This is a genomic window from Streptomyces sp. NPDC051561, from assembly GCF_044454195.1.
GTDB lineage: Bacteria > Actinomycetota > Actinomycetes > Streptomycetales > Streptomycetaceae > Streptomyces.
In genome coordinates this window covers 55,438-113,108 of sequence record NZ_JBITDM010000022.1, presented here as the reverse complement: position 1 = coordinate 113,108, position 57,671 = coordinate 55,438, and the positions used below count along the sequence as shown (strand labels likewise).

Below are 57,671 nucleotides of genomic sequence, written 5' to 3'. Positions count from 1 at the left end.
GACCACCACCCAGATCAGATTGTTCTTTATCGCGGTCAGGATGGTGTCGCTGGTGAAGAGGCTGACGTAGTTGTCGAAGCCGGCGAAACCGGAACCCGACTTGTCGAAGAAGCTGCGGTAGACCGAGAACCCGATCGGGTAGACCACGAGCGCGCCCAGCAGCACCAGCGCGGGCAGCAGGAAGCCGACCGCGATGGCTTTGCGTGTGCCTGTCACACTCTTGCGTTTGTCCGGGGTGGCGGGGGGCGGCGTCACGCGCGCCGCGCCCCCGGTGGCTTCAGTCACGGCGTCAGTTCTTGTACGCCGCGGCCGCTTCGGTCTCCAGCTTCTGCTGGGTGCCCGCGATGTCCTTCGGGTTCCGCAGGAAGTCCTGGAGGATCTTCCACTCGCCCTTGCCGGGCGTACCGCCGAAGGACTGCGGTGCCTGGTCCGACATGTCGAAGCGGAACTCGTCGCCCGCCCCGATCAACGCCTTGGCGATGTCGCGCAGGGTGTCGTTGGGGTACGCCGACATGTCCACGGACTTGTTCGGCGAGATGAAGCCGCCCGCACCGGCCGAGATCCTCGCGGCGTCGGTGGAGGCCAGGTAGGTCATCAGCGCCTTGGTCGCTTTGGTGTCCTTCAGCGCCACCGCGACGTCGCCGCCGGTCACCACCGGGGACTTGTCGCCGACCGCCGGGAAGGGGAACACCTTGGCGTCGGTGCCCAGCTTGGCCTTCGCCTGCTCGATGTTGACGGCCACGAAGTCACCCTCGAAGACCATCGCACCCTTGGGCGCGTCACCGCCGGTGAAGGTCTGCTCCACGGACTTGGGGAACGGGGTGCCCACCGCGCCCTTCTGCCCGCCCACCAGGTAGTTGGCGTTCCCGAAGAGCTGACCCAGGGTGGTCAGCGCGCTCTTCACGGACGGGTCCGTCCATTTGATCTCGTGCTTGGCGAGCTGGTCGTACTTCTCCGGGCCCGCCTGCGAGAGATAGATGTTCTCGAACCAGTCGGTGAGCGTCCAGCCGTCCGAACCGCCGACCGAGACCGGGGTGACACCCGACTGCGAGATGGTCTCCGCGGTCGCCAGGAAGTCCTTCCAGGTCTTCGGCTCGCTCGCCCCGGCGTTCTCGAAGGCCTTGACGTTGTACCAGACCAGCGACTTGTTGGCGGCCTTGTAGTACACCCCGTACTGGGTGCCGCCGACGGCCGCGATGTCCTTCCAGCCCTGGGTGTAGTTCTTGTCCAGCTGGGCCTGGGTGTCGGGGTCGAGCGGCTTCAGCCACTTCTTCTCGACGGCCTGCTTGAGTGCGCCCGGCTGCTGGAGCAGGGCCACGTCCGGCGGCGTACCGCCGGAGATCTTGGAGCCGAGGTACGTGAGCATGGCGTCCTGGGTCGGGACGTAACTCACCGTCGCCCCGGTGCGCTTCTCGAACTCCTTGAGCACCTTCTTGAAGTTCTCGCCCTCGGCGCCCGTCCACACCGCTATGACCTGAAGCTTCTCGCCGTCCAGCTTGGGGAGCTTCAGCGTCCCGGTGGACGGCTGACTGGCGCCGGACCCGGCGGACTTGCCGCCCTCGGGCTCCTTCTTGTCGTTGTTGCCGCAGCCGGTGAGCGCGAGCGCGCCCACCGCGGCGACGGCTATCAGGGCACGAGGGCCCTGTCCGGCCGTCCGGCCGCCACCCCTGCTCGAACGGCTGGATTTGCTCCGCTGGTGAAGAGTTGTGCGCATCACTGCCCCGTCTCTCCCGTGCGCGTACGGACCGGCCACGACCGCCGCTTTTTACTGACCCGTTTACTTACCGTGGGTCAGTCCTACGCCCGGCGGTGGTGGCCCGCAATAGTGCCTTCGCTGTCAACTCGCCATTCGTAATGGCCTCGTGACGTCGAATCAGCTCATGTCCGCATGTGCGGTGCTGGGGAGCGGTCGGTTCAGCGCACCTCCAGCGGAGTGCCCAGTGAGTCCAGAGGTACGGCGTTGACGGTGCGGGCGGCCCGCTCCAGGGCGCTGGCCAGCAGTGCGAGGTCGGTCGGCCCGTTGCCCAGCTCGCGGACCGGGCGGCGGGTCGACGGGTCGCCCATCCGCTCCCACTCCAGCGGGACGACGGTCGGCCGCTGGGTGGCCGTACGAGGAATACGTCCGGTGACCCGGCCGCCCTGGAACGGGGTCACCGAGCCGTCCGGACGCAGCAGCCTGCCCCGGCCGGGGGCGGGCTCCTCCGGTGCGGGCGCGGCGGGCGGAGGATCCAGCACCACCCGCAACAGCCTTTCCCCCTTCGCGAGTTCGGTCCCGGCCGTCCGGTCGGGGCGTGCGGTGGATGCCACCAGGTGCACCCCGAGCCGCTCCCCGTGCCGGGCCACCGCCTCCAGCGCCCGTACGACGGAACCCGCCGAGGGCCGCCCGGGGCTGCCGAGTGCCGGAGCCACCAGGGCGTCCAGATCGTCGACCAGCACCACCAGCCGGGGCAGCGGGGAAGGCCCGCTCCCGGCCTGTGCGGCGGCCTGCCGCTCCCGCTCCCGGGTGGCGGCGGGCCGCAGCCGCAGGGTGCCGGTGCCGGGGGCCTCCACATCGGCGCGGGTGTCGCTGTGGACGCTGGTGCGGGTGTCGGTCCGGGCCGCCGCGCGGGAGTCGGTACGGGAGTCGCCCCGGGCAGCCGGGACGCCGAGGCCCGCGCCGGTGCGGGAGCCCGCGTCGCCACCGGGTCGGGACGCGCTCGAATCCACCCCGCCGACAGGGGAGTTGGTGCTGCGGCTGCCCGGGATGTCGGCCCGGTGGGAGTCCGGGGACGGGGCGTGGCGCTGGGCCACCAGGCGGTCGGCGACCTCCTCGAAGGCGTCGGCGGCGGGCCCGGAGTGCCAGTGGGCGAAGTCGGCGCCGCCCAGGAGTTCGTCGCGGCGCTTGAGCTCCGCGCCCAGGGCTTGCGCGAACTCGCGCATCCGGACCGGGTCGGAGGCTACCAAGTGGGTGGAGACGTGCGGGAGTTCGGTGCAGGCGCGCAGGCCTTCGCCGCGCTCGCCGCCCGCCCCGTCGAGCAGGATCAGGCCGAGCCGGTCCGGCCGGGCCGCCGCGGACAGCGAGGCGGCCGCCGAACGCAGCATCTCGGTGCGACCGCTGCCCGCCGGGCCCTCGATCAGCAGATGCGGGCCGTCGGTCGCCAGATCCGCGCAGACCGGGCCGCGCGGACCGGCCCCGAGCACCGCCCACGCGCGGGTCGCGCCGGGCGCCTGCTCGTCGTCGGCGGCAGCGGCCCAGCGCGCCATCAGGGACGCGGGGGTCGCCCTGGCCAGGCCCAGCTCGTCGAGCAGCCGGGAGACCGGGGGAAGCGCCGCGGCCGACAGCCGTCCCGGCCTGCCCCCCGACGGTGTACCGCCGCCGGAACCGACCGTGTCCGCCGCGTCCGTACGCAGCGGGGCCAGCGCCCGCGCGAACCGCTCGGCCCACGCGCCGGACACCGCGTCCACCGAGGCGAGGGTGCCGTGCCCGGCGCTCCGGCCGCCCGCGGTGCGCAGCACCCGTACCGCGGTGGCCACATCACCGCTGAGCAGCGCCGCCGCCCCGCACTCGCGGAACGCGGGCGCCGTCGCACAGGCCGCGCCGTAGGTCGTGTCGACCGGGGAGAGGGGGGAGGCGGCGGCGGTCTCCGCCAGACAGAGCAGGTGGATGCCGTGCGTCGCACCGTGGGCCGCGAGCCGGGCGGTCGCCTCGCGCAGGCCCGCCGAGCCCGGGTCGCCGTCCACGATCACCACGGTGCGCGGGGCGTCCGCCTCCATGGGGCCTTCCTCGGTACGCCGTACCAGCTCGGCCACCCTTGAGGCCGCCTGGTCCCGGTCGTAGGCGAGCAGCAGCCGGCAGTCCTGGCCGTGCGCCGGACGCAGATGCGGCAGCCAGCCCAGCCAGCCCCACTCCGCGGTGCGTTCCTCCACCGAACGCACCCGGTCCGCGCTGATCAGGACGATCTCCAGATCGGTGGGGGAGTGCAGGGCGGCCAGCTGCGCCACCACGAAGCGGGCCAGTCCGACCAGCCGGGCGCGAGGGCCCGCGAGACCCAGCGAACCCGCTTCCCGCAGCCCCACCGTCACCGGCACCGCGGGCAGCAGCCCATGACCGCCGGGCGCCGACCGGTCGGCCGTGCCGAGACGGAGCACCAGGGACTCGGGGTGCGCGGGCCCGCGCTCCCACAGCCGGGGGCCGGGCTGGAGCGCGGTGAGCAGCAGCGTCGCCGCGTCGGGCCAGGCGTCGGGGGCGGCGTCCCGCGAGGGGGCGGCGCCGGTGTCGGGAGTGCCGGCGGTCTCGGGCCGTGCACCGGTGGTGCTGAGGGGGAGGCTGGTGCTCACGCCGTGCGGGGGCGTCGCAGGGGCGCCCTCGTCCGCGTAGTCGTGGGTGCTCTCGCCGCGGCCTCCGGCGAGGCGTCGTGCCCAGCCCCCTATGCCGCCGCGCCGCCGGGGTTCCTCGCGCCGCGCGGCCGGAGGGCCGGACGCCGCGTCGGGCCCCGAACCGGGAGTGCCGGAGGGGTCGCCCCGGCCGCCGGGGTCGATGACCCGGCCCGCCCCGTGCGTGCGGTGGTCCGCCCCGGCGAAGGGGCTCTGCCCGCCGGGCGCCGGGGGCGCCGGGGACTGCCGGGCCTCCGGGACATACCCGGCGGCGGCGCCGTGCGCACCGGAACCCGCGCCCTCGTGGGAGGACCCGCCGACGGCGTACCCCTCGCCGGAAGGTGCGGACCCCTGTGCGGGCACCGTCCGGTAACTCCCTTGCGGAGCATCGCCGTTACCGGCGGTGCGCCCGCTCACCCGGTGGTGCGGCGCACTGCCGCCGTACCGTCCGGAAGGAGCGGCAGGGGCAGCAGCGCCGCCCGGGGCCGCCGTCCGGGCCACCCGCAGATGCCCCTCGCCGTCCGGAGCGGTGGCCAGCGCCGACTCGTGCGCGGCCGGGTACGCCAGGCGCAGGGCGGACTCGCCGAGGCGCAGGAGTGCGCCCGGGGCCAGTCGTACGTCCCGGGGGCCGACGTCCGAGCCGTCCAGGGTGGTGCCGTTGGTGGAGCCGAGGTCGGCGACGGTGACCCGGCCGTCCTCGGTGAGCGTGACGGTGCAGTGCAGCCGGGACACGTCGGGGTCGTCCAGGGGTACGTCCGCGTCGGCGGAGCGGCCGATCCGGATCTGCCCGCCGTGCAGCAGATGGACACCGCCGGCGTCGGGGCCCGCGACCACCTGGAGCCTGGCCCGGGCCGACAGCTCGGGGGCCTCCTCGTCCGCCGGGAACTGGAGGGAGAGCACCGCTCCGTCCACCAGCGGGGGCTCGCCCAGCGCGCAGCGTTGCGCGTCGAGGCGCTCGCGCCCGGCGTACACCACGACCGCCCCGGTGGTTTCGGGGCCCGAGCCCTGTACGGCGGCGGCCAGCGCCGAGGCGACCGCGGCCAGCGCGGTGCCGGCGGGCGCGGTGACGAGCACGTCACAGGAGGCGGGGGCGGCGGGAGCAGCCGGGGCGCCCGCCGCCGGGGCAGGCGGCGTCGCCCCTCTGCTCTGGCCGCCGCGCGGCGCGAGGACGGTCAGCCGGATCTGCATCGCGTCAGCGGTCCCTTCTGCGCGAGACACCCGGCGGAGGGGCCGAGGAGGAGGCCGTACCGCCCGCCGCCCCCGCGAAGTCCCCCACCCGGCACCGACGCGTCGTCCGGTACAGGTCGGCACCCACCCCGGGGCGGCCGAGGAACGAACCCGCCCTCGCCTACCCCATAGGTCTGTGCTGATGGCATCCTCGCACCTGCCACTGACAACCCGCCCGCCGCCCATCACCAAGTGATCTTGAATGGTCGGCTCTGGACGTAAAAGTGCCTGCTTGGGACAGAGTCCGGCCATCGTGACCCACCCCGCACGCACGTCCGGCAACCATCCGTACGAACGCGGCGTCTTCCCCCGGAAGCGCGTCCGGCCTGTGCCCCGTTCGGCGGCACTACAGTTGGGCAACCGGAACTTGCCGAAGAAACACCGATCAGGGTCTGACACCGACCAGCAGGGAGTGCATGACGTGCGGCCGGTAGGCAGTAAGTACCTGCTTGAGCAGCCGCTCGGGCGCGGGGCCACGGGCACCGTCTGGCGGGCCCGCCAGCGGGAGACCGCGGGAGCCGAGGCGGCCGTCGCGGGCCAGCCGGGCGAGACCGTCGCGATCAAGGTCCTCAAGGAGGAGCTCGCGAACGACGCGGACGTGGTGATGCGCTTCCTGCGCGAACGCTCCGTGCTCCTGCGGCTGACCCACCCCAACATCGTGCGCACCCGCGACCTGGTGGTCGAGGGCGATCTCCTCGCCCTGGTGATGGATCTGATCGACGGCCCCGACCTGCACCGTTACATCCGCGACAACGGTCCCTTCACCCCGGTCGCCGCCTCCCTGCTCACCGCGCAGATCGCCGACGCGCTCGCCGCCAGCCACGCGGACGGCGTCGTCCACCGCGACCTCAAGCCCGCGAACGTACTCCTCGACGAGCGCGACGGCGCGATGAAGCCGATGCTCACCGACTTCGGCATCGCCCGCCTCGCCGACTCCCCGGGCCTCACCCGCACCCACGAATTCGTCGGTACGCCGGCCTATGTCGCGCCGGAATCCGCCGAGGGCCGCCCGCAGACCTCCGCCGTCGACATCTACGGCGCGGGCATCCTGCTGTACGAACTGGTCACCGGCAGGCCCCCGTTCGCCGGCGGCACGGCGCTCGAAGTGCTGCACCGGCACCTCAGCGAGGAGCCGCGCCGCCCCACCACCATCCCCGAACCGCTCTGGACGGTCATCGAGCGCTGCCTGCGCAAGGACCCCGACCAGCGCCCCAGCGCCGAGAACCTGGCCCGCGCCCTGCGCACGGTCTCCGCCGGCATCGGCGTGCACTCCTCGTCCGCGCAGGTCGAGGCGGCCATGGGCGTCGGCGCGCTGCTCGCGCCCGACCCGTCGCCCGCCCCGGTCCCCGACACCCCGGGCGCGGCCGACCCCACCCAGGTGCTGCCCAGCAACGCCGGTTCCTACGACCCCAACGGCGCGACCAGCGTGCTGCCCTCCGGCGGACACGGGCCGGGAGGCGGTGGCCCGCACGGCGCCGCCGACCCCACCGCCGTCATGCCGCCGGTTCCGCCGCGCCCCGCCGGGACGCCCACGGGCTCGCCCTCGGGCCCCGGCCCCGAGGACCCGCACCCCTGGCAGAACCAGCTGCGGGCCGCCCGCGACCGCAACGAGCAGACCCAGGTGCAGTACCTGGACCCCAGCCAGGACCCGCTCCGCCGCCGCCCGCAGCGCCAGCAGCAACAACAGCAGCCCCAGCGGCAGCAACAACAGCAGCAGCCCCAGCGCCAGCAGCAGCGACGCCAGCCGCCCCCGCCGCAGCAACAGCAGTACGCCCCCCAGCATCACCAGCCCCAGGCGCCGCCCCCGCAGCAGCGGTACTCACCCCCGGCGCCCCAGCAGCCCCAGCCGCCCGCCCCGCGCGAGCCCAGGCCGCCCCGCGAGCCGCGCCGCCGGAGCGCCAACCCGATGCGGATCCCCGGCCTCGGGTGTCTCAAGGGCTGCCTGTTCACCCTCGTCCTGCTGTTCGTGGCGGGCTGGCTGATCTGGGAGCTGACCCCGCTCCAGGAGTGGGTCGGCACCACCAAGGGCTTCTTCGACCAGATCGGCACCTGGATCTCCGACATCTCGGACTTCATCGGCAGCCTGGGCGGCGACTCTAAGCCGTAGCCGCGCGGACCCCGGGACCGGTCATCGCATAGACATGTCGACTTCCAGGGGTGGAATCCAGAGGGATTTCGCCCCTGGAAGTACGGAATGGGGCCGCGCACGGGTCATCCTGGGCACTCAACGCCTCGTCGGCGGCGTACTTTGAGGGCCGACGCCAGCCGCTGAGGGAGCAGTCTTGGCACGGAAAATCGGCAGCCGGTACACCGCCCACCAGATCCTGGGGCGCGGCAGCGCGGGCACGGTGTGGCTGGGCGAGGGACCCGAGGGCCCCGTCGCCATCAAGCTGCTGCGCGAGGACCTCGCCTCCGACCAGGATCTGGTCGGCCGCTTCGTCCAGGAGCGCACCGCCCTGCTCAAGCTCGACCACCCCAACGTCGTCTCCGTCCACGACCTCGTCGTCGACGGCAACGACCTCGCCCTCGTCATGGACCTGGTCCGGGGGACCGACCTGCGCACCCGCCTGGACCGCGAGCGCAGGCTCGCCCCCGAGGCCGCGGTCGCCATCGCCATCGACATCGCGGACGGGCTCGCGGCGGCGCACGCCGCGCAGATCGTGCACCGCGACGTCAAGCCGGAGAACGTCCTCCTGGACATGCAGGGCCCGCTCGGTCCCGGCGGCGCACACCCGGCCCTCCTCACCGACTTCGGCGTCGCCAAGCTGATCGACACCCCGCGCCGGACCAAGGCGACCAAGATCATCGGTACGCCGGACTATCTGGCCCCGGAGATCGTCGAGGGGCTCCCGCCGCGCGCCGCCGTCGACATCTACGCGCTGGCGACGCTGCTGTACGAGCTGCTGGCGGGCTTCACCCCCTTCGGCGGCGGGCACCCCGGGGCCGTACTGCGGCGCCATGTCACCGAGACCGTCGTCCCTCTTCCGGGCATCCCCGAAGAGCTGTGGCAGCTGATAGTGCAATGCCTCGCCAAAGCCCCTGCCTCCCGGCTGCGCGCCTCCGAACTGGCGGCCGGGCTGCGCGAGCAGCTGCCGTCGCTGGCCGGAATGCCGCCGCTGGACGTGGACGAGCCGGACGCCGAGGACGGGGTCGCCGAGGACTCCGTACCGTACGAGACCGAGGCAGGGCAGGGGGCCGAGCCCGCGCGGCCACGGCGCGGAGCGGTGCCCCTGGTGCCCGGCTCCACCGCCGACTCCAACCGGGACACCCATACGTCGATGAGGGTGCCCGCACCTGACGAGCTGGCCGGCGGCCCGCTGGGGACGGCACGGGTGCCGCGCACCCCGGGCGACCGTCGCCCCGGCTCCGCCCGCCACAAGTCCGAGGTGCGCAAGCGCCGGCTGATCATGACCACCGCCGGGGTGGCCCTGCTGGCCGCGCTGGGCGTCGGCGGCTGGCTCTTCGCCACTTCCACCGACGAGAACCCACCCCCCTCCCCGGACACCACCCAGTCAGCACCGGCCCAGCCGTAGGCGGATTCCCCGACCCCGCCCGCCGCCGGGCGACCCCCGTCCCGTCGGCGCGGGCGAGCGCCCCCCCGCCCCCCCCGAAAAGGCCTCCCGGACCAGCCCCCACCCCATACCGGTTACGCTGGTGCACGTGGCAGTCGTCGATGTATCCGAAGAGCTCAAGTCCCTCTCCTCGACCATGGGGTCGATCGAGGCCGTCCTGGACCTCGACAAGATGAGGGCCGACATCGCCGTGCTCGAAGAGCAGGCCGCGGCGCCGTCCCTGTGGGACGATCCGGACGCCGCTCAGAAGATCACCAGCAAGCTCTCGCACCTCCAGGCCGAGCTCCGCAAGACCGAGGCGCTCCGCGGCCGGATCGACGACGTCGCGGTGATGTTCGAGCTGGCCGAGGACGAGGCCGACGCGGACGCCCTCGCCGAGGCGGAGACCGAGCTGGTCTCGGTCCGCAAGGCGCTGGACGAGATGGAGGTCCGCACCCTCCTCTCCGGCGAGTACGACGAGCGCGAAGCGCTGGTCAACATCCGCGCCGAGGCCGGAGGCGTCGACGCCTCCGACTTCGCCGAGCGCCTGCAGCGGATGTACCTGCGCTGGGCCGAGCGGCACAACTACTCCACCGAGGTCTACGAGACGTCGTACGCCGAAGAGGCCGGCATCAAGTCGACCACCTTCGTCGTCAAGGCGCCGTACGCCTACGGCACCCTCTCCGTCGAGCAGGGCACCCACCGCCTGGTGCGCATCTCCCCGTTCGACAACCAGGGACGCCGCCAGACCTCCTTCGCGGGCGTCGAGGTCCTCCCGGTGGTCGAGAAGACCGACCACATCGAGATCGACGAGTCCGAGCTGCGTGTGGATGTCTACCGCGCCTCGGGCCCCGGCGGCCAGGGCGTCAACACCACCGACTCCGCGGTCCGCCTGACGCACATCGCGACCGGCATCGTCGTCTCCTGCCAGAACGAGCGCTCCCAGATCCAGAACAAGGCGAGCGCCATGAACGTCCTCCAGGCCAAGCTTCTGGAGCGCCGCCGTCAGGAGGAGCAGGCCGCGATGGACGCCCTCAAGGGCGACGGCGGAAACTCCTGGGGCAACCAGATGCGGTCCTACGTCCTGCACCCGTACCAGATGGTCAAGGACCTCCGTACGGAGTTCGAGGTCGGCAACCCGCAGGCGGTCCTCGACGGTGAGATCGACGGCTTCCTGGAGGCCGGGATCCGCTGGCGCAAGCAGCAGGAGAAGTAGCTTCTCCGGTACGTCGACGAGGAGCGCCGGGGCCCCGAGGGGTCCCGGCGCTCCCGCGTTCCGGAACCTCGGCCCGGATATGTCACAGGGCTGTGCACATCGGACGGGCAAGTGACTGTAAATCAGGCATCGCGGTCGGAACGACCTTGACGTAATTCTTAGGGCTGGGGGAGTCTGGCGGTCAGCATGCGTATGTCTGGGGCGGGTGTGAACGGGGGCGAGCGGGCGGCCTCTTGAGGGGCGGTCCCGTGAACTGACATCCCCGCCAAGGCCGTTGCCCCTGCATAGCTGCTCCATCGACGAGATTTCGAAGAGCGCTCAGCTACTGGGGGTAGCAACCAGATGACCAACAAGATGCGAGTCCGCGTCGCGCGGATAGCCGCCGGCGCGGTGATCGCCGCCGGTGCGTCGCTGACCGCAGCGGGCGTGGCCCAGGCGGTCGGCCCCGACCAGGGTGCCGGTGTGCAGCTCGACGCGGGTGCCGTGAAGATCAACGCCGGCGTCGACGCGGCGGACCCGGGCACTCCGGACAAGGACAAGCCGGCCGACCCGGCCGATCCCGCGGACCCGGCGGACCCCGCCGACCCTGCGGACCCGGCTGACCCCGCCGATCCTGCGGACCCGGCCGACCCGGCCGACCCCGCAGACCCGGCCGACCCCGCCGATCCTGCGGACCCCGCAGACCCGACGGATCCTGCCGACCCGACGGACCCCGCAGACCCGACGGATCCTGCCGACCCGACGGATCCCACGGACCCTGCCGACCCGACGGATCCCACGGACCCGGCGGACCCGAGCGACCCGAAGCCGCCGACGGACAAGCCCAAGCCGCCGCCGACCGACAAGCCCAAGCCGCCGCCCACCGACGACCCGACCACCCCGGGTGGCACCACCGGTGGCAACGACAACACCGGTCAGTCCGGTGGCACCGGTGACAACACCGACGTCGACAGCATCGCCAACCGGCCGGTCGAGCAGGCCAAGCCCAAGGACGAGCTTGCGGCGACCGGCGCGGGTGACACCACGCTGCTGCTGGCGGGTGCGGCGACCATGATCGCGGGCGGGGTGGCCTTCCGCTTCCTGCCGCGACTGGGTGGCAGCGGGCGCAACACGGCCTGACGGCCGCAGAGCCCGTCGTACACACGGACAGGCCGTGGAGCCCGTCCTGGGCCCTGGGCTTAAGACAGCCGCAGAGCCCGTCCCACGTGCGACAAAGGGGGCCCGGAGCGCGTTTCAGCGCTCCGGGCCCCCTTGCGTCGACGTACCGCCGTGGAGCAGTCCTGCCGCGTGCCGCCGCCCTACGCGGCCTGATGCGCCACCAGTGCCAGTGCCGCCAGGAGTATCACCAGCAGCGCCACCAGCGCCGCCGGGTTCAGCTGGGCGAAGGGGCCCTCCTGCTGCTCCAGGCGCTGCCTGCTCGCCCGGCACGTCGGGCAGCGGCCCTCGGCCACCGGCCCCGCGCAGTTCGCGCACACCAACCGGTCATAGGTCATGCGCTCTCCTCCTCGGCTACAGGCCGTACGAATCGTTCTCCCGCGTTTTCCCCGCGTTCGCTCCTTACAACGCTCGGAGAAACACATCCGTTCCCCTCCACTGTGCCAGCCGCCCGCCCCGTTCGCGCGGTCCGGGGACAACGGCCCCCGGCAAACCGGAGCAAACCCCTCACCCGCGGGCAGCAGCCTGCGGGCCCGCTCCCGGGTCGCGTATGGTCACGCTCACCTACTCCCGGCGACCGTGGTGCACCTGTGATCCGATTCGACAACGTGTCCAAGTCCTACCCGAAGCAGAACCGTCCTGCCTTGCGGGACGTCTCCCTGGAGGTCGAGAAGGGCGAGTTCGTCTTCCTGGTCGGTTCCTCGGGATCCGGCAAGTCCACCTTCCTGCGGCTGCTGCTGCGCGAGGAGCGCGCCAGCCAGGGGCAGGTGCACGTCCTGGGCAAGGACCTCGCGCGCCTGTCCAACTGGAAGGTGCCGCAGATGCGGCGCCAGCTCGGCACCGTCTTCCAGGACTTCCGGCTGCTGCCCAACAAGACCGTCGCCGAGAACGTCGCCTTCGCCCAGGAGGTCATCGGCAAGCCGAAGGGCGAGATCCGCAAGGCCGTCCCCCAGGTGCTCGACCTGGTCGGCCTCGGCGGCAAGGAGGACCGGATGCCCGGCGAGCTCTCCGGTGGTGAGCAGCAGCGCGTGGCCATCGCGCGGGCCTTCGTCAACCGCCCGATGCTGCTGATCGCGGACGAACCGACCGGCAACCTCGACCCGCAGACCTCCGTCGGCATCATGAAGCTGCTGGACCGCATCAACCGCACCGGCACCACTGTGGTGATGGCGACCCACGACCAGCAGATCGTCGACCAGATGCGCAAGCGCGTCATCGAACTCGAGAAGGGCCGTCTCGTACGCGACCAGTCTCGCGGCGTCTACGGCTACCAGCACTGAAAGGACGCCGATGCGCGCCCAGTTCGTCCTGTCGGAGATCGGTGTCGGTCTCCGCCGGAATCTCACGATGACCTTTGCCGTCATCGTCTCCGTGGCTCTCTCCCTCGCCCTCTTCGGCGGCGCACTCCTGATGCGCAACCAGGTCAGCGAGATGAAGAGCTTCTGGTACGACAAGGTCAACATCTCGATCTACTTCTGCAACAAGAACGACGCGGAGACCGGTGTGCCGCAGTGCGGCAAGGGCGCCGTCACCGCGGACCAGAAGAAGCAGGTCGAGGCCGACCTGAAGAAGATGGACGTCGTCGAGAGCGTCTTCTACGAGAACGCGGACCAGGCGTTCAAGCACTACAAGGAGCAGTTCGGCGACACTCCGATGGCGAACGTCATCACGCCGGACCAGATGCAGGAGTCCTTCCGGGTCAAGCTCAAGGACCCGCAGAAGTACAAGGTGGTGGCCACCGCCTTCGCCGGCCGGGACGGCGTGCAGTCCGTGGAGGACCAACGCTCCATCCTGGACCAGCTCTTCGAGCTGATGAACGGCATGAACATCGCGGCCCTCTTCCTGATGGGCCTGATGCTCGTCATTGCGCTGATGCTGATCGTGAACACCGTCCGGGTGTCCGCGTTCAGCAGACGGCGGGAGACCGGGATCATGCGCCTGGTGGGCGCGTCCAGTTTCTACATCCAGGCGCCCTTCATCATGGAGGCCGCGGTCGCCGGCCTGATCGGCGGCGCCTTTGCCTGCGTCCTGCTGATCCTCGGCCGGTACTTCCTGATCGACCACGGCCTCGCGCTCGCCGACAAGATGGAGCTGGTGCAGTTCATCGGCTGGGACGCGGTCCTCACCAAGTTGCCACTGGTGCTCGCGATCAGCCTGCTGATGCCGGCCCTCGCCGCTTTCTTCGCACTCCGCAAGTACCTGAAGGTGTAGGTACGTTGCCCCAGCAGTGACCGACGCCTCTCGTGCCCCGTACGGCAACCCGCCGTACGGGGCACGGCGTTTGTCCTAGACTGCTCGCCATGCCTGGACCGGAGTTCGGTGTCCGGCCCCGCGGACTGTGCCGTGGGGCGGCCCTGTCGTTGGTCCTGGCGGGCGCGCTCGCCACCGTCTCGGCGACCGGTTCCTGGTCGTCCGACGAGGAACGCGAGAGCGCGCCGGCCGTGCGGCCCGCCTCCGCGGAGGCCACCGAGGACGCGGTCGCCAGGGCCGCCGCCGAGGCGGTCGCCGACGGCAAGTCCGGAAAACAGGCGGCCCAGGAGGCCGTCAGCCGCAGCGGTGACCGGTGGGGTGCGGTCTACGACCCGGCGGAGTACAAGGAGTTCGAGAAGTCGCTGGACGGCTCGTACACCGGCGTCGGGCTGTGGGCCAAGCGGGACGCGGACGGCCGGGTCCAGGTGGCCAGGGTCCAGCCGGGCGGGCCCGCCGCCAGGGCGGGGGTACGGCGGGGTGACCGGCTGCGCACCGTGGACGGCCACCGGGTGGAGAACCGTCCGGTCTCCGAGGTGGTCTCGCTGCTGCGGGGCGACGCGGCGGGGGAGCGGGCCGGCACGCCGGTGGCCCTCGGCCTCGTACGCGGCACCAGGGCCTGGACCGAGCGGCTGCGCCGGGCCACCCTCGCCACCGACCCCGTCACCACCGAGCACCTCGCCGAGGGCGCCCTGCTGATCCGCGTCGCCGCCTTCACCAAGGGCTCCGGCGAGCGGGTCCGTCAGGCGGTGCGCAGCGCCCCGCGCGGCAAGGGGGTCCTGCTCGATCTGCGGGGCAACTCCGGCGGACTGGTCGGGGAGGCCGTCACCGCCGTCTCCGCCTTCCTCGACGGCGGGCTGGTGGCGACGTACGACGACCACGGAAGACAGCAGGCGCTGCACGCCGAGCGGGGCGGCGACACCACGCGTCCGGTGGTGGTGCTCGTCGACGGCGGCACCATGAGCGCCGCCGAGCTGGCGGTGGGCGCGCTCCAGGACCGCGGCCGGGCCCTCACCGTCGGCTCGCGGACCTTCGGCAAGGGCACGGTGCAGAAGCCGAGCCGGCTGCCGGGCGGTGCGGTCGCCGAACTGACCGTCGGCCACTACAGCACCCCGGCGGGCCACAGCCTCGACGGCAGGGGCCTGACCCCCGACCTCGCCGTGACCAAGGGGGCCCGGCAGCGGGCCGAGACAGTATTGAGTGGCCTTCAGGGGGGCTCGTAGTGCGAAAATGGCCGCACTATGGCTAAGGAAAAGGACCCCAAGCGCAAGATCATCGCGCAGAACAAGAAGGCCCGGCACGACTACACCATCCTCGACACCTATGAGTGCGGTCTCGTCCTCATGGGCACCGAGGTCAAGTCCCTGCGGCTCGGCCGGGCGTCGCTGGTGGACGGATTCGTGCAGATCGACGGCGGCGAGGCGTGGCTGCACCAGATCCACGTACCGCTGTACTCGCAGGGCACCTGGACCAACCACACGGCCCTGCGCAAGCGCAAGCTGCTGATGCACCGGGCCGAGATCGACAAGCTGGAGTCCAAGTCGAACGAGAGCGGCCACACCATCGTGCCGCTCGCGCTCTACTTCAAGGACGGCCGGGTCAAGTGCGAGATCGCGCTCGCCAAGGGCAAGAAGGAGTACGACAAGCGTCAGACGCTCCGCGAGAAGCAGGACACCCGCGAGACCAACCGCGCCATCTCGGCGGTCAAGCGCAAGGAGCGCGGGCAGCTCTAGCCCTTATTGGCTGGCATCGATGGACGGTGGTCACGTACGATGGCGGTATCGCACCCCACATGGTGATGGGGCCGGCGACGGAGAGGGCAGCGCAAGCCGCCGTATCTGGATTGAAAAATCAACATGGGGATGATCGGTTTCGACAGCGGATGTCGAAGCAGGGGAAGCGTGTCGAGGAAGCGGCAATGATCTCGTAAACCATATGTCGCAACCAATAATCGCCAACACCAAGCGCGATTCCTTCGCCCTCGCTGCCTAAGTAGCGACTGTGTGAAGTGTCAGCCCGGGGGTGATCCCGACCCGGATCCTGGCATCATCAAGGGATCTAAACTTCTAAGCCCGGTCACGGGACCTAGAAGGAAATCAAACAGTGACTGAGCCCGTCGGAGACTTGTCTGCGTGATCTCCGGGGCCGAGAAAATCGCAGCAGACTGCACACGGAGAAGCCCTGATTCTGCACCGTTGGACGCGGGTTCGATTCCCGCCATCTCCACAATTCCCATGGTTGAGCGAAGGCCCGACTGCCCCTGGCAGTCGGGCCTTCGTCGTGTCCGGGTGGGCCGCTCGCGGTATCCGGGGACGGAGGGCCGGCTTCCGGCCGTCCGACGGCTGAGCGGGCGCGACGGTTGTACCGCGGGGAGTGTCATATGCGTCACGTGACGTCTTATGCACCCCGTAAATGCGTATCAAAGTGAGCAAAACGGACGCGGAATGACTCATTCCGGCAGTCGGTATGTCATTGGTCTGTGACAAGAGTGCACTCGGGATAAGTGCTGACACCGTGGTGCGCTACATTCATCGTCCGGGTGCAGTGTGATAGGGCGCTTGGCCGGGTGGGGGTCCGGTCCAAAGACGTTGTCCAGTGAGTCGCGCGCGCCCACCGATGAATCAGTCAGTGGGGGATGTGCGGACAGCTGTGAACAATACGCAAAAGGGTGCCCAGACCGGGCAGACCCGACAGATACGTCAGATACGTGACGCCGATGACCGGACGATGCAGCTCGATTCCCTCGGTACGCATTTCGCCCGTCGTGACCACTCGGGGCCCGTACTGCCGGAGCTGTCCACGGATGACGGCAACGGTCCGGTGTTCGTCGACGAGAGCGGACGCCGCGGAAAGAAGTTCCGCAGAGCCGGCTGGATACTCGGCGCCATCTGCGCCGTGTACGCGGCGATGCTCGTCGCCTCCCTCATAGGCGGCAACTCCTTCGCCCCCGGCGGAATGCTGATACCCGGTATCAGCGCCTCCGACGAGAAGGCCGACAAGGTGAAGTCGGAGCCCAGCGCGACCCCTTCGGTCCCGAAGTCCGACGAGTTGCCCCCGGTCGGCGGCAACCAGCAGGCCGGTAACCCGGCCGACCCGACCCCCGGCGCCAACGACAAGGTGCCGGCCGGCGGTACGAAGAAGCCCGACCCCAAGGACTCTCCGGCAGGCACCAAGCCGCCGGTGGAACTGCCCGGCAAGCCCGGCGGTGGCGTGGCAGCGGCAGGCGGCGGAGTCGCGGCCGCGGGCGGCGGAGCCGCGGTGGCCGGCGGAGCCGCTGCCGGCGGTACGACTCCTGGTGACGCCGCCGCAGGCGGTACCACGCCCGGCGATGCCGCCGCAGGCGGTACGACTCCTGGTGACGCCGCCGCAGGCGGTACGACCCCCGGCGATGCCGCCGCAGGCGGTACGACTCCTGGTGACGCCGCCGCAGGCGGTACGACCCCCGGCGACGCTGCCGCAGGCGGTACGACGCCCGGTGAGGCCGCCGCAGGCGAGACTCCCACCTCCCCGTGAATCCTGGCACCACTCAGTAGAAGGCACGGCACGTAGATGTCCAACCCTCGCAGGCGTTCCTCCCAGGGCGCCCGCCGCTCCGCCGCGCGCACACGCTCCCGGCGGCGCTGGTTCCCGATGCGTTACCTGCTGCCGCTGCTAGTGCTCGGCGCAATGATGGCCATGCTGATGCTGCGTGGCTACGTACACAACGAGATCACGCCGGACCACCGGGTCCGCGAAGCGATCGACTCCTTCACCGTCCCCAAGGACATCCTTGAGGGCGGGCCGGTCATCGACGCCCGCGACCCCAAGGACCCCAAGGCGCTGCGGGTCCAGGACAAGCACATCGTCATCACCTTCGACGACGGCCCGGACCCGGTCTGGACCCCTCGCGTCCTGGACAAGCTGAAGCAGTACAACGCCCACGGGGTCTTCTTCGTCACCGGTGCCAACGCCATCCGCTACCCGGACCTGGTCAAGCGCATCGTCGACGAGGGACACGAGGTGGGGGTGCACACCTTCAACCACCCCGACCTCTCGTACAAGACCAAGAACGGCATCGACTGGGAGTTCTCCCAGACCCAGCTGGCGATCGCCGGTGGCGCCGGGGTGCACACCTCGCTGTTCCGGCCCCCGTACTCCTCCATGTCCAGCGCGATGGACGACGCGAGCTGGCCGGTCGCGAAGTACGCGGGCGAGCTCGGCTATCTCACCGTCGTCAACGACACCGACAGTGACGACTGGCGGCGCGAGGGCGTCGCGTCGATCCTCAAGAAGGCCACGCCCAAGGGCACCAAGGGCACCATCACCCTGATGCACGACTCCGGTGGTGACCGCTCGCAGACGGTGGCCGCGCTGAACAAGTTCCTGCCGGACATGCAGGAGCGCGGCTACAAGTTCACCAACCTGACCACGGCCCTGGGCGCGCCCTCCGCGCACACCACGATCACCGGTCTGGAACTGTGGAAGTCGAAGGCGTTCCTCGTCGCGATCGCCGTCTCGGACAATGTGACCGACGTACTCACGGTGGGCCTGGCGATCGTCGGCTCGCTGGTCATCGCCCGCTTCGGGCTGATGCTCATCCTGTCGTTCGCGCACGCCCGCAAGGTCCGCAAGCGCAACTTCCGCTGGGGTCCGCAGATCACCAAGCCGGTCACCGTGCTGGTGCCCGCGTACAACGAGCGCGAGTGCATCGCCAACACCGTCCGCTCGCTGATGTCCAGTGACCATCCGATCGAGGTCATCGTCATCGACGACGGCTCCACGGACGGCACCGCCGACATCGTCGAGCAGATGCGCCTGCCCAACGTCCGGGTGGTCCGCCAGCAGAACGCGGGCAAGCCCGCCGCCCTCAACAACGGCATCCGGCACGCCCGTTACGACATCATCGTGATGATGGACGGCGACACGGTCTTCGAGGCGTCCACCGTCCGCGAACTGGTCCAGCCGTTCGGAGACCCGCGCGTGGGCGCGGTCGCCGGTAACGCCAAGGTCGGCAACCGCGACTCGCTGATCGGCGCCTGGCAGCACATCGAGTACGTGATGGGCTTCAACCTGGACCGCCGCCTCTACGACATGCTCGGCATCATGCCGACCATCCCCGGCGCGGTCGGCGCCTTCCGCGCGGACGCACTGCACCGTGTGGGCGGCATGAGCGAGGACACCCTCGCCGAGGACACCGACATCACCATGGCGTTCCACCGCGAGGGCTGGAAGGTCGTCTATGCGGAGAACGCGCGCGCCTGGACCGAGGCGCCGGAGTCCGTGCAGCAGCTGTGGTCGCAGCGCTACCGCTGGTCGTACGGCACCATGCAGGCCATCTGGAAGCACCGCCGCTCGATCATAGAGAAGGGGCCCTCGGGCCGCTTCGGACGCGTCGGACTGCCGATCGTCTCGCTGTTCATGATTCTCTTCCCGCTGCTCGCACCGCTGATCGACATCTTCCTGATCTACGGTCTGGTCTTCGGCCCGACCCAGAAGACGATCATCGCGTGGTTCGGGGTGCTCGCCCTCCAGGCCATCTGCGCGGCCTACGCGTTCCGCCTGGACAAGGAGAAGATGACCCATCTCCTGACGCTGCCGCTCCAGCAGCTCCTGTACCGCCAGATCATGTACGTCGTTCTGCTGCAGTCCTGGATCACCGCCCTCACCGGCGGCCGGCTTCGCTGGCAGAAGCTGCGCCGTACCGGTGTGGTCGAGGCGCCGGGATCCCTGCCGGGGCAGCGCCGCGAACACGAGCAGGAGAGGTGGCCGGTCGGATGAGCCACGGTTATCCGGGCGCGCACGACGAGGGTTACGGGGACGGTTCCCACGGGGACGAAGAGGGCTCCATACCCCCGCCGCCGCCCCAGCAGGGCGGCGGCTGGCCGAAGGTGCGCAACAACCCCGGTCCTTCGATGTACGGACAGACCTCCAACGGGTATCCGCAGGCGGGCGGCTACCCGCAGACCGGTGGCTATCCGCAGGCGCAGCAGGCGTACCCGCAGGCGCAGCAGCAGTATCCGCAGACGCAGTCCTTCCCGCAGCAGGGCGGCAACGCGCCCTACCCGCCGGACCCGTACGCCCAGCAGCCGCAGGGCGACGAGGGGTACGGCGGCGACTCGTACGGGCAGCAGGGGTACGGCAACGGGCAGTACGGCACCGACGCGTACGGCAGCGACTCGTACGGCACCGACGCGTACGGCGTTGACACGTACGGCAACGCGCCGCAGCCCAACGGCCGCTCCGGCACCGACGGCTACGGCAGCACCACCGCCTACCCCGCGCTGAAGGAGCAGGAGCAGACCCCTGCCTTCGCCCGCACCGCCGTCCAGGACCCGCCCCGCTCCTTCGCCGACTCCGGCCGGGACGAGGGCGGCGAAGGCACCGGTGACACCGACGGTGAGAAGAAGGCGGAGGCGCCCAAGAAGCCGGGCCGTGACCGCTATCTCGACCTGCTGCGTGCCATCGCGCTCGTCCGCGTGGTGTTCTTCCACGTGTTCGGCTGGGCCTGGCTGACGATCATCTTCCCGTCCATGGGTGTGATGTTCGCGCTGGCCGGTTCGCTGATGGCGCGCTCGCTGGCGCGGCCGGCGCTGAGCGTCATCAAGAGCCGTATCCGCCGGCTGCTCATCCCGTTCTGGCTCTTCTCGGTCTTCATGCTGGTGGCGATGTTCCACGGCGGGTGGAAGCCCAATGGGGACGACGAGCCGATCATGTGGTGGTGGATCAAGCTTGTCTGGTGGTTCGTGCCGATCGGGGCGCCGGCGGCGCCCTGGGAAGTGGGTTCCGAGGGCGGTCTGATGGGGCTCGAATGGGCCGCGCAGGCCTCGGGGCCGCTCTGGTACATCCGCGCGTACCTCTGGTTCGTGGTGCTGTCCCCGCTGATGCTCAAGGCGTTCCGCAAGCTGCCGTGGGTGACGATGCTGGCGCCGCTGGCACTGTCCGCCGTACTCGGCCTGAAGCTGATCGAGATCCCCGGCGAGACCGGCAACGCGATCCAGGACTTCACCACCTTCGCCTCCTGCTGGATCCTCGGCTTCGCCCACAACGAGGGCACGCTGAAGAAGCTCAAGCCGTACATGATCCCGACGTTCGCGGCGGTCCTGATGTCGCTCGGCCTGTGGTGGGCCGGCACCCACATCGGTGAGGCGGGCTGGAACTTCGACGAGATCCCGACCGCCAACGGCCTGTGGTCACTGGGCTTCTGCGCGATCCTGCTGCACTACTCGCCGTCCTGGCAGGAGTTCCCGGACAAGCTCAAGGGCTTCGACACACCGATCACGCTGGCCAACAACAGAGCCGTGACGATCTATCTCTGGCACGAGATGGCGATCATGCTGGCCATTCCGATCATCGACCAGATGTGGGGTCTGCCGGTGATCGGCGACCTGGTCAGCCCGTATCTCGGGAAGCTGTACCAAGTGCTGATGTTCCTCTTCGCCTGGCCGCTGATCGCGCTGTTCATCGCGAGCTTCGGCTGGACCGAGGACTTCGCCGCCAAGCGAAAACCGAGACTCTGGCCGAACGGCGCGAAGAACGCGAAGAACGCGAAGCAGAAGAGTGCGGCGGCGGCCGGTCGCTGACGGCCCCTGTCTGTACGTGTGGCGCCCGTCCTCCCCCTGGTGGGGTGGGCGGGCGCCTGCGCGTGGCCCGCTCGTCATTTCGTACGGTACGGAGATGATGATCCTCGACGGCATCGAATTCAGGCCCGTGGCGCTCACCGACGCCCCGGCGATGGCAGCCGCGTACCGGCGCAACCGAGACCACCTCAAGCCCTGGGAGCCCAGGCGCCAGGAGTCCTTCTTCACCGAAGCGGGCCAGCACGCCCGGCTGACGGCGCTGCTGGCCGAGCGTGACACGGGGCGGGCGGTGCCGTGGGTCCTGGCGGAGGGGGGTGCGGTGGTCGGGGCGTTGACGCTGAGCAATGTCGTCCTCGGGCCGTTTCGCAGCGCGAGCCTCGGTTACTGGATCGACGCGGGGCTCCAGGGGCGGGGGGTGGCCACCGCAGCGGTCCAGGCCGTCTGCGAGGCGGCTCGCGACGAGGTGGGGCTGCACCGGATCGAGGCGTCCGTTCTCCTCACCAACGCGGCTTCCCAGCGGGTGCTGGAGAAGTGCGGCTTCGAGGACATCGGGGTGGCGGGGCGGTACCTGCACATCGACGGGGCTTGGCGTGACCACCGGCTGTTCCAGCGGGTGCTCCACGACGGGGACCCGGGGTAGGGAGGCGTTGTCCATGTCCGGTGGCCCGGTGGTGCCGTCGGCGTCAGCTTCGGCGTAGTTGGTGGAGGTGGCCCGGCCGGGGATACGAGGGGCCGGGCGGCACCTCGCCCTCGAAGGTGAAGCCTGCCCGGTCGGCGACCCGGCAGGAGGCCGTGTTTCCGAGGCGGTGGTAGAGGTCGAGGTGGGTGAGGGCGGTCGGCGGGTAGGTCTCGAAGGCCCACCGGGCCAGGGCCGTGACGGCCCTGGAAGCCACTCCACGGCCCCGGTGGCTGCCCGCCGTCCAGTAGCCGACCCCGGCGACGGGGGAGGCCGGATCGGGGCGGGTGAGGACGGCGTGGCCCGCCAGGTCGCCGTTGCCGGAGTCAGTGGCGGTGCCGGGCTCCGTGAGGATGGCGAAGGCGAGGCGGGTGCCGGCTGTCCAGGCCTCGTGTTGGGACGTCAGCCAGCGTGTGGCGTCGGCCTCCGTGGTTACGTCGATGCTGACCGCACTCAGGTCGGACGTACGGCACACGGCAGTGAGTGCGGGGGCGTCCGAGAGGCGCCAGGGGCGCAGGGTCAGGCCCTCGGCGCGCAGGAGGGGTGCGGTGGTCGTCATGGGAGCACCGTACGGGCGCGGGCCAGCGCGGTACCAGGGGTTCCGGTGCGGGGCGAGTGCGGGCACTCTGGGGGGACGGCGACGCCGGAGGGTTGGCGGTATGGGCGCGGGTGGTGTGGGCGGCACACAGGCGTGGTGGTTCGAGTCCGGGCGGGTCTGCCTGGACCTGCTGGCGACCAGGTCCAGGGGCGAGGAACAGCTGGGCTGCCCCGAGCAGTTGGGGGCGTGGCTGGCCGGCTCTGGGCTGGTGCCGGTGGGGACCCGGTTGCGGGCCGTGGATGACGTGTGGGTGGTGAGGTTCCGTCAGTTGCGGGAGTGCGTAAGGGAGTTGGTGGTCGGGGGGAGGGCGAGTGAGGTCGCGCTGGAGCAGGTGAACGCGGTCGCCGCGGTCCCCCCGCCCGCACCTCGCGCGGTCCGCACCCCCGACGGCTCGCTGGTCTGCGCACTCGTCGCCGAGCCCCGCTGCGAGCAGCTCCTCGCCGCCGTCGCCCGGGACGCCGTGGGCCTCCTCACCGACCCCGTCGCCCGCACCGCGCTGCGCCGCTGCGAGGGCGACAACTGCGCCCGCCTGTACCTCGATACGTCCCGTGGGCACCGCCGCCGCTGGTGCTCCAGCGAGGTCTGCGGCAACCGGGAACGGGTGGCCCGCCACCGTCGCCGCGCGGCCGTGGCCGTGGCCGCACAGGCGTAAGGGGGCGCATCCGGTGACGTACGGAAAGATCTTGCGCCTGCGTTGAGTCGGATGCGTCCACCGCCACGTACCAGAGGTCGACGATTACCGAGAGGGTCTCGACCGGGAGGTTGAAGGTGCGCGAGGATGCCGCCGTGGCCGATGACCGTCCGCGACGGGCTCGGCATCGCAGCGTGAGGGAGAGCGTCAACGCCCCTTCTCCGGAAGAGGAGTTGATGCGCTCGCTGTATCGCGAGCATGCCGGTCCGCTGCTCGCCTTCGTGCTGCGTCTGGTCGCCGGTGACCGCCAGCGGGCCGAGGACGTGGTGCAGGAGACGCTCATCCGTGCCTGGAAGAACGCCGGTCAGCTCAACCGGGCGACCGGTTCTGTCCGCCCCTGGCTGGTGACGGTCGCACGCCGCATCGTCATCGACAACCACCGCAGCCGGCAGGCCCGGCCGCAGGAGGTCGATCCGTCGCCGCTGGAGGTCATGCCCGCGGAGGACGAGATCGACAAGGCGCTGTGGTTGATGACGCTGAGCGATGCGCTGGACGATCTGACTCCGGCCCATCGGGAGGCACTGGTCGAGACCTACTTCAAGGGACGTACCGTCGGTGAGGCCGCCGAAGTCCTCGGCGTACCCAGCGGGACCGTCAGGTCCCGGGTCTTCTACGCGCTCCGCTCGATGAAGCTGGCGCTTGAGGAACGAGGAGTGACGGCATGAGTTCCCGGGACCAGGAGCAGGCGGGCGGCGAATCGGTCCACGACGCCGTCGCCGCGTACTCCCTCGGCATTCTGGACGAGAACGAGAGCAGCGCCTTCGAGGCCCACCTCGCCACCTGCGACTACTGCGCCGCCCAGCTCGACGAGTTCTCCGGAATGGAACCGATGCTGGCCGCCCTTGCCGAACCACCCGGTCCGCCGAGGGAGTTGACCCCGCCGAGCCCTTCTCTGCTGGCCGGCCTGGTCCACGAGGTCGGCGCCCAGCGTGCCCGTCGCAAGCGGCGCGGCCTGTATCTGGTCGCCGCCGCCGCTGCGGTGGTGATCGGCGGCTCGGGGGCCGTGGTCCTCGCCGCGGCCAATGACAGCGAGAAGCCCCGGGTGGAGGCCCTGCCCGACCCCCACCCCACCAGCCCCGCCGAGGACGCCTTCTTCCACCACATGACGAAGAAGGTCTCGGCCACCGACCCGGACACCAAGGTCAGCGCCGTCGTCGGCACCGAGGCCAAGGGCTGGGGGACCCACACCGTCATGGAGCTCAAGAACGTCAAGGGCCCCCTGAAGTGCACCCTGATCGCGGTCTCCAGGAACGGCGACGAGGAGGTCGTCTCCAGCTGGTCCGTCCCCAAGTGGGGCTACGGAATCCCCGACAGCCCGAACACCAGCGCCAAGAACCCGCTCTACATCCACGGCGGCGCCGCCATGGCGTCCAACGACATCGACCACTTCGAGGTCCGGACATTCGATGGCAAACCCCTGGTGAAAGTTAAGGCCTGACATATCGGTCCCCTTCGCGTACGGTTGACGGCTGCCCAATGCACGTCAGAAGGGGGCCTCGGTGGCCGCGCAGGATGCCGCTGTCGATTCGGTCCGCGACCGTGAAATCGGCGTGGAACAGGATCATCTGGATCAGGTGTACCGCCGTCTTGAGGAGAAGATCCACGAGGCCGAGTTCCTGATGAACGACGCCGCCAAGCGGGGTCAGGTCGGCACGCCCGGCGCGCTCGCCGAGCGCGACGCGCAGGTCTTCCGGGCGGGGGTGCACCTCAACCGCCTCAACAACGAGTTCGAGGACTTCCTCTTCGGCCGGATCGACCTGCTCCACGGCAAGGACGGAAAGAAGGGGCCGGACGGGGCATTCACCTCCATCGATCCGGCCGATGACGCGGTACGGGAGGACGCGGAGGGAGCGGTCAGCGCCGACATCGGCGAGACCCTGCACATCGGACGTATCGGAGTGCTGGATTCCGACTACGCGCCGCTGGTGATCGACTGGCGGGCGCCGGCCGCCGCGCCGTTCTACCGGTCGACCCCGAAGGACCCCGGCCGGGTGGTACGCCGACGGGTGATCCGCTCCAAGGGGCGGCAGGTGCTCGGGGTCGAGGACGATCTGATGCGCCCCGAGCTGACCGCGTTCCTGAACGGCGAGAAGCTGGCCGTGATCGGCGACGGCGCGCTGATGGCCGCCCTCGGGCAGGCCCGCAGCCACACCATGCGGGACATCGTCTCCTCCATCCAGGCCGAGCAGGACCTGGTGATCCGGGCGCCCGCCGCCTCGGTCACGGAGGTCGCGGGAGGCCCGGGAACGGGCAAGACGGCGGTGGCGCTGCACCGGGCCGCGTACCTGCTCTACCAGGACCGCCGCCGGTACGCGGGCGGCATCCTGATCGTCTCGCCGACCCCGCTGCTGGTCTCGTACACCGAGGGCGTGCTGCCCTCGCTGGGCGAGGAGGGGCAGGTGGCGATCCGCGCGCTGGGCTCGCTGGTCGACGGGGCCGGGGCGACGACGTACGACGAGCCGAACATCGCCCGGATCAAGGGTTCGTCGCGGATGCTGAAGGTGCTGCGGAAGGTGGCCCGTGGGGCGCTGGAGACGCCCGGCGGGCCCGTCGCGGGCGTGGCGGAGCAGGACGAGGGGCAGCTGTCCTTCGGGGACTTCGGCGGCTTCGGCGACTCGGACGACGACGAGCCCGAGGAGCGGCCCGCCGTCCGCACCGACCTCCTGCGGGTGGTCGCCTTCGGCTCCCGCCTCGAACTGGAGGCCGCCGACCTCCAGCGCATCCGCAACAACGTCCTCAGCGGCACCGCGCCGGTCAACCTGCTGCGCCCCCGCGCCCGCAAGCTCCTGCTGGACGCCCTCTGGTCCAAGTCGGGCGGCCGCGGCCGGCATACCGACCCCGAGCTGGCCGCCGAGCTCCGGTCCTCCTTCGACGACGACGTGTCGAGCGAGGACTCCTTCCTGGACTTCCTGAACGCCTGGTGGCCCGAGCTGACCCCGCGCGGGGTGCTCGCCTCGATGGCCGACGAGAAGCGGCTGGGGCGGTGGGCGCGGCGGATCCTCAATCCACGCGAGGTACGGCAGTTGGCGCGCTCGCTGAAGCGCGAGGAACTGTCCGTCCACGACGTGGCCCTGCTGGACGAGCTGCAACTCCTGCTGGGCACCCCTGCCAAGCCCAGGAAGCGGCGCGAGTACGACCCGCTGGACGCGCTCACCGGCCTCGAAGAACTGATGCCGCAGCGCGAGGAGACCCAGTGGGAGCGCGCGGAGCGGCTGGCCGCCGAGCGCACCGAGTACGCGCACGTGATCGTCGATGAGGCGCAGGACCTCACGCCGATGCAGTGGCGGATGGTCGGCCGGCGCGGACGTACCGCCACCTGGACGATCGTCGGCGACGCCGCCCAGTCCTCCTGGACCGACCCGGCGGAGGCGGCCGAGGCCCGTGACGAGGCGCTGGGTTCGCGCCCGCGCCGCAAGTTCGAGCTGACGGTCAACTACCGCAACCCGGCGGAGATCGCGGAGCTGGCGGCGAAGGTGCTGGCACTGGCCGCGCCGGACATGAAGTCGCCCAGGGCGGTGCGGTCGACGGGAGTGGTGCCCCGGTTTGTGACCACGAACAATCGGCACAGCGTGACCACGAACAATCGGCACAGCGTTGCCGTACGGGATGACCTGGAGACGTCCGTGCGGGACGAGGCGCGGCGGTTGCTCGAACAGGTGGACGGGACCGTTGGTGTGGTCGTGGCCATGAACAGGCGGGCGCAGGCGCGCGGTTGGCTGGCCGAGCTGGGGGAGCGGGTGGTGGCGCTGGGCAGCCTGGAGGCCAAGGGGCTGGAGTACGACGCGACGGTCGTGGTGTCCCCGAAGGAGATCGCGGACGAGTCCCCGGCCGGACTGCGGGTGCTGTACGTGGCGTTGACCAGGGCGACGCAGCAGCTCACGGTGGTGTCGGGGAAGCGGGACGCCCCTGACGCGGACGGGGTTCCGGAGCTGTTGCGAAGCTGATTCGGGGGTTCTCGTCACTTCCCAGGAGGGTTTGTTAACCTCGAATGTGACACCGGCTCGATCCAAGCCCCCGGGCCCAACCTTAGTCGCTCAGAGCGACCACTTGCCGCGAGGCGAGCATGGCGGGCCGGTGTCGCTCAACTTCACAGCAAAGCTTCACGGGAACAGGTCCGGACCGTCCGATGCGACGGTTCGGGCCTGTTCTTTTTGGGGCTTCCGCTGAGGCGAGTGTTTCTCGTATGGTGGAAAACAGTTTCCGAAAGCGTGCTGCCCATTACCTGCTACTCGCAGGTAGGTGCGACGATCGGACTGCGCCGCCCGGCCTCCCGGCAGGAGTGGCGCGTAGCAATGAAGCTAGGGAAAGCGAAGGAAGTCGGCCATGGCAACGGCGCCCAGCGTCTCGTACTCGATGACGGTCCGACTGGAGGTCCCCGCGAGCGGGACCTCGGTCAGCCAGCTCACCTCGGCCGTCGAAGCCTCCGGCGGCTCCGTGACCGGCCTCGACGTCACCGCATCCGGTCACGAGAAGCTGCGGATCGACGTCACGATCGCCGCTTCTTCGACCTCGCACGCCGACGAGATCGTCGAGAAGCTGCGCGGAGTCGACGGCGTCGTGCTCGGGAAGGTCTCCGACCGTACGTTCCTGATGCACCTCGGCGGCAAGATCGAGATGGCGTCCAAGCACCCCATCCGCAACCGTGACGACCTCTCGATGATCTACACGCCGGGCGTCGCCCGCGTCTGCATGGCCATCGCGGAGAACCCCGAGGACGCCCGTCGCCTCACCATCAAGCGCAACACCGTCGCGGTCGTCACCGACGGCTCCGCGGTGCTGGGCCTGGGCAACATCGGCCCGATGGCGGCCATGCCGGTGATGGAGGGCAAGGCGGCCCTCTTCAAGCGTTTCGCCGACATCGACGCCTGGCCGATCTGCCTGGACACCCAGGACACCGACGAGATCGTCTCCATCGTCAAGGCGATCGCCCCCGGCTTCGCGGGCATCAACCTGGAGGACATCTCCGCGCCGCGCTGCTTCGAGATCGAGGCCCGGCTGCGCGAGGCCCTGGACATCCCGGTCTTCCACGACGACCAGCACGGCACCGCCATCGTCGTCCTCGCCTCGCTGACCAACGCGCTGCGGGTCGTCGGCAAGTCGATCGGTGACGTCCGGGTGGTCATGTCGGGCGCCGGTGCGGCCGGTACGGCGATCCTCAAGCTGCTGATCGCGGCCGGCGTCAAGCACGCGGTCGTCGCCGACATCCACGGTGTGGTGCACGCGGACCGCGAGGACCTCGTCTCCGCGGACCCCGAGTCGCCGCTGCGCTGGATCGCCGACAACACCAACCCCGAAGGGGTGACGGGCACCCTCAAGGAGGCCGTCGTCGGCGCCGACGTCTTCATCGGCGTCTCCGCCCCGAACGTCCTCAACGGGGACGACGTGGCGGCCATGGCGGAGGGCTCCATCGTGTTCGCGCTCGCGAACCCGGACCCCGAGGTCGAGCCCGCGATCGCCCGCCAGACGGCGGCAGTCGTGGCCACCGGCCGCTCGGACTTCCCGAACCAGATCAACAACGTGCTGGTCTTCCCGGGTGTCTTCCGCGGCCTGCTCGACGCGCAGTCCCGCACCGTCAACACGGAGATGATGCTGGCCGCCGCGACCGCGCTCGCCGACGTCGTCTCCGAGGACGAACTGAACCCGAACTACATCATCCCCTCGGTCTTCAACGACAAGGTCGCGGGGGCCGTCGCGGGCGCCGTTCGTACGGCCGCGAAGGCCGCCGGGGCGACTGTGACGGGTCCCACGTCCGCCTGACGCGCGGCGCGTCGTGGGTCGCCGCACATCCGGGGCACCTCTAGGGTGGCGGGCAATGAGCCAGGCAGCGCACCGTTTGTGGTGCGTTGCGGCCCGTAGACAGACCGCAGCAGTGGGGTCGACGGAGCGTCACCACAAGAGGCAGTGACGCTCCCTGAGTGGCCTTCGGGTGACTCTGCCGGGTGCCGGATTGGCTTTCCCGCCGCTGGTGGGGGCAGGATGCGTAACCGGGCGCGAGGGTCTGAAACCAGACCCGGGTCCGGGGACTCACCTAGAGCCCTGGCAGCATCGGCTTCGCTGTGCCCCAACATGCGGCTCCGCCGCGTGGCACGCCTCACAGGCAAGAAGAACACGGGAGTAACAACATGAACCGCAGTGAGCTGGTGGCCGCCCTGGCCGACCGCGCCGAGGTGACCCGCAAGGACGCCGACGCCGTGCTGGCCGCGCTCGCCGAGACCGTCGGCGAGATCGTCGCCAAGGGCGACGAGAAGGTCACCATCCCCGGCTTCCTGACCTTCGAGCGCACCCACCGTGCCGCTCGTACCGCTCGTAACCCGCAGACCGGCGACCCGATCCAGATCCCGGCCGGCTACAGCGTGAAGGTCTCCGCGGGCTCCAAGCTCAAGGAAGCCGCCAAGGGTAAGTAGTCCCCCAAGGCGACAAGCAGTACCAGCAGTACCAAGGCTGACCCGTGAGGGGCGGTCGTCCGGAATACGCCGGGCGGCCGCCCCTCTCGGCGTTCGCGGCGCGTCTTCCGTGCCAGGTGTACGTCTTTGCCGGGTGGTACGTCTATGCCAGGTGTACGTCGTCAAGGGAGGCGACCAGGACCGTGCGGGGGCCCGGGTCGATGCCCGGCACCGAGGGGACGGCCAGCAGGCGGCAGCCCGCCGCCAGGGCCGCCGCCGCGCCCGTCGGGGTGTCCTCCACGGCCAGGCAGTCGGCGGGGTCCGCGCCGAGGGCGCGCGCTGCGGCCAGATAGGGGTCGGGGTGGGGCTTGCCCCGCAGGGTGTCGCCCTGGGCGACGGAGGCGGCGAACCGTTCGGTGCCGAGGCCCTTGAGGACCAGATCGGCGACCTTGCGCTCGGAGGCGGTGACCAGGGCCACCGGCACGCCGAGCTCGCGGGCCCGGTCGAGCAGGCTCAGGGCACCCGGCTGGGTGGTGACCCCGGCAGCCACCAGTGCGGTGAATTCCCGGTCCAGGCGCTCGGCGGTGCCGGCCAGGCCGTGCCGGTCGGCGAGCAGGGCCGCGGCGGTGTCGATGGCGGCGCCGGCGAAGGGGGCCAGGGCGTCGGGAGTCGCTTCGATGCCGTGCTCCTCCAGGAGGGCGGCGACCACTTCCAGCCACTGGTGCTCGGTGTCGACGAGAGTGCCGTCCATGTCGCAGAGGAGGGCGGCGGGGGCGGGGAGGGTGGGCATGGGGGCCTTCCGGGGGAACGGGCGGGGGCGGTGCGTCCTGGGCGGTGCGGTGCGGTGCGGTGCGGTGCGTCCTGGGCGGTGCAGCGCGGTGCGGTGCGGTGCTTCTGTGCGTACTTGATCACTGGACAGGTGTACGGGCCAAGGGCGCGTGCCGGGGAAAGTGCGCCGTGGGGCGGGAGGGGCTGCCGAGGAGGGTGGGGGCAGTGGGATGAGCTGGGGAGATAACACTGCGGTGTACGGGCGTCACGGGCGTTGACGCTCCTTGCGGGGTGCCGGATCGTTGGCGGGGTTGGGCTGGGCGGGGATCCGGTCGGGTTGGGTGCGGTACGGGGCCGGGAGCGGCCGTACCGACGCAGCGGGGGTACGACGTGCTAGCGCCGGGGGGCGGCATGGGGACAGAGGACCGACGGAACGAGCCGGGACGGCCGCCGCAGGACCCGAGAGAGCCGCAGGACGTGCGGGGACCCGGAGATGTGCGGGGTCCGGGGGATGCGGAGCCCCGGGATCCACGGGAGCCGCGGGATGCGCCGCCGCCGTCGACGACTGCCGCGTCGGAGCCGTCCCGGTCCGGGCCCGCACCGGGTGCGGCTGCCTCGCGGGCGTCCGGCCCCTTGCCGCCCCCGGAGCCACCGTCCGGAGCGTCTGCGTCGTCTTCGGCCTCTGCTCCCTCGGCGCCCGAGTACGGCGGGCAGCCGGGGCCGTACGGAACACAGGCTTCCGGGGCCGGGTACGGGCCGCCGCCGCCCGCAGGGGCGTACGGGGCACCCGCGGGCCCGCCGCCCCACGCCGCCACCGTGGGCGGGGCGTACGGGCCGCCGCCGATGCCCGGTGCGCCGCCCCCGCCGCCTGCTCGGCCGCCCGCCGTGGGGCCGCCGCCGGAGCCGGATGCGGCGCGGGCGGTCGGGGCCGGGCTGCTGAACCTGTCCGGGCTGGGGCTCGGCTACGTATTGCTGAAGCAGTGGGTGTGGGCGGCCGTGTGTGTCGCGGCGACGGTCGCGCTGCTGGTGTACGCGCTGCCGGCGGACGTGGACGGGGTGTCCGGGTGGGTGGTCGTGGGGTACGTCGTGCTGCTGGTGCTGGCGGCGCTCGACGGGGCGCGGCGTGGGTTGCGTACGCGAAAGGCACTGCCGGTGCGGTCGTACGTCGCCGTGGGCCTGGGCCTCGTACTGCTGGCGGTTCCGGCCGGTGGGGCGGTGTTCTACCGGGGGGCGCAGGACGAGGCGGTGCAGAAGATGCTGCTGGCGCGGCTGGCGGGGACGGACGCGGTGGTGGAGCGGGCGAAGGGAGCGGCCGGGTTCGCGGCGGCGGAACAGGACTACCGGGCGGCGCTGGTCCAGTACCGCCAACTGGTGCGTGAGCACGGGGACTCGCGGGCCGCGAAGCAGGTGCCCCAGCGGCTGGACGCGTACTACAAGGCGGTCGGGGCGCCCTTCGCGCAGGGCAAGTACTGCGAGGCGGTCAAGCCGTTGACGTATCTGCGGACCGTGCCCGAGGCCGTCGGCAAGGACACCGCCGGGGCGCTCGCCACCTGGCCGGACGGGCGGCTGGCGACCTCGCTGTACGAGTGCGGGATGACCGGGCTGGGGACGACGGCCGGTGGCGCCGGTGGGGGTGAACTCTCCGATCTGCTGCGGACGTTCCCCGGCTCCGAGCAGGCGGGCAAGGTCGAGCCGGGCGTACGGGCGAGGATCGCCGAGCGGAGGCAGGCGCTGTCCGGCGGCGACCCCTGCCCGGTCACCGAGCAGCTGCGGCGCATCTCGACGACCGCGTCCGGGCTGCCGGGCGTCACCGGCACCACCCTGCGCGGGGAGGCCGACGGGGCGGTCGAGGGCGGGGTCTGGTCCTGCGGCCTGGACCAGTACCGCGACAAGGACTTCGCGTCCGCGCGCTCCACGCTGGCCTCCTTCGCCTCCACGTACAAGGGCAGCCCGAACGCGCAGCGGGCCCGCACCATCGCCATCGCGGCGGAGATCGCGGTCTCGCGGCCGGCCGCCGGTGCGGGGCTGCCGTCCGCCTCGGCGCCGGGCGGGGCCCGGATGAGTTATGTGATCAGCAACGACTCGCCGACCCCGACAGTGATCCTCTACACCGGGCCGATCACCGGGAGCTTCACCATGCCGGGGTGCTCGGGCTGCACGTCGTACCGCACGGAGGCGGCGGCACGCGGCACGGCCTGCAAGGACACCGGGAAGAACTACCCCAAGCACCGGCTGGCGCTGCCCGCGGGGAAGTACTACTTCCTGTCGAAGCCGTCCGGCAGCTCGGTCCGCCCGGGGCAGGGCAACAGCGAGGGCTCGGTCCGGCCGGGGTACACGTACACCCAGTGCACCTACAACGTGAACCCGTTCGGCATCGACCTGCCGCAGCCGCCGGGGACGCGGACGGAGTACCGGCCGTAGCCAGGGGGAGAAAGCCCGAGGGGGCGGCCACCTGCGATCAGGTGGCCGCCCCCTCGGGCGTAACGCGGCGAACTACCCACGGGCGTAACGCGGCGAACCACCCACGGGCGTAACGCGGCGAACTAGACGAGCGCGCCGCCCGGCAGTTCGACCTTCGCGCCGAGCTTCTCCAGCTTGTCCATGAAGTTCTCGTAGCCGCGGTTGATCAGGTCGATGCCGTGCACGCGGGACGTGCCCTGGGCGGCGAGGGCCGCGATCAGGTACGAGAAGCCGCCGCGCAGGTCGGGGATGACCAGGTCGGCGCCCTGCAGCTTGGTCGGGCCCGAGACGACGGCCGAGTGCAGGAAGTTGCGCTGGCCGAAGCGGCAGTCGGAGCCGCCGAGGCACTCGCGGTAGAGCTGGATCTGTGCGCCCATCTGGTTGAGCGCGGAGGTGAAGCCGAGGCGGGACTCGTAGACCGTCTCGTGGACGATCGACAGGCCGGTCGCCTGGGTCAGCGCGACCACCAGGGGCTGCTGCCAGTCGGTCTGGAAGCCGGGGTGGACGTCGGTCTCCAGCGCGATGGACTTCAGCGCGCCGCCCGGGTGCCAGAAGCGGATGCCCTCGTCGTCGATCTCGAAGGCGCCACCGACCTTGCGGTAGGTGTTGAGGAAGGTCATCATCGAGCGCTGCTGGGCGCCGCGCACATAGATGTTGCCCTCGGTGGCGAGCGCCGCCGACGCCCAGGAGGCCGCTTCGAGGCGGTCCGGGAGGGCGCGGTGGGTGTAGCCGTCCAGCCGGTCCACGCCGGTGATGCGGATGGTGCGGTCGGTGTCCATCGAGATGATCGCGCCCATCTTCTGCAGCACGCAGATGAGGTCTTCGATCTCCGGCTCGACGGCCGCGTTGGACAGCTCGGTGACGCCCTCGGCGAGGACGGCGGTGAGCAGGACCTGCTCGGTCGAGCCGACGGAGGGGTACGGGAGGGTGATCTTGCAACCGCGCAGCCGCTGCGGGGCCTCCAGGTACTGGCCGTCGGCGCGCTTCTCGATGGTCGCGCCGAACTTGCGCAGCACCTCGAAGTGGAAGTCGATGGGACGGCCGCCGATGTCGCAGCCGCCGAGACCGGGGATGAACGCGTGCCCCAGGCGGTGCAGCAGCGGGCCGCAGAACAGGATCGGAATGCGCGAGGAGCCCGCGTGCGCGTCGATGTCGGCGACGTTCGCGGACTCGACGTGCGACGGGTCCATGATCAGTTCGCCGGGCTCGTCGCCCGGGCGGACGGTCACGCCGTGCAGCTGCAGCAGGCCTCGTACGACGCGTACGTCGCGGATGTCGGGCACATTGCGCAGTCTGCTCGGACCGCTGCCGAGGAGGGCCGCGACCATCGCCTTGGGGACGAGGTTCTTGGCGCCGCGGACGCGGATCTCGCCCTCCAGCGGGGTGCCGCCGTGGACAAGCAGTACATCGTCTGTGCCGGTCATGTATCTCGCGTTCCGGAATCGTCGGGCGGGGGCCAAGAGGACAGGGTAATGGGACCAGGCCCCCTTTCCGGAAGGGCGCAGGGGGTGGACGTAGGTTCAGAAATCGACATAACACGCTCTGTTTGAGAGTCATCAGCGGAGGGTTACGGTCCGGATGTGCAGGTCCGTGCGCGCTCCCACTGCTGCCGTGCGCCCTGAGCTGCGGACCATTTCCGGCTGTCACGGACTCCCCCCGGAGAGCGAAACTGCGGGATCATGTGGCACATGACGGAGGTGTCCTCGCTCACAGGCCGGCTGCTGGTGGCGACCCCGGCGCTCGCCGACCCGAACTTCGACCGGGCCGTCGTGCTGGTCATCGACCACGACGGCGCCGGCACGCTCGGAGTGGTACTGAACCGGCCGACGGCGGTGGGGGTCGAACAGATCCTGGCGCCGTGGGCGGAACTGACGGGGGCGCCCGGGGTGGTCTTCCGGGGCGGCCCGGTGGGGCAGGACTCGGCGTTGGGAGTGGCGGTGGTGCCGGGGGGCGCCGCGGGGGTGCGTGAGGGTGCGGCCGGTCCGGTGGGGTGGCGGCCGGTGCACGGGGCGATCGGGCTGGTGGACCTGGACGCCCCGCCGGAGCTGCTGGCCGCCGCGCTGGGCTCGCTTCGGATCTTCGCCGGGTACGCGGGGTGGGGGCCCGGCCAGCTGGAGGACGAGCTGACTGACGGGGCCTGGTACGTCGTCGAGTCGGAGCCCGGGGACGTGTCGTCGCCGCAGCCGGAGGGGCTGTGGCGGGCGGTGCTGCGGCGGCAGCGCAGTGGGCTGGCAATGATCGCGACGTATCCGGACGATCCTTCGCTGAACTAGCGAGTGGGACCGGCGCGCGCATCAGCGGGCATCGAAGGGCATCGGTGGGCAACTGGGGCGGGCCATGCGCAAGGGGGCCTTGTACCCTTGGCTCGTATGAGCACTCTTGAGCCCGAGCCCGAGCGCGGGGCAGGTACGGGGACACTTGTAGAGCCGGTTCCGCAGACGTCGCGCGGCGACGGGGACCACGAGCGGTACGCCCATTACGTCCAGAAGGACAAGATCATGGCGAGCGCCCTGGAGGGCACTCCCGTGGTGGCGCTCTGCGGCAAGGTGTGGGTGCCGGGGCGCGACCCCAAGAAGTACCCGGTCTGCCCGATGTGCAAGGAGATCTTCGAGTCTCTGGGCGACAAGGGTGGCAAGGGCGGTAAGGACGGCAAGGGCGGCGACAAGAAGTAGGCCCTGGCCGCCGGTTGGCGGTTCTCGACCGCAGGTTCGTGACCGCGGTTCTGATGCGGTGGGACGGCCCCCGCAGTGCGCTTCGGCGTGCTGCGGGGGCCGTTCTCGTGTTCCGGGCGCCGTTCTCGTGTTCCCGGGGCGAAGGGGCCCTCGCGGAAACCCTCGCGGGAAACCCTTGCCGGTAACCCTTGTCCGCGGCGTAACACCCCTCTAGTCTCCTGCCTGTTGTGTTGTGCAGAACGAAACGCCCGTTGCGTATGTTGCAACGCTCACCCGACAGGGGTCCGCATCCCATGAGACTCAACGCCCGAACTTCCCTGCCCTTGGCGGCGCTTGTCCTCGCCGGGCTCACCGCCACCGCCTGCGCCCCCCAGACCTCGGAGGGCGCGGGACCCAAGAAGGACGAGAAGAGCGGCACGCTGCGGGTGTGGCTGTTCCAGGAGGTCGGCAACAAGCCCAAGGAAGAGGTCGTCGACAAGGCGGTCGCCGCCTTCGAGAAGGCCCACGCCGGGACCAAGGTGCAGGTCGACTACATACCCGTCGACACCCGCGCCCAGAAGATCAAGGCCGCCTTCAACGACCCGAAGAGCGCCCCCGACCTCATCGAGTACGGCAACACCGACACCGCCGGATACGTCAAGGACGGCGGACTCGCCGACGTCAGCGCCGAGTTCGGCGCATGGGCGGACGCCAAGGACGCGGACGACACCGCCAAGCAGTCGGTCACGGTCGACGGCAAGGTCTACGGGGCCCCGTTCTTCGTCGGCGTACGCGCGCTGTACTACCGCACCGATGTGCTGAAGGACGCGGGCGTCGCGGTGCCCACCACCCAGGCCGAGCTGATCGCCGCCGCGAAGAAGCTGCACAAGGCGAAGCCGGACATGTACGGGCTGGCGGTCGGCGGCGCGTACACCTACGGCGCGATGCCGTTCGTCTGGGCGAACGGCGGCGAACTCGCCACCGGGGAGGCCGGTTCGTACAAGGCGGCCATCAACAGCGACAAGGCGCGCAAGGGCATCGAGGCGTACACCTCGCTCTTCGGCGACGACAACTGCCCGGCCGCCAAGTGCGCCGAGATGGGTGGCAACGCGACGGTCACCGCCTTCGCCTCCGGCAAGGCCGCGATGGCCATCGGCGGCGACTTCAGCCACGCGGCGGTGGAGGCCGGGAAGGTCAAGGGCAAGTACGCGGTGGTGCCGCTGCCCGGACTCGAAAAGGGTTCGGTGGCACCGGCGTTCGCGGGCGGCAACAACATCGGCGTACTCAAGTCCACCCAGCGCAGGACGCTCGCCGTGGAGCTGATGAAGTCCCTCTCCGGCAAGCAGACCCAGGGCGACCTCTTCGACGCGATGGGCTTTCTGCCGACGTACACCGATGTGCGGGGCGAGGCCGCGAAGAAGGAGCCGTTCGTGGCGCCCTTCGTGAAGACCCTGGACTCGGGCCCGAAGTTCGTTCCCGCGTCGCCGGGCTGGGCGCAGATCGACGCCTCGCTGGTGCTGCCGACGATGTTCCAGGAGATCGTCAGCGGGCGTAAGGACGTGGCGAAGGCGTCCGACGACGCGGCGAAGAAGATGGACGCGGCATTCGGGACGTACAACAAGTGACTTCGTCGGTGACGGTGCGGGAGCCCAAGTCCGGGCAGCGGGCCCCGCGCCGCCCCTCCGCCACCCGGGGCGGCAGCCCGGCGACGCGCGGGCGCGGCTGGACGCCGTGGCTGTATCTCGCGCCGGCGCTGGTCGTGCTCGCCGGACTGCTCGTCTACCCGATCTACCAGCTGGGCCTGATCTCCTTCCTGGAGTACACCCAGGCGCAGGTCAGTGGCGGTGAACCGACCAGCTTCCAGGGGCTGGGCAACTACTCCACGCTGTTCGGCGACCCACAGTTCTGGCAGGTGCTGCTGACCACGATCGGCTTCGCGGCCGCGTGTGTGGTGGCGACGCTGGGGGTGGGCTGCGCGCTCGCCGTACTGCTGACCCGGATTCGGGCGCTGCCCCGGCTGGTGCTGATGATGGCCTCGCTCGGGGCGTGGGCGACGCCAGCGATCACCGGGTCCACGGTGTGGGTGTTCCTCTTCGACGCGGACTACGGGCCGGTCAACCGGATCCTCGGTCTCGGTGACTTCTCGTGGACCTACGAGAAGTACAGCGCCTTCGCGCTGGTGCTGATGGAAGTGGTCTGGTGCTCCTTCCCGTTCGTGATGGTCACGGTGTATGCCGGGATCCGGGCGATCCCGGGTGAGGTGCTGGAGGCGGCGGCGTTGGACGGGGCGTCGCAGTGGAAGATCTGGCGCTCGGTGATGGCGCCGATGCTGCGGCCGATCCTGGTGGTGGTGACCATCCAGTCGATCATCTGGGACTTCAAGGTGTTCACCCAGATCTTCGTGATGACCAATGGCGGCGGCATCGCCGGCCAGAACCTCGTGCTCAATGTGTACGCGTACCAGAAGGCGTTCGCGTCCTCGCAGTACAGCCTCGGCTCCGCGATCGGGATCGTGATGCTGCTCATTCTGCTGGCGGTCACGCTCGTGTACCTGCGGCTGATGCGACGTCAGGGGGAAGAGCTGTGAGTGCGCTCGGGCCGGATTCTTCGAGGCGTTACGCCGGTTCTGCTTTTCGGGTACGCCGTCCGGGCCGCCTCCTCGCCGAGGCGTCCGCGCTGATCGTCGCGGTGGTGGTGGCGTTCCCGCTGTACTGGATGGTGCTGTCCGCGCTGAAGCCGGCCGGGGAGATCCAGTCGACGGACGCCAAGCCGTGGACGCTGGCGCCCTCGCTGGACTCGTTCCGGCGGGTCTTCGAACAGCAGGACTTCGGCCGGTACTTCGTCAACAGCCTGCTGGTCGCCGGGACGGTGGTGCTCGCCTCCGCGCTGATCGCGTTCCTCGCGGCGACCGCGGTGACCCGCTTCCGGTTCAAGTTCCGCACCACGCTGCTGATCATGTTCCTGGTGGCGCAGATGGTGCCGGTGGAGGCGCTGACCATCCCGCTGTTCTTCCAGATGCGGGACTTCGGCCAGCTCAACACCCTGGGCTCGCTGATCCTGCCGCACATCGCCTTCTCGCTGCCGTTCGCGATCTGGATGCTGCGCGGCTTCGTGAAGGCGGTGCCGGAGGCGCTGGAGGAAGCGGCGTACATCGACGGCGCGAGCCGCACCCGCTTCCTGTGGCAGATCCTCTTCCCGCTGGTCTTCCCGGGCCTCGTGGCGACCAGCGTCTTCTCCTTCATCTCCACCTGGAACGACTTCCTGTTCGCGAAGACCTTCCTGATCAGCGACACCTCGCAGTCCACGCTGCCGATGGCGCTGCTGGTCTTCTTCAAACCGGACGAGAACGACTGGGGAGGGATCATGGCGGCATCGACCGTGATGACCATTCCGGTACTGGTCTTCTTCGTCCTCGTGCAGCGGCGCCTGGTCTCGGGACTGGGCGGCGCGGTGAAGGACTGAGCGGGCGGGGGTACGGGGGCGGGGCCCGGCCGGGCCGGGGGTTCGGTCCGGTACGGGCCCTCGGGCCTTCCGGCCGACACGGGGTTCCAGACTGACACGGGGCTTCCAGACTGACACGGGGCTTCCAGAGCGACGTAACCCGAAAGGAATTGAGCGACATGACCGATCTGATTCCGGCCCCGGCGGCGGTGGACGGCCCGCAGGGCGGAGGGGCGGTGGCCCGGCTGCACGCGGGGTCCACCGTGCACGCCGCACCCGGCACCGAGGACACCGCGCAGTGGTTGCGCGTCACCCTCGGCCCCGCGCTCGGCCTGCCGCTGGCGCCGGCCGACGGTGCGCAGGCCGCGGCGGTACGTCTCGTCCTCGACGACGCGCTCGCGGCGGAGGCGTACCGGCTGACCGTGCATTCCTCGCACGGCATCGAGTTGCGGGGCGGCAGCGCCGCGGGGGTCTTCTGGGCGGCCCAGACCCTGCGTCAGCTGCTCGGCGCGGAGGCGTTCCGCAGCGCTCCGGTGGATTCCGGTAAGGACGGCTGGAGCATCCCGGAGCAGGTGATCGACGACGCGCCCCGGTTCGGCTGGCGCGGCCTGATGCTGGACGTGGCACGGCACTTCATGCCCAAGGCCGATGTACTGCGGTACCTCGACCTGCTCGCCGCCCACAAGCTGAACGTCTTCCACTTCCACCTCACCGACGACCAGGGCTGGCGCGTCGAGATCAAGCGCCACCCCCGCCTCACCGAGGTCGGCTCCTGGCGGCCCCGCTCCAAGTGGGGCCACCGGGCCTCCGAGTTGTGGAACGACACCCCGCACGGCGGCTTCTACACCCAGGACGACATACGCGAGATCGTCGCCTACGCCACCGCCCGGCACATCACCGTCGTCCCCGAGATCGACATCCCCGGCCACTCCCAGGCCGCCATCGCCGCCTACCCCGAGCTCGGCAACACCGATGTCATGGACACCACTTCGCTCGGCGTCTGGGACACCTGGGGCGTCAACCCCAACATCCTCGCCCCGACCGACAACGTGTTGCGCTTCTACGAAGGGGTCTTCGAGGAGCTCCTCGACCTCTTCCCGTCCCGCTTCGTGCACATCGGCGGCGACGAGGCCCCCAAGGAACAGTGGAAGAAGTCCCCGGCCGCCCAGGCCCGCATCGCCGAACTCGGCCTGTCCGGCGAGGACGAGCTCCAGTCCTGGTTCATCCGGCACTTCGACAGCTGGCTCGCGGCGCGCGGACGCCGCCTGATCGGCTGGGACGAAATCCTGGAGGGCGGCCTCGCCCCCGGCGCCGCGGTCTCCTCCTGGCGCGGCTACGCGGGCGGCATCGCCGCCGCGAAGGCCGGCCACGACGTGGTCATGTGCCCCGAGCAGCAGGTGTATCTGGACCACCGTCAGGACGGCGGCCCCGACGAGCCGATGCCCATCGGCTACGTCCGCACCCTCGAAGACGTCTACCGCTTCGAGCCCGTACCCCCGGAGCTCACCGAGGCCGAGGCCCGGCACGTCCTGGGGACCCAGGCCAACGTCTGGACCGAGGTCATGGAGAACCGCGGCCGCGTCGACTACCAGGTCTTCCCCCGCCTCGCCGCCTTCGCCGAGGTCGCCTGGTCGGCCCTCCCCGCCCCGGCCGAACGGGACTTCACCGCCTTCGAGTCCCGCATGGCCACCCACTACGGCCGCCTCGACGCCCTCGGGGTGGACTACCGCCCGCCCGGCGGCCCGCTCCCTCGGCAGCAGCGACCCGGAGTGATCGGACGCCCGATCGAGGGGTCCCCCCCAAACGTGTGAGCCGCGCGAGGAGATGCGTGTGCTGTCGCCCCGGCCCTGGGACCGTTCCCGGGTCGGGGCGGCTCTGTGTGCGACCCGTCGCACGGGGGGCGTCACTCTCCTTCGTACAACGTCATCGAAAAACGTGCAGAGTTGAACGAAGGGTCCCTGACCTCCTGAATCCCCTGAAACCGCCAAAGGTTTCAAATGCGGTCAATCCGGCCCTATCGGGGGTGCCGGGCGAAAGCGGATCCATGCCCCGGACGGGTGGGGAAGTCCCATGGCGGACCCTCGCGTCGGGCGGATCCGAAGATGTGCCAGAGTTGCCACGTCCGGGCCGGGAGCACGTACCGTACGGCGCAACAAGGCGGGACACCGGGAAGGGGCAGCTGGGTTGACCACGCACGCACCGCAGGCCGCGCAGTCCGTGACGCTGCCTGCCTCGCTCGACGAGGCCGTGGCGGCACTCACCGCCATGCCCGCAGCCGTGCCCGTCGCGGGCGGCACCGACCTGATGGCCGCCGTGAACTCCGGGCACCTCAGGCCCTCCGGCCTGGTCGGCCTCGGCCGGATCAGCGAGATCCGCGGCTGGCAGTACCAGGACGGCCACGCCCTCCTCGGCGCCGGCCTCACCCACGCCCGCATGGGCCGCCCCGACTTCGCGGCGCTCATCCCCGCCCTGGCCGCCGCCGCCCGCGCCGCCGGCCCGCCGCAGATCCGCAACGCCGGAACCCTCGGCGGCAACATCGCCACCGCCGCCCCCACCGGCGACTCGCTGCCGGTCCTTGCCGCCCTGGAGGCGACCCTGGTCATCGCGGGCCCCGGTGGCCGCCGCGAGATCCCGGTCTCCCACCTGCTGGCCGGCCGCGCGATGCTCGAACCCGGTGAACTCATCGCGTTCGTCCGCGCCCCGCTGCTGCACGCCCCACAGGTCTTCCTCAAGGCCACCGGCCGCACCGGTCCTGGCCGTGCCACCGCCTCCGTCGCCCTCGTCCTCGACCCGGCCCGACGCGGAGTGCGCTGCGCCGTGGGAGCCATCGCGCCGATGCCGCTGCGCCCGCTGGAGGCCGAGGCCTGGATCGCGTCACTGATCGACTGGGACGGCGAGCGCCGCCTCGCCCCGGAAGCCTGCGAGGCCTTCGGCGAGTACGTCGCCGCCGCCTGCATCCCGGACCCACCCCAGCCGGCCGACGGGGGAGAGGCGCCCGTGCTGTCCGCCGCCGTACTGCACCTGCGGCGCACGGTCGCCGCGCTGGCCCGACGAGCACTGGGAAGGGCGCTGTCATGACCGATCACACCAACGGCAACGCCGAGAGCAACGGCAATGCCGGCACCGGACACACCGGCGACCCGGGCCACCCCGGACCGGCCCACACCCCCGACGGCACCCCGGGCGACGCCGGCACCTCGCCCAGCCACATCCCGGTGTCCGGTCTCGGAGTGACCGGCTGGCAGCCGACGCCGCAGAGCGGGGAGTACGACGCCGACGCGACGGCCTTCGTCCAGCTCCCGGAGGGCTTCGACTTCTCCGGCCCCGGCGACCCCCTCGCCGCCCCCGGCCACGACTACGTGCCCCCGCACATCACGGCCCCCCTGGAAACCGGCACCTGGAACGTCCACCTCCACCAGGACCCGCAGGGCTACCCGCCCCAGCCCTACCTGCCCCAGGACCCGCACCAGCTCCACGGTTCGGACCAGCTTCACGGTTCGGACCAGCGGCCGGATTCGCACGGGCCGCACCAGGCGCAGGGTGGGGGTCGGCCCCACGGTTCGGACCAGGCGTTCCCGCACCAGCCGTCGGCGGGCTGGCCGGTCGCCGGCCACGACGCGGGTGCGACGAGCCAGTGGAACTTCTCCGAGGCTCTCGACGCATCCCGGGCCCCGTCCCCTGCGTCCTCCCCGGCCCCCTCCTCGGACTCCTCGGACCGGCCCACCGGGCAGTGGACGATCCCCGTCGCCGACGACGAAGCCCCCGAGGACTCCGGTGAGTTCCCCGTAGCCCCGGTGGCCCCCTGGCACTCCGCGGGAGCCCCGGCGACCCTGCCCGGCGGCGCCCCCGCCCCCTGGGCACTCCCGACCACCCCGACCACCGGTGCCACGGCCCCCGAGGCCACCCACCCCGCCGGGTCACCTCAGGACCTGCCGGTCGGCAGCCCCACGGACGGCTCCGGTCTCCCGCCCGTACCGTCCGTCCCCGAGGACGGGACCCCGGCCGAGACCGCCCCGGCCGCAGTGGCTGACCTGCGCGCGGTGACCGACGAGACCGCGGCGGCTGACGAGACCGCGGGGTCCGACGAGACCACGGTGTCCGATGAGACCGCGCTGTCCGACGAGTCCGTGATGGCTGCCCCGACCGCTGCGGTCGAGCAGTCCCACGGCGACGTTCCGGAGCCCGGCACCGAACCGGGTGCGCACCCCGGTACGCAGTCCGCACCGGCGCAGGAAGCCGACTCGGCCACGCACCCTGCCTCCGCGTCCGACGCGACCCCGGCGGACGGCGCCACTGCGGACGCGCCGTCCGGCGATCACGCCACCGCCCCCGACGGAACCCCGCACGACGGTGCTCCCGCCACCGACGGCGACGCCGACGGAAACCCGCAGGACGGTGCTCCCTTCACCGCCACCGCCACCGCCACCGACTCCAACGCCACCGACGGCACCACCGGCTCCCCGGACGCCACCGACCCCGAGGCGGACCTGGACTCCGGCACCGTCACGGCCGGTACGGATGCCGACTCCGGGTACGGACCCGACACCGCCAGCGGGGGGGGGGGGGGGCGGCCCGGGGGGGGGGGGGGCGCCGCCCCCCCCCCCGCCCCCCCCCCCCCCCCCCCCCCCCCCCCCCCCCCCCCCCCCCCCCCGCCCCGGCCCCCCCCCCCCCGCCCTCGGCATCGAACCGTCCTACGCCGCCCCGCACGAGCCCGCCCCCTACCGCAACGAGCCCAGCGAACACCCGCACGCCTCCTACGTGCTGCGGGTCAACGGCGCCGACCGGCCCGTCACCGAGGCCTGGATCGGCGAGTCGCTCCTCTACGTCCTGCGCGAGCGCCTCGGCCTCGCCGGTGCCAAGGACGGCTGCTCCCAGGGCGAGTGCGGAGCCTGCGCGGTCCAGGTCGACGGCCGCCTGGTCGCCTCCTGCCTGGTGCCCGCCGCGACCACCGCCGGCTCCGAGGTCCGCACCGTCGAGGGCCTGGCCACCGACGGGGAACCCTCCGACGTCCAGCGCGCCCTGGCCAACTGCGGGGCCGTGCAGTGCGGCTTCTGCATCCCCGGCATGGCGATGACCGTCCACGACCTGCTCGAAGGCAACCACGCGCCGTCCGAGCTGGAGACCCGACAGGCACTGTGCGGCAACCTCTGCCGCTGCTCCGGCTACCGCGGCGTACTCGAAGCCGTACGCGAGGTCGTCACCGAGCGCGAGGCGAGCGCGGAGGCCGCGGCCACCGGCCACATCACCGACGAGCCCCGCATCCCGCACCAGGCACCCCCCGGCGCGGGCAGCGCCCAACACACCCTTCACCACCCGCACGACGGAGGCATGCCGTGAGCAACGACGCGGCCACCGCGACCGCAGCGGTCGGCGGCACGCAGCAGGAACCCCCCGCCCACGGCCTCGGCGCCTCGCTTCCCGCAGCCGACGCCCGCGCCAAGACCGAGGGAACCTTCCCGTACGCGGCCGACCTCTGGGCCGAAGGCCTGCTCTGGGCCTCGATCCTGCGCTCCCCGCACGCCCACGCCCGCATCCTCTCCGTGGACACCGCCGCCGCGGCTGCGATGCCCGGCGTCCGTGCCGTCGTCACCCACGCCGACATCCCGGGCGACCCGCACTACGGGCGCAAGGTCGTCGACCGCCCCGTGTTCGCGTCCGAGGTGGTACGTCACCACGGCGAGCCGATCGCCGCCGTCGCCGCCGACCACCCCGACACCGCCCGACTGGCCGCCGCCGCGATCGCCGTCGAGTACGAGATCCTCGACCCGGTCACGGATCCGGAGAAGGCCTTCGAGGCCGAGCCCCTCCACCCCGACGGCAACCTGATCCGGCACATCCCGCTCAGCTTCGGAGACCCCGAGGCCGCCGGCGAGGTCGTCGTCGAGGGCCTGTACCGGATCGGCCGCCAGGACCCCGCCCCCATCGGCGCCGAGGCCGGCCTCGCCGTGCCCCGCCCGGACGGCGGTGTCGAGATCTACACCGCCTCCACCGACCCGCACACCGACCGCGACCTGGCCGCCGCCAGCTTCGGCCTGGAACGCGAACGCGTGAAGATCGTCGTCACCGGAGTGCCCGGCGCCACCGGCGACCGCGAGGACGCGGGCTTCCAACTCCCGCTCGGACTCCTGGCGTTGCGCACCGGCTGCCCGGTCAAACTCGCCGCCACCCGCGAGGAGTCCTTCCTCGGGCACGCCCACCGCCACCCGACCCTGCTGCGCTACCGCCACCACGCGGATGCCGAGGGCCGCCTGGTCAAGGTCGAGGCGCAGATCCTGCTCGACGCGGGTGCCTACGCCGACGCCTCCTCCGAGTCCCTCGCCGCCGCCGTTTCCTTCGCCTGCGGCCCCTACGTCGTCCCGCACGCCTTCATCGAGGGCTGGGCCGTCCGCACCAACAACCCCCCCTCCGGTCACGTCCGAGGCGAGGGTGCCCTCCAGGTTTGCGCCGCGTACGAGGGCCAGATGGACAAGCTGGCGGACAAACTCGGCCTGGAACCGGCCGAGTTGCGGATGCGTAACGTCCTGGCCACCGGCGACCTGCTGCCCACCGGCCAGACCGTCACCTGCCCCGCCCCCGTCGCCGAACTCCTGCGCGCCGTACGGGACTCCCCGCTGCCCACCCTTCCCAAGGACTCCCCGGAGGAGGGCTGGCTGCTGCCCGGAGGCCCGGAAGGCGCCGGTGAACCCAGTGCCGTTCGCCGCGGCGTCGGCTACGCCCTGGGCATGGTGCACATGCTGGGTGCGGAGGGCACCGACGAGGTCTCCACCGCCACCGTCAAGGTCCACGACGGCGTCGCCACGGTCATCTGCGCGGCCGTCGAGACCGGCCAGGGCTTCTCGACGCTGGCCCGCCAGATCGTCCAGGAAACCCTGGGCATCGACGAGGTGCACGTCGCCTCCGTCGACACCGACCAGCCCCCGGCGGGAGCCGCCACCCACAGTCGTCACACCTGGGTCTCGGGTGGTGCCGTCGAACGTGCCGCGAAGATGGTCCGCACCCAGCTCCTCCAGCCGCTGGCGCACAAGTTCGGCATGTCCACCGAACTCCTTTCGATCGCCGACGGCAAGATCACCTCGTACGACGGCGTCCTGAGCACCACCGTCACCGAGGCCATGGACGGCAAGGAACTGTGGGCCACCGCCCAGTGCCGCCCGCACCCCACCGAGCCTCTGGACGAGACCGGCCAGGGCGACGCCTTCGTCGGACTCGCCTTCTGTGCCGTCCGCGCGGTCGTGGACGTGGACATCGAGCTGGGTTCCATCCGCGTCGTGGAGATGGCGGTCGCCCAGGACGTCGGCAGGGTCCTCAACCCGGCCCAGCTCGCCGCCCGTATCGAGGCCGGGGTCACCCAGGGCGTCGGGGCTGCCCTGACGGAGAACCTCCGCACCCCGCGCGGCCTGGTCCGCCACCCCAACCTGACGCACTACGCCCTGCCGACGGCCCTGGACGCCCCGGACATCCGGATCGTCAAGTTGGTCGAGGAGCGCGACGTGGTCGCCCCCTTCGGTGCGAAGGCGGTGAGCGCGGTGCCGGTCGTCACCTCGCCCGCAGCCGTCGCCTCGGCGGTGCGGGCCGCGACCGGCCGCCCGATCAACCGGCTGCCGATCAGGCCTCAGGCGGCGGTCAGTACCGCCTGAGGTTCTGACGCCCTGAGGTTCCGAGGCACGGGGTGGAAACCCGGGAGCCGGGGTCGCGCCCGCCGAACGGCTGCCCGCGAGGCCGACTGTCACGAGGCCGGTGTTGTGGGGCCTACTGTCACAAAGCGGGCAGTGGCGAGGCCTGGCGGTAAAGCAATCCCTATGCAGTTCACAAGGAACCGGTCGCCTCGGCGACTTCACTCACGAACGCTAATTCGCGAGTGGAATGGAGTGTGACAGCCGGGTCTGACAATCGAGGCTCTTCACGGTCCCGCTGCCCCTTCCCGCCGTGCCCTCTTGCCCCTGCATGGTGGTCCAGGCCACCATGCAGGGCGCAACACGACTGGCGGGTGGGACTCAAGAGGCGTGAGGGACTTGATGAGCGAAACGCGTGAGGCATCCGAGACCCCTGGGGTGCAAGGGAATCCCACTGAAAAGTCCCTGAGCAGAAGGGGATTCGGTGCTCTCGTCAGTGCCGGAGCCGCAGGTCTGATCCTGCCGGACAGCGCGGCCCACGCAGCGCCCGCCACCCCGGCCCGGCTTGCTGCGGATGGACTGCGCCGCGCCTATCTCGGCACGTACACCACAAATCCCGGCGGGGGTAAGGGAATCGGCCTTGCCTCCTATCGGCCCGGCCAGGGCGGACTCACCTCCTCCGGTGTGCTCACCGGGGTCGCCAACCCCTCGTACCTCACCCTGTCCCCCGACCGTCGGACGCTCTACGCGGTCAATGAACAGGCCAAGGGGACGGTGACAGCGGTCCGGGTGAGCGACGGTCGGCCCCCGGAGGTGCTGGGCAGCCGGGCCACGGGTGGTGCCGATCCGTGTCATGTCTCCGTGCACCCCGGCGGAAGGTTCCTGTTGAGCGCCAACTACACGGGCGGCAGCCTGGCCGTGCACCCCATCGGCCGGGACGGCGCGCTGGGCGAGGCCACCGAGGTGGTGCGGCACACGGGTTCGGGTCCGGATCCGGAGCGTCAGGAGGCGCCGCACGCGCACATGGTGATCACGGATCCGGCCGGGAGGCACGTCCTGGCCGTCGATCTCGGCACCGACTCCGTGCACACCTACCGGCTGGACGAGCGGAAGGGGCGACTCCGGGAGAGCGGGAGGATGGCGACCCGGCCCGGCGCGGGGCCGCGGCACCTGGCCTTCCATCCCTCGGGTCGGTACGCGTACCTGGTCAACGAACTCGACAACACGCTGGTGGTGTGTGGCTACGACCCGCGTACCGGCACGCTGGAACCGGGAACTCCGCAGGCCACGCTGCCTGCGGGCGCGGATCTCAGCGAGCGCAACTACCCGGCCGGAGTGGTTGTTTCCGCGGATGGCCGCTTTGTGTACGTGTCCAACCGGGGGCACAACAGCATCGTGCGTTTCGCCGTCGGGCGGGGCGGGGCCAACCTGCGGCTGCTGTCGGTGACGGCGGCGGGCGGCGCGTATCCGCGGCACATCGTGCTCGACCCGGCCGGCACGCTGCTTTTCGCCGCCAACCAGAAGTCGGGGTCGGTCACGACCTTCCGGGTGGATCGGAGAACAGGGCGGCTCACCCCGGCGGGCGAGGCGTTCGCGGCACCGGTACCGGTGTGCGTACTGCCCGTCTGAGCTGGGGAATTGGCCCGTCCGTGACCGATTGTCAGTGGTGGGGTCTAGTCTTCTTTTACGTCGATTTCTTACATCGATTCAGACATTGCCCCAGAGTGGAAGGAGGCGGGAATCGAGCAGGACCGAGAAGAGGCCGTGATCGGAATCGAACCGACGTAACTCGCTTTGCAGGCGAGCCCCTGAGCCACTCGGGCACACGGCCGTGCGCTTGATTGTTCCTTGGTAACTCCAGAACGGTAGAACGGAATCGGGGACCCACTCAAGGGTTCCGATGGCGCTGCAATGTGACTGCCATGTCCCGTTCACAGAGTGCTTTCGCGGTGCGTTGCACAGCGTGCCTTCACAGCGTGCCTTCACAGTGCTCCGAGGAACGAGGTCACCGCCGCCCGGAACAGCTCGGGGTCGTCCACCCACGGGTAGTGGCCCACCCCGGAGAGCTGCCTCCACTCACCACGGGGGAAGGATGCGGCGACCAGTTCCCCCACGCGTACACCTGTGATCGTGTCCAGCTCGCCCGTCACCACGAGTGCCGGGCAGGGCACCTCTCGCAGGCCCTTGAGGATGGCCAGCCGGGCGGAGTCATCCACTCCCTGAGGGAAACCGGCGCGGGGGACGGGGTTGTCCTGGGTGGGCGCCGCCGCCGCATGGGCGCGCTGCGGTGCGTCCCACCGGGCGTAGGCCATCGGTGCCGCCTGCGCCAGCAGGGCACGGATCTCGCCGGGATCGGAGGTTGTGGCGAGGCGTTGTACGGCGGCCGAGGCCTCCGCCCACCACGGCTCGCCACTGCGGGAGTCGAAGATCTCCCGCGCGTCGTCGGGGAGCTCACCCCGCGCGGCCTGGACACGCCCCTCCGGGCAGACGAGGACCAGGTGGCTCAGGCGCCCGGGGTGAGAGGCGGCGTAGCACTGCGCGGTGGCGGCCGCGGCGCCGTGGGCGAGCAGGGAGAAGCGCTCCAGGCCGAGACGGGTGCGCAGCGCTTCGAGGTCCTGGGCGAGTGCGGGGAAGGCGTAGCGGTCGGGGTCGTCGGCGGGCGGTGAGTGGCCCGTGCCCCGGGAGTCGGGGACCAGCAGGCGGTACACGCGGTCGAGCCCACCCAGGTCGCCGAGGTAGGCGGCGTCCCGGCCTGGGCCGCCCGCCAGACAGACAAGGGGCGAGCTGGAAGGGCCCAGCACCTGGTAGGAGAGGGTGGTGTCGTCGTACGAGCGGTAGAAGGGCATGGTGCTACGCCTGCCCAGTCCTGTCGGGGACACCGGTTTCCTCATGCACCGGTCGTACGACCAAGGGCGGAGCGGGGACCCGTCGGGAGACAGGGGCCCAGCCGGTTTTTGGCCCTTACCCTGGGCGTATGACCGCCCTGGGGCCCCGCGACGCCGATGTCGCACCGACCGACATACCCGGACCTCCGCCACCGCCCGCGGGCTCCGGTCCCGCGACGAGCGATTCGAACCCCGAGGGCATCCGGGCCACCTCGGACTCGGCGGGTCCCTCCGGCTCCGGGACTGCCTCGGAGGGAGTGCTCGGGAAGACCCACCGGGCGCTGAGCATCGGCATCGTCTCCGTCGTGCTGCTGATCGCCTTCGAGGCCACGGCCGTCGGTACGGCGATGCCGGTCGCCGCACGGGAGCTGCACGGCATCCCGCTCTACGCCTTCGCGTTCTCGGCGTACTTCACCACCAGCCTCTTCGCGATGGTGCTGTCCGGTCAGTGGGCCGACCGGCGGGGCCCTCTCGCACCGCTGACCACGGGGATCGTGGCCTTCGCCGCGGGGCTGCTGCTGTCGGGCACGGCGGGCACCATGCTGCTGTTCATCCTGGGGCGGGCCGTCCAGGGGCTCGGCGGCGGACTGGTGATCGTCGCCCTGTACGTGGTGATCAGCCGGGCCTATCCGGAGCGGCTGCGGCCGGCGATCCTGGCGGCGTTCGCCGCGAGCTGGGTGGTTCCGTCGGTGGTCGGTCCGCTCGCCTCCGGAGCGATCACGGAGAGCCTCGGCTGGCGTTGGGTGTTCATCGGCATCCCGGCGCTGGTGGTCTTCCCGTTGGCACTCGCGCTCCCCGCGATCCGGCGGATGGCCGCCGGGCCCGCGGACCCGGACGCCCCGGTGCCACCCTTCGACCGGAAGCAGATCCGGCTGGCGCTGGGGATCTCGCTGGGAGCCGGACTCCTTCAGTACGCGGGTCAGGACCTGCGGTGGCTGTCGTTGCTGCCCGCCGCGCTGGGGGTGGCGCTGCTGGTGCCCGCGGTGCTCGGGCTGCTGCCCAAGGGCACCTACAGGGCGGCGCGGGGGCTGCCGTCGGTGGTGCTGCTGCGCGGTATCGCGGCCGGGTCGTTCATCGCGGCGGAGTCGTTCGTGCCGCTGATGCTGGTCACCGAGCGGGGACTGTCGCCGACGATGGCGGGTCTGTCGCTGGCGGTCGGCGGCGGAACCTGGGCGTTCGGCTCCTACATGCAGTCGCGGCCCCGTATGGAGCCGTACCGGGAGCGGCTCGTCTCGGTCGGCATGGTGCTGGTCGCGGTGGCCATCGCGGTCGTCCCGACCGTCCTGATACCGGCCGTGCCGGTGTGGATCGTGGGGGTCGCGTGGGGCTTCGGCTGCTTCGGAATGGGCATGGTCATCGCCTCGACCAGCGTCCTGCTGCTGCAGCTGTCGGCCCCCGAGGAGGCGGGCACCAACTCGGCGGCCCTGCAGATTTCCGACGGCCTTTCCAATGTCATGCTCCTCGCGATCGGCGGAGCGGTCTTCGCCGCGCTCGGAGGAGGTTCGGTCGCGGCCCACTCGGCGGTCGCGGGCGCGGCCGGCAGCTCCCACCCGACGGCATTCGCCGCGGTGTTCCTGCCGATGTCGGGAGTGGCACTGGTGGGGGCGTGGGTGGCCACGCGGCTGCGGACGCGGGACACCTAGCGGGGGAGGCGGGGCGTACCGCACGTGCGGTGGCTCTGCGGGAGGTCGCTGGAGCGGGTTTCCGTCGAACGGGCGGCCGGTGTGGGGTGGTCGAGGGGCCGGATGGCAGGTTCGGCACCCTGTCCGACCTGCGGGAATCCTCAGTGTGAGAGGCGCCTCCCCGTTGCGGGGCGTTGTACGACACGTGTTGCCGGTGGCGCGCCGGTAAGGTGGCCCGGTTGTCGTACGGGGCGAAGTCGCACTCCGTGGGCAACCCGCCACGTACCCGACGCTGCGACCGGAGACCGTGACTACCACCGCTTCGCACCACCTCTCACCCGCCTTTCCCGGCCGTGCCCCGTGGGGTACCGCCAGCAAGCTGCGAGCCTGGCAGCAAGGGGCGCTGGAGAAGTACATCCAGGACCAGCCCCGCGACTTCATGGCTGTCGCGACGCCCGGAGCCGGGAAGACCACCTTCGCGCTGACGCTCGCCTCGTGGCTGCTGCACCACCACGTGGTGCAGCAGATCACCGTGGTCGCGCCGACCGAGCATCTGAAGAAGCAGTGGGCGGAGGCCGCTGCCCGGATAGGGATCAAGCTCGACCCGGAGTACAGCGCGGGGCCGCTCAGCAAGGAGTATCACGGCGTCGCCGTGACGTACGCCGGTGTGGGTGTCCGGCCGATGCTGCACCGCAACCGGTGCGAGCAGCGCAAGACCCTGGTCATCCTCGACGAGATCCACCACGCCGGTGACTCGAAGTCCTGGGGCGAGGCCTGCCAGGAGGCGTTCGACCCGGCGACCAGGCGCCTCGCGCTCACCGGTACACCCTTCCGGTCCGACACCAACCCCATCCCCTTCGTGGCGTACGAGGAGGGGAACGACGGGATCCGGCGGTCGTCGGCCGACTACACGTACGGCTACGGGAACGCGCTCGCCGACGGTGTCGTGCGGCCCGTGATCTTCCTCAGCTACAGCGGCAACATGCGGTGGCGGACGAAGGCGGGCGACGAGATCGCGGCCCGGCTCGGTGAGCCGATGACCAAGGACGCCATCGGGCAGGCTTGGCGTACCGCGCTGGCGCCGACGGGGGAGTGGATCCCCAATGTGCTGGCGGCGGCCGACAAGCGGCTGACCGAGGTCAGGAAGGGCATCCCCGACGCGGGTGGGCTGGTCATCGCGACCGACCAGGACTCCGCCCGGGAGTACGCCAAGATCCTGAAGCGGATCACCGGGGACAAGGTCACCGTGGTGCTCTCCGACGAGAAGGCGGCGTCGAAGCGGATCGACCAGTTCAGCGAGGACGGCTCGCGGTGGATGGTGGCGGTGCGCATGGTGTCGGAGGGTGTCGACGTGCCGCGCCTCGCGGTCGGTGTGTATGCGACGACCATTTCGACACCGCTGTTCTTCGCGCAGGCCGTCGGGCGTTTCGTGCGGTCCCGCAGGCGGGGCGAGACGGCTTCGGTGTTCGTGCCGACGATCCCGATGCTGCTCGACTTCGCGAACGAGATGGAGGTCGAGCGGGACCACGTCCTCGACAAGCCCAAGAAGGGGAGCGAGGACGAGAACCCCTTCTCGGAGGAGGACAAGCTGCTGGCCGACGCCGAGCGGCTGGAGGACGAGGAGACCGAGGAGCAGCTGCCGTTCGAGGCGCTGGAGTCCGACGCGGTCTTCGACCGGGTGCTCTACGACGGGGCCGAGTTCGGGATGCAGGCGCACCCGGGCAGCGAGGAGGAGCAGGACTACCTGGGCATCCCGGGGCTGCTGGAGCCCGACCAGGTGCAGTTGCTCCTGCAGAAGCGGCAGACCCGGCAGATCGCGCACAGCAGGCAGAAGCCGGCCGCCGAGGCCGACCTGCTGGAGAAGGCCGCCGACGCCAGGCCGGTCGTCACGCACAAGCAGCTGCTTGAGCTGCGGAAGTCGCTGAACACGATGGTCGGGGCGTACGTGCATCAGAGCGGAAAGCCGCACGGTGTCATCCATACCGAATTGCGCCGGGTCTGCGGTGGTCCGCCGAGCGCGGAGGCGACCGCCGGGCAGCTCAAGGACCGGATCAAGAAGGTTCAGGAGTGGGCCACCCGGATGCGGTGAGTGGGGGACCCGGGGCGGGAGCGTGGCCCGGGGCGGGAGCCGCCGAAAGGAGCCAGGGGTGGGAGCCGGCGACAGGGGCCAGAGGGTGAGCCGGGGGCACGGGGCCCGGTGCGGAGGTCGAGGCCGCTCGGCGCGGGATCGCTGAACTGCCTTACTGGCAGGGGTGGTTGAGGCGCGGCTGGTGTGGGAAGAACTGGTGGTCCTGGGCGGGGACGACTGAGGGCGGGATCCGGATCTGTGCGTTCCGGGTCCCGCCCTGCCCGTCCTTGGAGGACGGGATCACATCCGAAGGTCGGCCCCCACGGTCGGCCCTCGGTATGCCTGTCAGAGTATTGCGCTGCTTTGACCAGGTATATGTCCAAAAGTCCTGCCCCGTCGTGACTTTGGTCCCGCAAAGGGCCGTCGCGGTGAATGGAGGGATCAACTCCCTTCCTGCGCCCGGATTCTGGACGAGGTCTTCCGCTGAGCGGAGTGGATCGCTACCTTTCCGGCAACGCATACGCCCCGTGGCAGCGTCGCCTCGGAGCGCAGCCGGTGCCAGGACCTGCCGGCGGCCTCTGCGCGCGTCGCCGACGGACCGGTGATGTGCACGATGCGCAGGAGGACCGTCCGCATCTCACCACGGAGGAGTGGGCGTCGTGACCGCGGAGACTTCCCAGACGCTCGACAGAGGACTACGCGTCCTCAAGCTGCTCGCCGATACCGACCACGGCCTCACCGTCACCGAGCTGTCCAACAAGCTCGGCGTCAACAGGACGGTGGTCTACCGGCTGCTCGCCACGCTGGAACAGCACGCTCTCGTACGTCGTGACCTGGGCGGGCGCGCCAGGGTCGGGCTGGGGGTGCTGCGGCTGGGACGGCAGGTCCACCCGCTCGTACGGGAGGCGGCGCTGCCCGCGCTCAGGTCCCTCGCCGAGGACATAGGGGCGACGGCCCACCTCACGCTGGTGGACGGGGCGGAGGCCCTCGCCGTCGCCGTGGTCGAGCCGACCTGGACGGACTACCACGTGGCCTATCGGGCAGGGTTCCGCCACCCGCTCGACCGGGGTGCCGCGGGCCGGGCGATCCTGGCCGCGCGGCAGAGCGTACTGACCGAGCCCGCGTACACCCTCACCCACGGTGAACTGGAGGCCGGGGCGAGTGGGGCCGCCGCACCGCTGATCGGGGTGACCGGGGTGGAGGGCAGCGTGGGGGTCGTGATGCTGTCCGACTCGGTTCCGGAGCGGGTGGGGCAGCGCGTGGTCGACGCGGCGCGAGAGGTCGCCGACGCGCTGCGGTGAGCTGCGGGCGGGGGGCAGGACCGAGGCTGTGCCGGGAGTGGAGCCGGGCGGGGCGGGTTGGCCGGGGGGTCGGAGTGGGCCGTTAGATTGGGGGCGTGCTCCCTCTTCTCTCGCGGCTCTCCCGTAACGGCCGTATCGCTGTCTGTGCCCTGCCTGTCGTGGCCCTGCTCGGGACGGCGGCCTTGGCGCCGTTGCCGTTCGCGGTGGCCCAGCCAGGATCGGCGACCGATGTACTGGGCAAGGACAAGGAGGGCCGGCCGGTCATCAGCATCACCGGGGTGGCGACCAGGCCGACCTCGGGGCAGTTGCGGATGACGACCATCGTGGCGACGGGGCCGTCCGTCGATCACCGGGTGGGCGAGCTGGCGGACGCCTGGTTCCGGGACGACCGGGCGGTCATGCCGCACGACGTGGTCTATCCGACCGGCGACGACGACAAGGAGGTCTCCGAGTACAACAAGGCGGAGATGCTCAAGTCGCAGAACGCCGCCGTCACCGCGGCCCTGGGCTACCTCGGCCCCCAGGGCAAGGGGGCCAAGGTCGACCTCAACCTTGCCGACGTCGGCGGCCCCAGCGCCGGGTTCCTCTTCACCCTCGGCATCATCGACAAGATCGACGGCGACGGTGCGGGCGGCGATCTGACCGGTGGGCTCGACATCGCCGGTACGGGGACGATCGACGCGGACGGCAAGGTGGGCCCGGTCGGCGGCGTACCCCTGAAGATCAAGGGGGCCCGGGCGGACGGGGCGACGGTGTTCCTGGTGCCGAAGGCGGAGTGCGACCAGGCGAAGACCGGGCTGCCGCAGGGGATGAGGCTGGTGCCGGTCAGTACCGTGACCGACGCCGTGTCCTCCCTCAAGGAGCTGGGGAAGAAGGGCGGGGGAGAGAAGGTTCCGAGCTGCTGAGGGGCGCGGCGGCCACGAGTGGGTGAGCGTCGGCCGGGGCCGGGGCCGGGGCCGGGGCGCTGGCGTGGACCGGGCCCGGGGTGTCCATGGACCGCCAGACCGGGAAGACCAGCGGGCTCAGGGTGGCCAGGAAGTAGAGGCCGCCGACGATCAGCAGGGCGGTGCGCAGGCCCGCTCCTTCGACCAGGATGCCCGCGGTGAGGCCGCCGAGCGGGATGGTCATCTGGCAGCCCGCGGCGAGGATGCCCGAGACGCGGCTGCGGAGTTCGAGCGGTACGCGTTCGAAGATGACCGTGGTGAGGATCGGATTGAGGGTGCCGATCGCGAGACCGCCCGCCACCAGGGTGACGGCCAGCGGCAGCGTGCTGTCGGTGAATGCGGCGACCACGAAGCGCGGTACCTCGCCGATGACGAACGCCCCCGTGAGGACGGCCCAGCGCGAGAAGTGGTGGCCGAACGCCCCGTACAGCAGCGCGCCGAGCAGTGCCGAGCCGCCGAACAAGGCGCTCAGTATGCCGAGTTGGGTGGCTCCACCCAGGTTGTCGTCGGCGTGCACGGGGAGCAGGACCGCGCTCCAGGACTGGTTCAGTCCGTTGGTGAAGGTGATCATCAGGACGACGGCGAGCAGGAGTCCGCCGCCCGCGACGTAGCGGTAGCCCTCGCGCAGGTCGCGCCGGTACGCGGCGAAGGACGCCGGGGCCGTGGACTTCATCGGTTCGGCCGCGCGGACCCCGCGCACTCCGACGGCGATCAGCGACGCCGAGAGCAGGAAGGAGGCCGCGTCGAGCAGCAGTACGGCCTCGGCGCCGAACAGTCCGGCCAGCACCCCGGCGAGCGCGGCGCCCGCCATCCGGGCGCCGCTGGACACCGCCTCGGTGAGGCTCGCCGCCCGCGCCAGGGTGGTCCCGGCGCGTTCGGCGAGGTCGGGGATCAGGACCGACCGGGCGGTCATGCCGGGGGTGGCGACCAGTCCGCCGACCGCCATCAGGGCGCACAGCATCCAGAATTCCAGCAGCCCCGCGTAGTGCAGCAACGGGATGGTGGCGACCGAGGCGGCGCAGATCAGGTCGGTGACGATGCTGGTACGACGGCGGCCGAACCGGTCGATCAGCGGCCCGCCCACCAGTGCGGACACCGCCACCGGCAGTGTCGCGCAGAACGCGACGACCCCGGCCCGCCCGGCGCTGCCGGTCGTCGACAGTACGAAGATCGGCACCCCGATCAGGGTGAGCGAGTTGCCGATGGTGGAAATGGTGTGGGCGGACAGTACGGCGGCGAGCGGGCGCCGGTCGTACGGGGCGGCCGGGGCAGCGGCCGCGCGGGGTGAGGTGCGCTCGTTCACCGGGCACCGGCCGTACGGAATCGGTGTTCGCCGGAGCCGGTGCCGGAACCGGCGGTGCGGACGAGGCGGAGGCCCAACTCAACCAGCTTCCAGCCGAGTTGGGTGCGCAGGGCCCGGTAGGGGCGGTGGGCGGTGCGGTGGGAAGCGTCCTGGCGAGTCAGGGCGCGGGCCCGGTCGTGGGCAGCGGCCTGGCGCTGGAGTTCGGCGGAGCGGGCGGCGTGCACGTGACGGAAGGTCTCGGGGTGCATGTGCATGGCGATGCTTCCTCTCGGTGTTTGCGTACCTGGGGGTGGCGCTGGGGGGGGGCTGGGGTGGAGTGGCGCTGGGGGGTGGCTGGGGTGGAGCAGCGCAGGGGTGGGCGTCGTGTGCGGGCATGCCAGGGAGGGCCGTGCCCGAAGAGTGGGGACGTGCCTGGGGGAGGGGTGGCCGGCAGGGGGCGCGCCTGTGCCCGGACGGTGGTGAAGCCGGAGTCGGTCCACCTCCGGAGGGCGTCGGTCCTCGGTGGGGAGCCGGATTTCGGCGGTGGTGAGGCTGGGGTCAGTCCTTGGTGATCCGGGGTCAGTCCTTGGTGATGGGGAAGCCGTGCACGTGGACGCGGTACTTAGCCGAACCCTCCACGCCTTCGTCGCCCGGTAGTCGGTAGCTCTCGATCAACGCGGTCATGCGGTGGCCGAGTTCGGCGGCCTGCTGAGGAGTCAGACGCACGGTGTAGTCGCTCAGCTGGGTGTTCAGCCGCCACTCGTCGGGCCAGTCGCGGGAGGTGCCCAGCCAGGTGGCGAGTTCGCGGGTGTGGGAGTTGGCGATCTCGTGGACGAGGAGGTCGACGGCCCCGCGCACGGCGGGGTCGGGGTTGTCGGCCAGTGAGCCGTCGGTGTACGTGCCGTCGTGGGCGGCCCGCCACCAGCGTTCCCGTCCCTTGCCGTGCTCCGGGGCGTCCTCCACGAAGCCGTACGTCGCCAGTT

General features: G+C 71.1%; 44 protein-coding genes, 1 tRNA gene, 1 other RNA gene and 1 pseudogene (2 of these 47 only partly in view). 34 read left to right on the top strand and 13 right to left on the bottom strand.

Going from position 1 to position 57,671, the window contains the following annotated elements; genetic code table 11:
• The 3 genes from ACIA73_RS33900 to ACIA73_RS33890 form a co-directional block, all read right to left on the bottom strand.
• Positions 1-285, bottom strand: partial view of a carbohydrate ABC transporter permease gene (locus ACIA73_RS33900; RefSeq protein ID WP_399442743.1) — the 5' portion only. 1,068 nt of this gene lie to the left of the window's left edge; 285 of the gene's 1,353 nt are visible here — the first part of the coding sequence; the start codon lies at positions 283-285; its stop codon lies beyond the left edge, outside the window.
• A 4-nt stretch (positions 286-289) separates the two neighbouring features.
• Entirely contained in the window at positions 290-1,714 is a 1,425-nt protein-coding gene (locus tag ACIA73_RS33895; RefSeq protein WP_399442742.1) for an ABC transporter substrate-binding protein, read from the bottom strand.
• A 200-nt stretch (positions 1,715-1,914) separates the two neighbouring features.
• Positions 1,915-5,541 carry an FHA domain-containing protein gene (locus ACIA73_RS33890; RefSeq protein ID WP_399442741.1) on the bottom strand — a complete coding sequence of 1,209 codons (3,627 nt, stop codon included), beginning with the start codon at positions 5,539-5,541 and terminating at the stop codon, positions 1,915-1,917.
• Positions 5,542-6,001: 460 nt separating this feature from the next.
• Between ACIA73_RS33890 and ACIA73_RS33885 the strand changes: the two genes are divergently transcribed.
• The 4 genes from ACIA73_RS33885 (at position 6,002) to ACIA73_RS33870 (ending at position 11,466) form a co-directional block, all read left to right on the top strand.
• On the top strand, positions 6,002-7,687 hold the full coding sequence (locus tag ACIA73_RS33885; RefSeq protein WP_399442740.1) for a protein kinase: 1,686 nt from the start codon (positions 6,002-6,004) through the stop codon (positions 7,685-7,687).
• Positions 7,688-7,862: 175 nt separating this feature from the next.
• Positions 7,863-9,113, top strand: coding sequence for a serine/threonine-protein kinase (locus ACIA73_RS33880; RefSeq protein ID WP_399442739.1), 1,251 nt, complete (start codon positions 7,863-7,865; stop codon positions 9,111-9,113).
• Positions 9,114-9,240: 127 nt separating this feature from the next.
• Positions 9,241-10,347 carry a peptide chain release factor 2 gene (gene prfB / locus ACIA73_RS33875; RefSeq protein WP_399442738.1) on the top strand — a complete coding sequence of 369 codons (1,107 nt, stop codon included), beginning with the start codon at positions 9,241-9,243 and terminating at the stop codon, positions 10,345-10,347.
• 342 nt (positions 10,348-10,689) lie between these two features.
• On the top strand, positions 10,690-11,466 hold the full coding sequence (locus ACIA73_RS33870; protein WP_399442737.1) for a hypothetical protein: 777 nt from the start codon (positions 10,690-10,692) through the stop codon (positions 11,464-11,466).
• A gap of 179 nt (positions 11,467-11,645) precedes the next feature.
• Here the strand turns inward: ACIA73_RS33870 and ACIA73_RS33865 are convergent, their stop codons facing one another.
• Positions 11,646-11,840 (bottom strand): hypothetical protein, encoded by a 195-nt coding sequence (locus tag ACIA73_RS33865; RefSeq protein ID WP_399442736.1) that lies wholly within the window; start codon positions 11,838-11,840, stop codon positions 11,646-11,648.
• 252 nt (positions 11,841-12,092) lie between these two features.
• Here ACIA73_RS33865 and ftsE point away from each other — a divergent pair, with 252 nt between their 5' ends.
• The 9 genes from ftsE (at position 12,093) to ACIA73_RS33820 (ending at position 21,945) form a co-directional block, all read left to right on the top strand.
• On the top strand, positions 12,093-12,782 hold the full coding sequence (gene ftsE, locus ACIA73_RS33860) for a cell division ATP-binding protein FtsE (protein WP_266653284.1): 690 nt from the start codon (positions 12,093-12,095) through the stop codon (positions 12,780-12,782).
• A gap of 10 nt (positions 12,783-12,792) precedes the next feature.
• A complete protein-coding gene (gene ftsX, locus ACIA73_RS33855) occupies positions 12,793-13,713 on the top strand; it encodes a permease-like cell division protein FtsX (protein WP_399442735.1) in 921 nt (306 codons plus the stop codon).
• Between the two features lie 89 nt (positions 13,714-13,802).
• The gene (locus ACIA73_RS33850) at positions 13,803-14,972 is read left to right on the top strand and encodes a S41 family peptidase (RefSeq protein WP_399442733.1); all 1,170 of its coding nucleotides are present in this window, start codon (positions 13,803-13,805) and stop codon (positions 14,970-14,972) included.
• An 18-nt stretch (positions 14,973-14,990) separates the two neighbouring features.
• Positions 14,991-15,482: an SsrA-binding protein SmpB gene (gene smpB, locus ACIA73_RS33845; RefSeq protein WP_399442732.1), complete on the top strand. Its 492-nt coding sequence runs from the start codon at positions 14,991-14,993 to the stop codon at positions 15,480-15,482.
• Between the two features lie 125 nt (positions 15,483-15,607).
• Positions 15,608-15,978: a transfer-messenger RNA gene (ssrA, locus tag ACIA73_RS33840) on the top strand.
• A 420-nt stretch (positions 15,979-16,398) separates the two neighbouring features.
• Positions 16,399-17,262: a hypothetical protein gene (locus ACIA73_RS33835; protein ID WP_399442730.1), complete on the top strand. Its 864-nt coding sequence runs from the start codon at positions 16,399-16,401 to the stop codon at positions 17,260-17,262.
• 36 nt (positions 17,263-17,298) lie between these two features.
• On the top strand, positions 17,299-19,506 hold the full coding sequence (locus tag ACIA73_RS33830; protein WP_399442729.1) for a bifunctional polysaccharide deacetylase/glycosyltransferase family 2 protein: 2,208 nt from the start codon (positions 17,299-17,301) through the stop codon (positions 19,504-19,506).
• The gene (locus ACIA73_RS33825) at positions 19,503-21,308 is read left to right on the top strand and encodes an acyltransferase family protein (protein ID WP_399442728.1); all 1,806 of its coding nucleotides are present in this window, start codon (positions 19,503-19,505) and stop codon (positions 21,306-21,308) included. The genes ACIA73_RS33830 and ACIA73_RS33825 overlap by 4 nt, the downstream gene beginning before the upstream one ends.
• 97 nt (positions 21,309-21,405) lie before the next feature.
• Complete coding sequence (locus tag ACIA73_RS33820; RefSeq protein WP_399442770.1) at positions 21,406-21,945, top strand: GNAT family N-acetyltransferase; 540 nt, start codon at positions 21,406-21,408, stop codon at positions 21,943-21,945.
• Between the two features lie 43 nt (positions 21,946-21,988).
• Here ACIA73_RS33820 and ACIA73_RS33815 read toward each other — a convergent pair whose 3' ends face one another.
• Positions 21,989-22,540 carry a GNAT family N-acetyltransferase gene (locus ACIA73_RS33815; RefSeq protein ID WP_399442727.1) on the bottom strand — a complete coding sequence of 184 codons (552 nt, stop codon included), beginning with the start codon at positions 22,538-22,540 and terminating at the stop codon, positions 21,989-21,991.
• 100 nt (positions 22,541-22,640) lie between these two features.
• Here ACIA73_RS33815 and ACIA73_RS33810 point away from each other — a divergent pair, with 100 nt between their 5' ends.
• The 6 genes from ACIA73_RS33810 to ACIA73_RS33785 all read left to right on the top strand — a co-directional run bounded on the left by ACIA73_RS33810 (position 22,641) and on the right by ACIA73_RS33785 (position 29,674).
• Positions 22,641-23,231, top strand: a complete 591-nt coding sequence (locus ACIA73_RS33810; protein WP_399442726.1) for a CGNR zinc finger domain-containing protein — start codon at positions 22,641-22,643, stop codon at positions 23,229-23,231.
• Between the two features lie 110 nt (positions 23,232-23,341).
• On the top strand, positions 23,342-23,935 hold the full coding sequence (locus ACIA73_RS33805) for a sigma-70 family RNA polymerase sigma factor (protein ID WP_399442725.1): 594 nt from the start codon (positions 23,342-23,344) through the stop codon (positions 23,933-23,935).
• Positions 23,932-24,708 (top strand): anti-sigma factor family protein, encoded by a 777-nt coding sequence (locus ACIA73_RS33800; protein WP_399442724.1) that lies wholly within the window; start codon positions 23,932-23,934, stop codon positions 24,706-24,708. The genes ACIA73_RS33805 and ACIA73_RS33800 overlap by 4 nt, the downstream gene beginning before the upstream one ends.
• Positions 24,709-24,769: 61 nt before the next feature.
• Positions 24,770-27,214 carry a HelD family protein gene (locus tag ACIA73_RS33795; protein ID WP_399442723.1) on the top strand — a complete coding sequence of 815 codons (2,445 nt, stop codon included), beginning with the start codon at positions 24,770-24,772 and terminating at the stop codon, positions 27,212-27,214.
• Positions 27,215-27,593: 379 nt separating this feature from the next.
• Entirely contained in the window at positions 27,594-29,027 is a 1,434-nt protein-coding gene (locus ACIA73_RS33790) for an NAD-dependent malic enzyme (protein ID WP_399442722.1), read from the top strand.
• Between the two features lie 365 nt (positions 29,028-29,392).
• Positions 29,393-29,674, top strand: coding sequence for an HU family DNA-binding protein (locus ACIA73_RS33785; protein ID WP_003954777.1), 282 nt, complete (start codon positions 29,393-29,395; stop codon positions 29,672-29,674).
• A 142-nt stretch (positions 29,675-29,816) separates the two neighbouring features.
• Here the strand turns inward: ACIA73_RS33785 and ACIA73_RS33780 are convergent, their stop codons facing one another.
• On the bottom strand, positions 29,817-30,443 hold the full coding sequence (locus ACIA73_RS33780; protein WP_399442721.1) for an HAD family hydrolase: 627 nt from the start codon (positions 30,441-30,443) through the stop codon (positions 29,817-29,819).
• Positions 30,444-31,237: 794 nt separating this feature from the next.
• Here ACIA73_RS33780 and ACIA73_RS33775 point away from each other — a divergent pair.
• Positions 31,238-32,842 (top strand): hypothetical protein, encoded by a 1,605-nt coding sequence (locus ACIA73_RS33775; RefSeq protein WP_399442720.1) that lies wholly within the window; start codon positions 31,238-31,240, stop codon positions 32,840-32,842.
• Positions 32,843-32,964: 122 nt separating this feature from the next.
• Here the strand turns inward: ACIA73_RS33775 and murA are convergent, their stop codons facing one another.
• A complete protein-coding gene (gene murA / locus ACIA73_RS33770; protein ID WP_399442718.1) occupies positions 32,965-34,305 on the bottom strand; it encodes a UDP-N-acetylglucosamine 1-carboxyvinyltransferase in 1,341 nt (446 codons plus the stop codon).
• A gap of 264 nt (positions 34,306-34,569) precedes the next feature.
• Here murA and ACIA73_RS33765 point away from each other — a divergent pair, with 264 nt between their 5' ends.
• The 7 genes from ACIA73_RS33765 to ACIA73_RS33735 all read left to right on the top strand — a co-directional run bounded on the left by ACIA73_RS33765 (position 34,570) and on the right by ACIA73_RS33735 (position 42,051).
• Complete coding sequence (locus ACIA73_RS33765; protein ID WP_399442717.1) at positions 34,570-35,154, top strand: YqgE/AlgH family protein; 585 nt, start codon at positions 34,570-34,572, stop codon at positions 35,152-35,154.
• Between the two features lie 96 nt (positions 35,155-35,250).
• Entirely contained in the window at positions 35,251-35,553 is a 303-nt protein-coding gene (locus ACIA73_RS33760; protein ID WP_399442716.1) for a DUF3039 domain-containing protein, read from the top strand.
• A 293-nt stretch (positions 35,554-35,846) separates the two neighbouring features.
• Positions 35,847-37,157, top strand: coding sequence for an extracellular solute-binding protein (locus ACIA73_RS33755; RefSeq protein ID WP_399442715.1), 1,311 nt, complete (start codon positions 35,847-35,849; stop codon positions 37,155-37,157).
• An 8-nt stretch (positions 37,158-37,165) separates the two neighbouring features.
• Positions 37,166-38,119 carry a carbohydrate ABC transporter permease gene (locus tag ACIA73_RS33750; protein ID WP_399442769.1) on the top strand — a complete coding sequence of 318 codons (954 nt, stop codon included), beginning with the start codon at positions 37,166-37,168 and terminating at the stop codon, positions 38,117-38,119.
• Positions 38,116-38,994, top strand: coding sequence for a carbohydrate ABC transporter permease (locus ACIA73_RS33745; RefSeq protein WP_399442714.1), 879 nt, complete (start codon positions 38,116-38,118; stop codon positions 38,992-38,994). Before ACIA73_RS33750 ends, ACIA73_RS33745 begins: the two co-directional genes overlap by 4 nt.
• 158 nt (positions 38,995-39,152) lie before the next feature.
• Positions 39,153-40,784, top strand: coding sequence for a beta-N-acetylhexosaminidase (locus ACIA73_RS33740; protein WP_399442713.1), 1,632 nt, complete (start codon positions 39,153-39,155; stop codon positions 40,782-40,784).
• Positions 40,785-41,157: 373 nt separating this feature from the next.
• Positions 41,158-42,051 (top strand): FAD binding domain-containing protein, encoded by an 894-nt coding sequence (locus ACIA73_RS33735; RefSeq protein ID WP_399442712.1) that lies wholly within the window; start codon positions 41,158-41,160, stop codon positions 42,049-42,051.
• Positions 42,052-42,890: 839 nt separating this feature from the next.
• Here ACIA73_RS33735 and ACIA73_RS33730 read toward each other — a convergent pair.
• Complete coding sequence (locus tag ACIA73_RS33730) at positions 42,891-43,226, bottom strand: hypothetical protein (protein ID WP_399442711.1); 336 nt, start codon at positions 43,224-43,226, stop codon at positions 42,891-42,893.
• A 475-nt stretch (positions 43,227-43,701) separates the two neighbouring features.
• On the opposite strand from ACIA73_RS33730, the pseudogene ACIA73_RS33725 reads away from it, so the two are divergent.
• The 3 genes and pseudogenes from ACIA73_RS33725 to ACIA73_RS33715 all read left to right on the top strand — a co-directional run.
• Positions 43,702-44,310 (top strand): annotated as a pseudogene (locus ACIA73_RS33725) ((2Fe-2S)-binding protein); the annotation flags it as partial.
• Positions 44,307-46,610 carry a xanthine dehydrogenase family protein molybdopterin-binding subunit gene (locus ACIA73_RS33720; RefSeq protein WP_399442710.1) on the top strand — a complete coding sequence of 768 codons (2,304 nt, stop codon included), beginning with the start codon at positions 44,307-44,309 and terminating at the stop codon, positions 46,608-46,610. The pseudogene ACIA73_RS33725 and the gene ACIA73_RS33720, both read left to right, overlap by 4 nt.
• 378 nt (positions 46,611-46,988) lie before the next feature.
• Complete coding sequence (locus tag ACIA73_RS33715) at positions 46,989-48,215, top strand: lactonase family protein (RefSeq protein ID WP_399442709.1); 1,227 nt, start codon at positions 46,989-46,991, stop codon at positions 48,213-48,215.
• 130 nt (positions 48,216-48,345) lie between these two features.
• Here the strand turns inward: ACIA73_RS33715 and ACIA73_RS33710 are convergent.
• Positions 48,346-48,417, bottom strand: a tRNA-Cys gene (locus tag ACIA73_RS33710).
• Positions 48,418-48,568: 151 nt separating this feature from the next.
• Positions 48,569-49,432, bottom strand: coding sequence for an alpha/beta fold hydrolase (locus ACIA73_RS33705; protein ID WP_399442708.1), 864 nt, complete (start codon positions 49,430-49,432; stop codon positions 48,569-48,571).
• Between the two features lie 128 nt (positions 49,433-49,560).
• Here ACIA73_RS33705 and ACIA73_RS33700 point away from each other — a divergent pair, with 128 nt between their 5' ends.
• From ACIA73_RS33700 to ACIA73_RS33685, 4 genes are all read left to right on the top strand, one after another.
• Positions 49,561-51,114, top strand: a complete 1,554-nt coding sequence (locus tag ACIA73_RS33700) for an MFS transporter (protein ID WP_399442707.1) — start codon at positions 49,561-49,563, stop codon at positions 51,112-51,114.
• A gap of 286 nt (positions 51,115-51,400) precedes the next feature.
• Positions 51,401-53,182, top strand: a complete 1,782-nt coding sequence (locus ACIA73_RS33695) for a DEAD/DEAH box helicase (protein WP_399442706.1) — start codon at positions 51,401-51,403, stop codon at positions 53,180-53,182.
• A gap of 638 nt (positions 53,183-53,820) precedes the next feature.
• The gene (locus ACIA73_RS33690) at positions 53,821-54,462 is read left to right on the top strand and encodes an IclR family transcriptional regulator (protein ID WP_399442705.1); all 642 of its coding nucleotides are present in this window, start codon (positions 53,821-53,823) and stop codon (positions 54,460-54,462) included.
• A gap of 95 nt (positions 54,463-54,557) precedes the next feature.
• Positions 54,558-55,367 carry a hypothetical protein gene (locus ACIA73_RS33685; protein WP_399442704.1) on the top strand — a complete coding sequence of 270 codons (810 nt, stop codon included), beginning with the start codon at positions 54,558-54,560 and terminating at the stop codon, positions 55,365-55,367.
• Here ACIA73_RS33685 and ACIA73_RS33680 read toward each other — a convergent pair.
• The 3 genes from ACIA73_RS33680 to ACIA73_RS33670 form a co-directional block, all read right to left on the bottom strand.
• Complete coding sequence (locus ACIA73_RS33680) at positions 55,318-56,709, bottom strand: MFS transporter (protein ID WP_399442703.1); 1,392 nt, start codon at positions 56,707-56,709, stop codon at positions 55,318-55,320. The genes ACIA73_RS33685 and ACIA73_RS33680 overlap by 50 nt on opposite strands.
• Positions 56,706-56,963: a hypothetical protein gene (locus ACIA73_RS33675; protein ID WP_399442702.1), complete on the bottom strand. Its 258-nt coding sequence runs from the start codon at positions 56,961-56,963 to the stop codon at positions 56,706-56,708. Before ACIA73_RS33675 ends, ACIA73_RS33680 begins: the two co-directional genes overlap by 4 nt.
• 304 nt (positions 56,964-57,267) lie before the next feature.
• On the bottom strand, positions 57,268-57,671 hold the 3' portion of the coding sequence (locus ACIA73_RS33670) for an ArsR/SmtB family transcription factor (protein ID WP_399442701.1). It continues 247 nt past the right edge of the window; the window shows 404 of its 651 coding nt (coding positions 248-651); its start codon lies off the right edge, out of view; its stop codon occupies positions 57,268-57,270.

Excerpts from the sequence above, each read along its gene's own strand:
- ACIA73_RS33895 (WP_399442742.1), bottom strand. The coding sequence starts at position 1,714 with ATGCGCACAACTCTTCACCAGCGGAGCAAATCCAGCCGTTCGAGCAGG.
- ACIA73_RS33890 (WP_399442741.1), bottom strand. The coding sequence starts at position 5,541 with ATGCAGATCCGGCTGACCGTCCTCGCGCCGCGCGGCGGCCAGAGCAGA.
- ACIA73_RS33870 (WP_399442737.1), top strand. The coding sequence starts at position 10,690 with ATGACCAACAAGATGCGAGTCCGCGTCGCGCGGATAGCCGCCGGCGCG.
- ACIA73_RS33865 (WP_399442736.1), bottom strand. The coding sequence starts at position 11,840 with ATGACCTATGACCGGTTGGTGTGCGCGAACTGCGCGGGGCCGGTGGCC.
- ftsX (WP_399442735.1), top strand. The coding sequence starts at position 12,793 with ATGCGCGCCCAGTTCGTCCTGTCGGAGATCGGTGTCGGTCTCCGCCGG.
- ACIA73_RS33850 (WP_399442733.1), top strand. The coding sequence starts at position 13,803 with ATGCCTGGACCGGAGTTCGGTGTCCGGCCCCGCGGACTGTGCCGTGGG.
- smpB (WP_399442732.1), top strand. The coding sequence starts at position 14,991 with ATGGCTAAGGAAAAGGACCCCAAGCGCAAGATCATCGCGCAGAACAAG.
- ACIA73_RS33830 (WP_399442729.1), top strand. The coding sequence starts at position 17,299 with ATGTCCAACCCTCGCAGGCGTTCCTCCCAGGGCGCCCGCCGCTCCGCC.
- ACIA73_RS33825 (WP_399442728.1), top strand. The coding sequence starts at position 19,503 with ATGAGCCACGGTTATCCGGGCGCGCACGACGAGGGTTACGGGGACGGT.
- ACIA73_RS33820 (WP_399442770.1), top strand. The coding sequence starts at position 21,406 with ATGATCCTCGACGGCATCGAATTCAGGCCCGTGGCGCTCACCGACGCC.
- ACIA73_RS33815 (WP_399442727.1), bottom strand. The coding sequence starts at position 22,540 with ATGACGACCACCGCACCCCTCCTGCGCGCCGAGGGCCTGACCCTGCGC.
- ACIA73_RS33810 (WP_399442726.1), top strand. The coding sequence starts at position 22,641 with ATGGGCGCGGGTGGTGTGGGCGGCACACAGGCGTGGTGGTTCGAGTCC.
- ACIA73_RS33800 (WP_399442724.1), top strand. The coding sequence starts at position 23,932 with ATGAGTTCCCGGGACCAGGAGCAGGCGGGCGGCGAATCGGTCCACGAC.
- ACIA73_RS33790 (WP_399442722.1), top strand. The coding sequence starts at position 27,594 with ATGGCAACGGCGCCCAGCGTCTCGTACTCGATGACGGTCCGACTGGAG.
- ACIA73_RS33785 (WP_003954777.1), top strand. The coding sequence starts at position 29,393 with ATGAACCGCAGTGAGCTGGTGGCCGCCCTGGCCGACCGCGCCGAGGTG.
- ACIA73_RS33780 (WP_399442721.1), bottom strand. The coding sequence starts at position 30,443 with ATGCCCACCCTCCCCGCCCCCGCCGCCCTCCTCTGCGACATGGACGGC.
- murA (WP_399442718.1), bottom strand. The coding sequence starts at position 34,305 with ATGACCGGCACAGACGATGTACTGCTTGTCCACGGCGGCACCCCGCTG.
- ACIA73_RS33765 (WP_399442717.1), top strand. The coding sequence starts at position 34,570 with ATGACGGAGGTGTCCTCGCTCACAGGCCGGCTGCTGGTGGCGACCCCG.
- ACIA73_RS33760 (WP_399442716.1), top strand. The coding sequence starts at position 35,251 with ATGAGCACTCTTGAGCCCGAGCCCGAGCGCGGGGCAGGTACGGGGACA.
- ACIA73_RS33755 (WP_399442715.1), top strand. The coding sequence starts at position 35,847 with ATGAGACTCAACGCCCGAACTTCCCTGCCCTTGGCGGCGCTTGTCCTC.
- ACIA73_RS33740 (WP_399442713.1), top strand. The coding sequence starts at position 39,153 with ATGACCGATCTGATTCCGGCCCCGGCGGCGGTGGACGGCCCGCAGGGC.
- ACIA73_RS33715 (WP_399442709.1), top strand. The coding sequence starts at position 46,989 with ATGAGCGAAACGCGTGAGGCATCCGAGACCCCTGGGGTGCAAGGGAAT.
- ACIA73_RS33705 (WP_399442708.1), bottom strand. The coding sequence starts at position 49,432 with ATGCCCTTCTACCGCTCGTACGACGACACCACCCTCTCCTACCAGGTG.
- ACIA73_RS33700 (WP_399442707.1), top strand. The coding sequence starts at position 49,561 with ATGACCGCCCTGGGGCCCCGCGACGCCGATGTCGCACCGACCGACATA.
- ACIA73_RS33675 (WP_399442702.1), bottom strand. The coding sequence starts at position 56,963 with ATGCACATGCACCCCGAGACCTTCCGTCACGTGCACGCCGCCCGCTCC.